This is a genomic window from Streptomyces sp. NPDC002754, from assembly GCF_053592315.1.
This window is the reverse complement of the sequence record NZ_JBSFVM010000009.1, coordinates 167277-224661: the sequence shown is the minus strand read 5'-3', so window position 1 is coordinate 224661 and position 57385 is coordinate 167277. Positions and strand designations below refer to the sequence as shown.

Genomic DNA, 57385 nt, shown 5'->3' with positions numbered 1-57385 from the left:
TGCTGTGGCGGAGCCGCTGGGGGCGTATCCGGCGATGGGCAAGCTCGCGCTCGCCCAGTACGCGGCGGCGCTGGGGATCACGCCCCAGCCGGTTGCCTCCGGCGGCTGAGCGGTTGGGGGTCGGGGCTCGGGGCGGTGTCCCGGGCCCCGTTTTTGTGTTGGTTGCGGCGGATGTTGATTGTCCTCAATCGCCGGACGGGCTTGATTGCCGGACGGACTTGATTTGGCGGACGGGGGTGGTGCGTGGCGGTTGGCGTCGGTTGATGAGTCTTGACGACGCCCTCGTGACGGAACAGCTGGCTTACTACCGGGCGCGGGCGCCCGAGTACGACCGGGCCTATGCGGAACGGGCGGACCTGCGCGAGTTGTTGGGGGCCAGTGCCGAGTGGCCGGTCGGCGGGGACGTGCTGGAGCTGGCCTGTGGGACGGGGCAGTGGACCGCGCTGTTCGCGCCGCGGGCCACGTCCGTGACGGCCGTCGACGCGTCGGAGGAAGTGCTCGCGATCGCACGGGAGCGGGTCCACGCGCCCAACGTCCGCTTCGAGCGCGCCGATCTGTTCGACTGGCGGCCCTCGCGGCGCTACGACACCGTGTTCTTCGGTTTCTGGCTGTCGCACGTGCCACCGGCCCGGATGCCGGGGTTCTGGAACACCGTCGCCGCCTCGCTCGCGCCGGGCGGCAAGGTCGTCTTCGTCGACGACGGGCTGCCCATGGCCACGGACGAGGAGCTGTTGACGGGCGAGGCCTCCCCGGCGGCGGTGCGCGAACTCGACGACGGCAGCCGGTACCGCATCGTGAAGATCTGCCACGAGACCGAGGCGCTGACCGCGGACCTGGCCGCCCTCGGTTGGGCGGCGGAGGTCCGTCCCGCGGCTCGGAACTACCTGGTCGGCATGGCCGAGCCGGTGGTCTAGCCGAACACCACGCAGGACGGGGCCGGGACGGGCGCGCTGCCGCCCCGTACCGGGACCCCGGACTCCCGGTCGACCGTGAACCATGTGACGTCGCCCGAGCGCTCGTTCGCGGCGTAGAGGAAGCGGCCCGACGGGTCGAGGGCCAGGTCGCGGGGCCAGTTTCCGCCGCAGGGCACGGTGCCGTGGAGGGTCGGCCGCTCGCCGCTCGGGTCGAGGGCGAAGAGGGAGATCAGGTCGGCGCCGCGCGTCGCCGTCCACAGGAAGCGGCCGTCGGGGGCGACGACGAGCGCCGAGGGGTACGCGTCGTCGGCCGGCGCACCCGTCAGGACCGGGATCTCCGTGAGCGGCTTGAGGGCGCCGTCCGCGGCGTTCCAGGCGCAGACGGTCAGCGTGGGGGCGAGTTCGTTGAGGACGTACACGTAGTCGCCCGACGGGTGGAAGGCCAGGTGGCGGGGGCCGGAGCCGGGGCGCATGGCCGTTTCCTGGTGCGGCAGGAGGCCGCTGCCGTCGGGGTTCTTCGTGTACGTGCGCACCGAGTCCGTGCCCAGGTCGACCGCAAGGGCGAAGGCGCCTGTCGGGTCCGGCAGGATCTGGTGGGCGTGCGGGAACTGCTGGCGCTGTGGGTGCGGGCCCGAGCCCGTGTGCCGGTGGACCTCGGCCGCGGCCTCGACCGGGATGCCGTCGCCGCGCAACGGGACCGAACTGACGCTGCCGGAACCGTAGTTGGCTGTCAGGACCAGCCCGCCCCACACCGACAGATGGGTGGGGCCCTCGCCGTTCACCGGCACCAGCGGCGCGGCGAGCGCGAGCGGCGCCGAGTCCGTGCGGAACGCGGCCACCGCCCCGTCGACCGTCTCGCTCACCGCGTACAACAGGCCGCCACGGACCGTCAGATACGAGGGGTCGGGCAGCTCGTCCGTGGCGTCGAGGAGCGTGAGCGAGCCGTCCTTCGGGTCGGCCGCCGCGGTCACGATGCCGCGCCCGCCGGCCGCCGTGAACGATCCGATGTACGCCCGCCCTGCCTGACTCCCGGTCACTGCGTCCCCTTTCGGCGTGCGGGCCCGGCGCCCGTGCCGCCGACGGTAGCAGCGCAGGAGGTCAGAGCAGGTCCCGCCAGGAACTCGCGGGTCGTTGTGTGCGCGGGTCCTCGCCGCGGGCGCGGGTGTGGGCGTCGGGGTGGTGGACGTAGGCGGGGGTGCTCGGTTCGTCGTCGTACGTGCGGTGGAAGACCGGGGTCGTCGAGCCGGAGAGCGGCGGGACGATCCAGGACCAGTCGGCGCCGACGGCGCGGCCTCGGGACTCCTCGCGGGCGACGTGGGTGAGGAAGCGCCGGGACTCGGTGTGGTGGTCGGCCATCGTGACGCCCGCGCTGTCGAAGGAGTGCAGGACGGAGCGGTTCAGCTCGACGAGTGCGCGGTCCTTCCAGAGCGAACGGTCGCTGGTGGTGTCGAGGCCGAGGCGGTCGGCGAGGTAGGGCAGCAGGTTGTAGCGGTCGGTGTCGGCGAGGTTGCGGGCGCCGATCTCCGTGCCCATGTACCAGCCGTTGAAGGGCGCGGCGCCGTAGCAGACGCCGCCGATCTCCAGGCACATGTTGGCGAGCGCGGGGACCGCGTACCAGCGCAGGCCCAGGCTCGACCACCAGTCGAATTCCGGGTGTTCCAGGGGCACTTCGAGGACCGCGTCGGCGGGGAGGTCGAAGCAGCGGGGCTGCTCGCGCGCGTCGGCCTGGACGAGCAGCGGCAGTACGTCGAAGGGGCTGCCGTCGCCGCCTCGCCAGCCCAGGCGGCGGGCGTACGCGGTGAGTCCGGTGCCGCGCGGGTCTCCGACCACGTGGCCGTCGCGCTGGATGTATCCGGCGTAGCGGATGAGTTGGTCGTTCCAGATGCGGGGTCCTGGGTGGTCAGGACGGTCGGGGGCGAAGACCGTGATGAGCGGGCGGATGCGGCCGCCGGGGGCCGCCTCGCGCAGATGGTCGGCGCAGGCTTCGGCGATCTCCTCGGCGGTGCTGAGGTGCCGCAGGTCGCGTACGCGCAGGGACTGCCAGTAGAGGCGGCCTATGCAGCGGTTGGCGTTGCGCCAGGCGACGCGGGCGCCGAAGACGAGTTCCTGCGGGGTGTGGGTGTACGTGCCCGTGGTCGCGAGTTCCGCGTCGACCTCGGCGAGGCGGGTGGCCGGGTCGCCGAGGCCCTCCTCCGCGTGGTGCTGGCGGACGAACGCGGTTGCGGCGTACGCGACTTCGCCGGTTTCGCGGGGGGTGGCGGGCTTGGGGCGGGCGCCGTCGGAGGTGACCGGGCAGCGGTCGTGGCGGGGCGGTTCGGCGGTGTGCCGGTTCGCGGCGAGGGCCAGCCAGCCGGCGGCGTCCGCCGGGTCTGGCGCGGTCATCGCACCCCTCGCGTAAGTCGCGTTCGTCGCGTCCTCTGCGGCTCGTGTTCCGTTTCGGCGCAGGTTGCTACGCATGGTGCACCCCCAGCGGCTGGTCGTCGGCGCGCGGCCCGCTCCCGCACGGGTGTGCGCCCTGGACGTTCGATGGCGCGGGGTCTACCCGTCGGGCGAACTGATCCACCCTGTATGTGCCCCGGACACCTGCCTCAAACGGTGAGCCGGTGTCCACGCCGCTGCGAGACAACCACAAGTCCGCGCCGCTGGGCGGCTGGTTACGCCCCCGCGGAGGGCGCAGGGAACTGCGCCGGGGGCGCGCGCATCCGCCTGCGCGCCGCTGTCCCGTGCCGGGGCCGCATGTCTGGCCCACCCCGCCCCTTCCCGAAAGTCCTGCCGGGCGGGCCTGCTCAAACGCCGCAGGGGCTTGATGCTCAAGCCCCTGCGGCAAAATCAAGCCCCGCCGGCGATTGAGGCGCGGGGTCCGGGGCGGAGCCCCGTGGCGTGGGCTACGTGCCGCGGGCCCCGCGGAGGGGGACCGCCAACTCCACCAGCGCGCGCTCGATCGCGTGCAGGTGGGACAGGACCGGATGCTCCGCGTCCGCGATCCGCGGCGCCTCGACCACCACGCGAGCACACGGCGCCCCCGCCACAAGCACCTCTACCGCCCCCTCCACCCGCTGACACGCCGCCGCGAGCCGCCCATCGTGCGACGCCTCCGGATCCGCGGCGACGGACGCGAGCCCGCGCACCTCACGCGCACAGTCGTCGAGCAGCGCGAGTATGTGCCGGGCCCGCCCCTTGCGGCCCTTCACGGGACTCAGCGGATGCACGAGCGGCGACAGCGACAGACGTACCCGCCCGAGAATGTGCTCGAGCTCCGCGACGCGCGACGCCGGATCGGCGCCCACGTCACCACCCAGCCGCGCCGCCGCCTCGGCAGTACACGCGTGCACGCACCGCAGGGCCCGCTCGACCCACGCCTCGGTGACGGAGTGCGTGGTCACGGGCAGCAGGAGCAGCACCGCGAGCACGGCGCCGAGCGAACCGACCGCCGTCTCCCCCACCCGGAGGGCCAGCAGCGCCGGGTCGAGTACGCCGAGGAGCCCGTACAGCATGCTCGCCATCACGGTGACCGCGAGCATCATCCACGTGTACGAGACGTGGGCGGTGTAGAAGATCCCGAAGACGCTGACCGCGACGATCACGGCGGCGGCCACCGCGTGGTCGTGCAGCGGGACGGCGACCAGGAAGCCGAGGACGATGCCGAGCGCCGTCCCCAGGAACCGCCGGAAGCCCCGCACCACCGTCTCCCCGCGCGACGTCGTCGCCACGAACACCCACCACGTGGCGCCCACGGCCCAGTACCACCGCTGGTCGGAGAGCAACTGCCCGATGCCGAGCGCGAATCCCGCCCCCACGGTCGCCTGCACGGCCTGCCTCGTCGTGATCCGCGCGAGCCCCGTGCCCCCGGTCGGCGCGGGCACGCCGACGGGAGCCGGGAGCCGCCGCTCGTAGCACCACACCCCGAACCGGACGACCGCCGCCGCGCCGAGCGACATCAGCACCGCGACGTACAGCTCGGGCAGTTGCCGCGGCACGGTGTGCAGGAACTGGGCGGCGAAGAAGGTCATGAACGCGAAGACGCCGAGCGAGTGCCCGCGCGGCCCCCACCGCCGCGCGTACACGCCCGCGCCGACCACGGCGAGGAAGGCGAGGTCGCGCGCGAGGGGTACGTCATGGAGCACGGCCGCGAGCGCGAGCACCGGCAGCCCGACCAGCGGCAGCAACGCCGTCGTCACCGCCTGCCCGCGCACCGTCGCGTCGGTCACCGTGAACAGCGCGAGCAGCGCGGCGAGGCCGCCCGTGATCGCGCCCGTCAGCGACTGCCCGACCGCGCCGCACAGTGCGACGGCGAGCCCGATCCCCAGCACGGCCCGCGCCGCGAACCGCAGCCGCATCCGCCCCGGATCCGCCACCACGAACGCCCTCTTCAGCAAAGTGCCCCGCCCCTTCGATCGGTCGACCTGCGCACGCATGAGAAAGGCGCCGCGGAGATCCCTCGGGATCCGCAGCGCCATCGACACGCACATCTCAGCACCTGAGGGGCCGATGGTTCAAGAGAGGTCGAATTCACTGATCCATCGGCCCACCAGAGGCGCCGGTCGGCCAGCCACTACCGAGCCATCGGCTCACCGCAGGGGCCGTGGGGCAGGGCGGTGGTGTCTCCGGTCCGGCGGACGACGACGTCGGGGCGCGATGCGACATCATCACGACGTGCGGGGCACCCTCGACCTCGTGGTGCACCCCGCGATTGAGCCCGCGATGCGCAACGTGTGTGAAGTGACGGTGAAGCGGGTTTCGGCCGCTCGGGACGGGCAACATGCCGCCCGTGACTCACCCCAGCGACGGCATTGGGAACAATGCCCCATACGGATCCAGCCCGAACAGGCCCCCATATAGGGGCCCTTATCCCGCACAAGGCGGAGACACCGACCCCATGCACGGCGGCCCCGGCGCCCCGTACGACGGTGGTCCCCGCGCCCCGATGCACGGCGACCAACGCGCCCCGTACGTCGGGCCCCCGCAGCCCGCCTACCGACAGGGCCCGGACGCGCCGTACGAACCCGTCCCGCACACCGGTTACGGCCAGAACTCCGGGTTCACCGCGTCCGGCCGCCCGGTGCGCAACCGCAGCGGACGTGGCGCGGACCGTCTCGCGCTGATCGTGCACACTCTCGCCGACATCGCCGCGGTCTTCCTCGGCCTCTGGATCCTGCTGTACCTGCTCGACGCGAACCAGTCGAACGTGTTCGTCGAGTTCGTGCACGGCATGGCCGACTGGCTGTCCGGCTGGTCGCAGGACATCTTCACCATGGACACCGAGGGGCTGCGCGTCCTCTTCAACAACGCACTGCCCGCGGTGATCTATCTCGTGGTGGGCCACGGCGTCGCCGCCTGGATCCGCCGCCTCTGAGTCGCTCGTCGGCCTGGCTTCGGGGCGGCCCCCAACGCCCTGGAGACTCCGCCGACGGGCCTCTTTCGATCACACCCTGCCGCACACCTTGACGCACGCGGGCACCCGGCGGGACGCTCGGCTCACCTTGAACCCGACGTCAACTCCGACGTCCACAGCGAGAGGCGCGCCGATGACGCAGGTCTGGACGGTCCGCGGCCCGATCGACGCCGACCGACTCGGGAACGTACTCGTCCACGAGCACGTCGTCATCGTCGGCGAGGAGTTCCGGCAGAACTACGCGCAGTGGGACGAGCAGGCCGTCGTCGACGACGCCGTCGCCCAGCTGAACGAGCTCAAGGGGCTCGGCATCGACACGATCCTCGACCCGACGGTGCTCGGCCTCGGCCGGTACATCCCCCGCGTCCAGAAGATCGCCGCGCGCACGGACCTCAACATCGTCCCCGCGACCGGTCTCTACACGTACGACGACCTGCCGTTCCAGTTCCATTACAACGGCCCCGGCACCTTGTTCGGCGGCCCCGAGCCGCTCGTCGACCTCTTCGTGAAGGATCTGACCCAGGGCATCGCGGACACCGGTGTGCGCGCCGCGTTCCTCAAGTGCGCCATCGAGGAACAGGGCCTCACCCCCGGCGTCGAGCGGGCCATGCGGGCGGTCGGCCGGGCGTCGGTGGACACCGGGGCGCCGATCACCGTGCACACCCACGCGGCTTCGGAGTCGGGGCTCGTCGCGCAGCGCGTGCTGGCGGAGGAGGGCGTCGATCTGGCGCGCGTCGTCATCGGCCACTCCGGCGACTCCGCCGACCTCGACTATCTGACGCGGCTCGCCGACGCCGGCTCGTACCTCGGCATGGACCGGTTCGGGCTCGACACACCACTGACCACCGAGCAGCGCGTCGACACCATCGTCCAGCTCGTACGCCGCGGTTACACGGACCGGATCACGATCTCGCACGACGCCGCGTGTGTCATCGACTGGTTCGGTGACATCGACCGCGCCGAGGTCGCCCCGCACTGGAACTACCGGCACATCAGCGAGGACGTGCTGCCCGCCCTCGCCGGCAAGGGTGTCTCCAAGGACGACATCGACACGATCCTGCGGGTCAATCCCCGGCGGTACCTGGAGGGCTGACCGCGCCTCCCCCGTGTTCTACGCGGCGCAGCACCTCGGCGTGCAGGGCGGCCAGGCCCTCGGTCGGCAGCGGTGCCGGGCTGCCGGTGAGGGTGTACCACTCGTCGGCGCCGGTGTACTGGACGGCGATCCGGGCCCGGTCCCCGGTCTCCCCGATCGTGGCGACGGTGAGGTCTCCGGTGACCACGCCGACCTCGTCGGTCATGGCGCCCCCGGGCCCCGCCTTCACGTCGTCCTGAAGCCGTTCCCCGCTCACGCCGAACACGTCCCCAGCATCGTCGTCAGCTCCTTCTTCTCGGCGTCGGTGACGGTCAGTTCGTACGTCGACTTCACCGACACCCAGGAACGGGCGTACGTGCACCAGTAGTCCTTGGCATCCGGCCGCCACTCGTCGGGGCCCTGGTCGCCCTTGGAGCGGTTCGAGTGGGCGGACACCGACAGGAGTTGGGGGTGCTTCAGGTCGTTGGCGAACGACTTGCGCTGCTCCTGCGTCCACTGGTCGGCGCCGGAACGCCAGGCGTTGGCGAGCGGCACGGTGTGGTCGATGTCGAGGTCCCCGGAGTCCGTGAACTTCTCGCCGTCGTACACGCTCACCCAATTCCCGGAGACCGCGCGGCACTCGTCGTCCGTCTTCACGTCCTTGCCGTCGCGCTCGAGGACCGCCTCGCGGGTCGAGCAGCTGTCGCCCTGCTCCATCCAGTGCGGGAACTTCTCGCGGCTGTAGCCGGACATGGAACCGTGGGGCGCCACCTTCAGTTCGGCCAGCTCACCGCGGGCCTCGTCCGCGCTCGGCACGCCGGGGAGGGTGCCCTCCTGCGCGGGGGCTCCGGTGGTCGCGCCCGCCGACGTCGAGGGCTCGGAGCCGTGCGCCGAGTCCTCGGACCCGCCGTCGCCCACCCCCTGGCATCCCGCGAGCAACAGCACCGCGAGCGCGGCCGGCGCCGCCGACCGCCCCAACCGCCCGAACCACGTACGTTCCCGAAACCCCATGCCCCGCAACTGCCTTCCGTCGACCGCTTCGAACACTCGAAGCGTACGGTGCGGTCGACGGGGCGTCAGGGACCGGGCGCGGCTCAGTGAGTCGGGGCCAGCAGCTTCAGCACCTCGTCCGTCGTGCCGGTCTCGCCGAGCCGCGGGAAGATCCGCTCGACGCTGCCGCGGTGTCCTTCCGGGTCGAGGTCGGTCATGGCGTCGGTGGCGAGGGTGACGTGGTAGCCGTGCTCGTGGGCGGCGCGGGCCGTGGACTCGACGCCGATGCTGGTGGCGACGCCGGTCAGGACGACCTGGGTGACACCACGGCGGCGCAGCTGAAGGTCGAGGTCGGTGCCGTAGAACGCCGACCAGTTCCGCTTCGTGACGGTGATGTCCTCGGGGTGCCCGGCGAGCGCGTCGGTGACCTCGTCCCACCCCTCGGGCATGGCACGGCCACCGCTGGGCGTCTCGGTGCGTCCGGGCGTCGCGTCGGAGCCGTCGGCGGCGAAGGTGACCCGGACGAGGACGACCGGGAGTCCTGCGGCGCGGAAGGCGTCGGCGAGGCGGGCGCTGCGGTCGACGACGTCGGACACGGTGTGCGGGGCGCCGGACACGCCCATGAGGCCCTTCTGGAGGTCGACGACGACGAGGGCGGACTTGGGGTCGAGCGTGGTGAGAGACACGTGGGATTCCTTACGGATGTGCGGAGTTGAATGGGTGGTGTGTGGTTCGGGGCGGGACTGAGCGGTCAGTCCCGGCCGATGCGGCGCAGTGCCCGGTCGGCCACGGTCACCAGGAGCAGCAGCACGGAGACGACGACCAGCATCCAGGCCAGCTCGTGCAGCCCTGCCGTGTTGGCGCCGCTCTTGAAGAACGCGGCGTTCGCGGCGGAGGCGAGCAGCGCGCCGAGGTAGCTGAACGTACGCAGCAGTCCGGCGGACGCGCCCGTGCGCTCCGGGTCGGCCTGGGCGTAGAGGGCGTTCTGGTTGGCGAGGCCGATGAGGCCCTGCGGGATGCCGAAGATCGCGCCGATGACGACGAGGAGCCAGATCGGGCTGCCGGAGTTGAGCCCCAACAGGGCTGCCACTCCGACGAGTTGGGCGAGGCCGCCGACGAACAGCTTGCCCCGTACCTGCGGGTGGCGTCCGGTGAGGACGGTGACACCGATGGCCATCAGGGACATCGGGAGCAGCAGCAGACCGGCCTGTTCGGGGCCGAGGCCGCGGCCGTCCTGGAGCCACTGGCTGTAGCCGTACAGGAACGCGTACGACGTGGTGTACGCGAGGAGTTGACGCGCGTACGTGGCGAGCAGCGGAGTGTTGCCGCTCAGTACGCGCAGGTCGATGAAGGGGTCGGCGGAGGCCAGTTCCCGGCGGACGAAGACCGCGCCCGCGACGGCGCCGATCACCGGCAGGTACCAGTGTGCGGTCCCCGGCGACGTGAGGAAGAGCATGAACGCGGTGAGCGACCCGGCGAACAGCAGCATCCCGGGCACGTCCGCCGAATTCGCGGCGTCCGCCTCGCGGCCGGCCCTCACCGACTTCGGCAGCCGCAGCGCGCCGAGCGCGAGACAGGCGAGCGACAGCGGCACGTTGATCGCGAAGATGAGGTGCCAGCCGCCGAGGCCGATGAGTACGCCGCCGAGGGTCGGGCCGATGACGGCGATGACCTGGTTGGACACCGACAGCGCGGCGAGGATGCCGCTGGGGCTCTTCATTCCGGTGCGCTCGGACTCCGTGCGCAGCAGATACATGGAGGCCGGGTACGCGGCGGAGGTGCCGAAGCCGAGGAGTACCCGGGAGACGATCAGCAGCCAGAAACTCGGGGCGAACACGCCGAGCAGGCCCGCGGCGCCGACGAGTGCGGTGCCGAGCAGATAGAGCCTGCGCGGCCCGAACGCGTCGACGAGCCGGCCGATCACCGGCTGGCCGACGGCTGTGGCGAGGTAGAGGGCGGAGACGAGCCAGGCCGTCTGGGAAGGTGGGACGCCGAAGGCGTGGCCGATCGGGACGAGCGCGACCGCGAGCATCGAGGAGTTGATCGGGTTCAGGATCGACCCGAGGATCATCGGCGGGACGAGGCGCCGGTCGAATCCGTCGGCCTCGCCGCGCTTGCGCAGGCCCCGCCCGCGCACGCCCCGCACGCGCTCGGCTATGCCACTCACGCCTGCGTCACCTCGTCGAGCAGCGCCATCGCCGTGATCACGGCGCGCAGCTGCTCCGCGCTGCCGCGCTCGGCGAGCTGCCCGGCGAGCCACTCCTGACGGGCCCGGCGCACACCCTGGCGGCGCTCGCGCCCCGCGTCGGTGAGCGCGACCACGCGACGGCGCCCGTCCTCGGGGTCCGGGCGGCGCTCGACGAGACCGCGCTCCTCCATGGCGATGACGTGCTTGGCCATGGACTGCGGCCGGACGGACTCGATGGCCGCGAGTTCACTGGCGGTCGAGGGCCCGTACTTGTCGAGCCGGGAGAGCACGGACGCCTGGGCGGGCGAGAGCTCGCCCTCCGGGTCCACGTCGAGCGCCATCAGCTTGCGGCGGAGCCGGCTGATGATCACCCACACCTCGTCGGTGGCGCGGGCCGCGAGCTCCTCGACCGCTGCGCTGTCGTCGTTCATGCCTCCACGATAGATCGACAGCCCAGGCTGTGCAACTTTGGCTGCACAGCCTGGGCTGTCGACTCGCGGCCCTCGGCCAGGGGACTCTCGACTCGCGGGCTCTCGACGCCGGTGGTTACCGGAAAGTAGGGTCGTGCGGATCGCACCACGCTCCCCCGCCCCAGGAGGCTCACTTGCGCCCCGCCCGCTCCTCCCACCTCCTCGCCGGACTACTGGCCGGCGCCGGGGCCGCCCACTTCCTGCTCCCGAAGCAGTTCGACGCCATCGTGCCGCGCCGGCTGCCCGGCTCCCCGCGCACCTGGACCTACGCCAGCGCGGTGGTGGAGCTGGCGCTCGCGGCGGGCGTCGCCGTGCCGCGAACCCGCTCCCGCTCCGCCACCGCGGCCGCCGCGTTCTTCGTCGCCGTCGTGCCGGCCAATGTGAAGATGGCCGCCGACTGGAAGGACCGCCCCGCGCCGATGCGCCGCGCCGTCCAAGCGCGGGTTCCGCTGCAGATCCCGCTGGTGCTGTGGGCACGCAAGGTGGCGCGCGACGCGTCCCGCTGAGGGGCGGGACGCGTCGGACAGTCATCCGCGGCTGAACACGGCGACCGTACGTCCGGGGACCGTGAAGGTTCCTGAACTCCGCGTGTACGACGCCGACTTCACCGCGTCGTCCGCGCCACCGGCCTGCACCGGATGCAGGCGGAATCCGGTCCCGGCGGCACCGTCGACCGTCTGCTTCTGCCGCTGCGGTGTCGCGTTGAACACGATCACCAGGTCGCCGAGCCGCATCGTGATGACGCCCGGTGTCTCGTCCTTGCCGGAGAGCGGGAAGGAGAGCGCCTTCTGGACCTCGGCCGCCGTCGAGAGCTGGAAGTCCGGATCGGTGGTGCGGATCTTCAGCAGGTCCTGGTACGCGGCGGAGGTCCCCTCCATCTCCGCGCAGCCCGGCACCTTCACCGACGCCAACAGGGGCTTCGCGTAAGGCCACTTGGGCTCGTTATCGGCGGCCATCGGCAGGCCGCGGCCGAAGCCGTTGCCCGCGCGGCAGTCCCAGTGGATCGCGTTGAACCAGTCGCCGCTGTCGAACGAGTTGCGGTCGAGGGACTTCGACCGCAGCAGGTCGGTGCCCGCCTGCGAGAGCGCCGGGCCCTGGGAGAGGGCCGCCGTCGCCATCGCGAGAACCTGCATCCGGGAGCGGTTCGCAGCGGTCGTCGTCGCGGGCAGCTTGTACGTCAACGTGTCGTACAGGGACTCGTTGTCGTGCGCGTCGGCGTAGGCGAGGGCGTCACCCGGGGCGTCCGCGTAGCCGGCGGGCGCGCCGTTGTAGTCGACGTCGGAGCCCTTGACCGTACGCCCTCCGGTGTCCGTGAACTTGTAGTCCGCCAGGCTCCCCGACAGACCCACCTTGATGAGGTCCTGGTAGTGCAGCAGCCGCACCTTCTGCTCGGCCGAAGTGCCGTTGTTCTTCGAGGAGTTGGGGTCGGTGTAGAGGCCGGACGCGAAGCCCTGCACACCCGGGTCCTCGTCGAACGGCGAGCCGCCGCGCACCGCGTCCCGCGCCCGGTCGGAGAACGTGGCGATGCCGGTGCCCGCCATGTTCTTCTGCGTGGCCTGCACGAAGCGGGCGTCGTCGGCGATCTCGCCGAAGTTCCAGCCCTCCCCGTAGAGGATGATCTTCTTGCCGTCGACGCCGTCCTTGGCGAGTGTCAGCGCGTCGAGGGCCTTGCGGACGGCCAGGATGTTGGCCTTCGGGTGGTGTCCCATCAGGTCGAAGCGGAAGCCGTCGACCTTGTACTCGCGCGCCCAGGTCACGATCGAGTCGACGACCAGCTTGCCCATCATCGTGTTCTCGGTCGCCGTGTTGGAGCAGCACGTGGAGTTCGCCACGGAGCCGTCGGCCATGAGCCGCTGGTAGTAGCCGGGCACGATCCTGTCCAGGACCGATGTCTTGTCCTGTCCCGCGGACGCCGTGTGGTTGTAGACGACGTCCATGACGACCCGCAGGCCGTCCTCGTTCAGGGACTTGACCATCTTGCGGAACTCGACGGTGCGCCCGGTGCCGTCCGGGTCGCTCGCGTAGGAGCCCTCGGGGACCGTGTAGTGGTACGGGTCGTAGCCCCAGTTGTAGGCGTCCTTGCCGGCTGCCTTGCCGACGCACTCCTGCTGCTGATCGCTGTCAGGTGCCGATGCCTTCAAGTCGCAGTCGGGCGTGGCCTGTTCGGATTTCTTCTCGGGGATCGTCGCGATGTCGAAGGCCGGCAGCAGGTGCACGTAGGAAGTGCCGGACTTCGCGAGGGCGCGCAGGTGCTTCGAGCCGTCGGTGCTCTTGTCGGTGAAGGCGTTGTACGTGCCTCGGTCCTTCGCCGGTGTCGTCTCGTCCTCGACCGAGAAGTCCCGGACGTGGAGTTCCTGGATCTGCGCGGCCTTCATGGGGACGGCCTTGGGCTTTGCCAGGCCCGACCAGCCCTTCGGGGCAAGGGACTTGTCGCCGAGGTCGACGACGAGGCTGCGCTCCGAGTTGGCCGTGAGGGCCACGGAGTACGGGTCGGTGACCTTGTTCGTGACGAGTTTCTGGACGCTGGGCGCCCACACCCGCACGGCGTACCGGTACTCCTTGCCGCGCCACGCGGCCGCGGACCCGGTCGCCGACCAGGTGCCGCTCGCGTCGTCGCGGCGCATGGGCACGGTCTTGCCGGCGAGTTCGAGGGACACCTCACGGGCGGTGGGCGCCCACACCGACAGGGTCACCTTGCCGTTCTTGAACACCGGGCCGAGGGACGCCTTCTGGGCGGCGTCCGCGTACGTGGCGTCGAGAACACCCGCCGTCTGCACGCCGGTCGCCGCGAGCAGTGCCCCGTTCGCCGCCCGTTGCGTGGCGATGAGCTGGCCGCGCAGCGCGTCACGCACCCGGTCGCGGTCGCGCGGGTCGACGGTGAACGCCGGGTAGTCCTTGAGGTGCGGGTACTTGGTTTTCTGTGCGTCGGTGAGGCCGCCGGGGTTCAGGCGCAGCCACTGCCCCTCGTCACTCAGGGCGCCGTCCTTCACCGTGACACCTCCCTCCGGCGCGTACACCAGTTGCTGGCTGGTGGCGGCGGTGGCCTTCACCTTCCAGACGACGGTGTCGGCGTCGATCCACTGCGCCTCGGCCTTCGACAGGTCGAGGTCCGCTCCCGAACCGGCGGACGGCAGGAGGTAGTTGGTGTCTCCTGAGTTGAGCCACGCCTCCTTGCCATATGTGGCGAAGTCGAGGGAGCGGTCGGTGGCGATGTCCTTCTCGTCGCCCTTGTGCAGGATGTAGCTCAGCGAGGTCGCACCGTCGGCGAGCGGCACCTCGAAGGTCACGCCGTACGCGTCCTTGCCGGTGGGTTGCAGCGGCTTCGACCAGTCGGTGGGGTTCGCGGCGCCGGTCCAGGTGTGCAGGCCCCAGCCCTCGTAGTCGCCGTCGGGGCGGTGCACGTGGATGACGGCCTTCTTGGCGTCCTGCGGCGGGTACACACCGTCGGGCCTGGTCGCGGACTGGCCGTCCTTGCCCTGCTCGACCCAGACCTCGCCGGTCTTCCCGAGGTCGACGGTGCGCTGCGGCCCGTCGACCTCGCCGGACTTCTCGATCGTGTACGGCACCGAACTCGCGCCGTCCGGCACCTTCACCCAGGCGAAGGCTCCGTAGGCGTCCCGGCCCACGAACTCCGCCGAGGTGTCACCGGACGTGAGGTGCCAGTCGTCGTAGTCGCCGTCGGCACGCTTGTAGTGGACGACGGCGTAGTCGCGGTCCACGGCCGTGGGCTTCTCGGGCGCGGGCGCCTGCCCCGCCGTCGTGTCGGCGAGGGCGCTCGCGGTGCGTCCGGCGCGGTCCACCACAACTGCCTTGTACCGCAGGGTCGTTCCGGCGGCCACATCCTCCGGGACACGCTGCGTGATCTTGTACGGGGCGTGGTCGACGGAGCCGAGCGTGCGCCACTTGCCGTCGCCCACCTGAGCCGCGAAGACGACGCCGGCCGAGGCCGTGGCGCCGGGGTCGGCGGAGAGGGTGACCGTGCCGGTGGCTCCGGCGGCGGGGGCCTTGAGGGACAGCGCGGGCTTCGCGGCCGGAGCCGGGAGCTTGCCATCGGCGCGCAGGACGAGCGAGGACAGGGCGGGCACGGTGACCTTCACCCGACCGTCGGACGCCTTGAGTGCGCCCGAACCCCCGTACAGGGCGCGGAACTTCGCGGACTCGACCGGCAGTTCGACCGTCTTCGCCTCGCTCGCGTTGTTCACGGCCACGACGTACTCGCGGTCGTCGTCGCCGGTGCGCGAGAAGGCGTACACGGAGTCCTTCGCGTACAGCTCCTTCTGGGCTCCGTCGGCGAGGGCCGGGTTGTCCTTGCGGAGCTTCGACAGTGCGGCGATGGACGTGAACAGCGGGTGCTTGGTGTCGTACGCGGCGTCGGCGTGCGTGCGATCGGTGCCGAGTTCGTCGTCGTCGAGGTAGTCGGCGGCCTTCGAGCCGAACATGGTCTGCCGGGCGTCCTTGTCGCCGCCCGCGCCGGTGAAGCCCTGCTCGTCGCCGTAGTAGACGACGGGGTTGCCGCGCGAGAGGAACATCAACTCGTTGGCGAGCTTGTCGCGTTGGAGGAGTTCCGTGTCGGAGGCCTTCGGGTTGTCGGCCTTCAGGAAGGTGCCGAAGCGGCCCATGTCGTGGTTGCCGAGGAACGTGACCTGCTCGTACGCGTTCGCCTTGTCGGTGGCGTACTTGTAGTCGTCGGCGAAGACCTTGGCGAGCTTGTCGGCGCTCGCGCCCTGCGAGGCGTAGGCGCGGGCCGCGTCCTGGAACGGGAAGTCGAGCGTCGCGTCGAGGCGGCCCTGGGTGACGTACGGGGAGGTCACGTCGGTGTCGGCCGAGTAGACCTCGCCGAACATGAAGAAGTCCTTGCGGCCGTGCGCGGCGGCGTACTTGTCGAGCGCCGTGGCCCACTGCGTCCAGAAGTCCATGTTCACGTGCTTGGTGGTGTCGATGCGGAAGCCGTCGACGGCGAAGTCACGCACCCACTTCTCGTAGATCTTCTCCATGCCGGAGACGACCTCGGGCCGTTCGGTCCACAGGTCGTCGAGGCCGGAGAAGTCGCCGTAGATCGTGGACTCGCCCTCCCAGGTGGAGTCGCCCCGGTTGTGGTACATCGTCGGGTCGTTCAGCCACGACGGCACCATCTCGCCCGTGTTCTTCGGCGTGTACGGGAAGGAGTCGGCGTCGACCTTCGCCCTCACACCCTTGCTGTCGTCGAAGGGGCGGCCCTTGGTGTCGAGGTACGGGTAGGCACCCTTGGACCGGTAGCCGTACTTCTTCTCGGCGTAGTCGACCGTGTCGGCGGTGTGGTTGGTGATGACGTCGAAGAAGACCTTCATGCCCTTGCCGTGGGCCTTGGAGATCAGCTTCTTGAGGTCGGCGTTGCTGCCGAAGTGCGGGTCGACCTGCGTGAAGTCGGTGATCCAGTAGCCGTGGTAGCCGGCCGAAGCGTCCTTGCCCTCGCCCTGCACGGGCTTGTTCTTGAAGATCGGGGCCAGCCATATCGAGGTCGTCCCGAGGTCCTTGATGTAGTCGAGCCGGTTCGTCAGGCCCTTGAGGTCGCCGCCCTGGTAGAAGCCCTTGTCCGTCGGGTCGTAGCCGGTCGCGAGGCGTGAACCGGTCAGGCCGCCCTTGTCGTTGCCGCTGTCACCGTTCGCGAAGCGGTCCGGAAGCACGAAGTAGTACTGCTCGCGGGTGAGGTCGTGGCGGTCCTGCTCGGCCGCGAGCTTCGCGTCGGAGGGCGGGGCCGCAGGCGCGGCGGCGCGGGCGGCCAGCGGCTGGGCGAGTGTGACGAGGAGGGCGGCGGCCGCGGTGTACGCGGCGGCGCGTCTGTGCGGTACGCGAAACGGACTGCGGCTCACGTCGGGAACTCCTCGCGGGATGCGGTGTGTTGGGGCGGACCGGCCGCGCGCGTGGGGAGGTCGGGCCGGTCCGCCGCGTGACGTTAACGCCTGCCGTAACGCGACTGCAAGAGTTGCGAAAGAAGTAGCAAGAATTTTCAACTGCCCATTGACGGGGCGTACTCGCCTGCCCCACGCTCACGACGCGCCACCAGAACCCCACATTCAGGAGCCGCACATGCAGCACGACACATCCCTCACCCCCAAAAGCCCTCGTCGGCGCCGTCGTACCGTCACCGCGATGGCGCTCGGCGCCCTCACCCTCGGCGGCATGGCGTCCCTGCCCGCCCCGACGGCACAGGCCGCCGACACCGGCACACCCAACGGTGATGTCATCGCCAACCTGTGGCAGTGGAACTGGGCGTCGGTCGCCAAGGAGTGCACCGACACCCTCGACCCGGCGGGCTACGGCGCCGTCCAGGTCGCCCCTCCCGAGGAGTCCCTCAAGCAGGCCGACCTCTACTGGTGGGACGTCTACCAGCCGTACTCGTACAAGCTCGACAGCCGCTTCGGCAACGAGAGCGCCTTCAAGGACATGGTCGACACCTGCCACGGCGCCGGCATCGAGGTCTACACCGACGCCGTCATCAACCACACGGCGGCGCAGACCGGGACCGGCTACGCGGGCACCACCATCTCCAACAAGTACGACACCCCGGACTACGACCCGGCCGACAGCGACAACTGCACCAAGACCATCGCCAACTGGTCGGACCAGCAAGAGGTCCAGAACTGCGAACTGCTCGGCATGCCCGACCTCGACACAGCCGAGTCGGGCGTCCGCGAGAAGATCACGGGCTTCCTCAACAAGCAGATCGACCTGGGCGTCGACGGGTTCCGTGTCGACGCCGCCAAGCACATCCCCACGGGGGACATGAACGCGATCGTGGGCGCCCTGCACACGACGACATCGGGCGACGCCCCCTACATCACACAGGAGGTCTACCCGGGCAACCCGCCCGCGCTCGGGGACTACTACGCCAACGGGGACGTCCTCGACTTTGGCTACGCCGCCACCATGAAGTCGTCGTTCGGCGGCGGTGACATCGCCAACCTCGAATCGCTGGGCGGCGGTTCGGGGCTCGCGGACGAGGCGAACTCCAACACCTTCGTCACCAACCACGACACCGAACGCAACGGCTACACGCTCAGCTACAAGGACGGCGCGACCGCCACCCTCGCCAACGTCTTCCAGCTGGCGCGCGGCTACGGGCGGCCCTCGGTCTACGCCGCCTGGAAGTTCGACCAGAGCGACGCGGCGCCGCCGAACGACGGCAGTGGCGCCGTCACCGACACCGACTGCTCGGGCGCCTGGTCCTGCCTCGACCGGGACGAGGCCATCACCGGGATGGTGGGCTGGCACAACGCGGCGGCCGGCAAGGACGTGACGGACTGGCAGTCACCCGCGTCGAACGTGATCGGCTTCGGGCGCGGCGACGTCGGCTTCGTCGCGATCAACAACACGTCGTCCGACAGCACACACACGTACACGACGAGCCTGGCCGACGGCACGTACGACAACGCCCTCGGCGAAGGCTCGGTGACGGTCTCCGGCGGCAAGGCGGAACTCACGGTGCCCGCGAAGGGCGCGGTGGCCTTCCACACCGCGTAGTCGCTCAGCGCGGGTCGCGGGCGCGCCGCATCGCCCACAGCACGTAGGCGGTCGCGCCCGCGACGGCGAGCGCGGCACCGTAGCCGAACACCATCGCGTTCTCGGGTGGTGCCTCGTCGACGTGTGCCGAGCCGGAGGCGGAGACCCAGACGCGCAGCGGACCCATTTGCTGCCCGTCTTCGAGCGCCTCGTCGAAGTACCCCTGCTCCCCGAGGCCGTGCACGAATCCGTGCACGGCCTCGCCGCGTGGTGTCTTCCAGGCGAACGTCTCGCTGGTGTTCGACTCGCCGATCTGATTCGCCGTCGCCCAGTACCCGTCCACGTACGCACGTGTCGCCAGTAGCCCGTGCCTCAGTGGCAGTGCGAACGCGACGAGTACCAGCGCCCACAGCACGATCCGCACGACCCTCCGCTGTGACCTCACAGCCGGGAGCCTATGCCGAAGGGGCGGGGCCCGACGGGCCCCGCCCCATACCGTTGCCGTGCCTGAGGTCAGGCGATCTCCCACCACACCGTCGTGTCCGCCGGCAGGTCGATGGCTCCGTCGGGCACCGTCACCGGCTCCGAGGCGAGCAGTACCGTGCCGGGTGCCGGGAGGCGCACCGCCGTGTCCGTCGTGTTGACCGTGCAGGCGAAGCCGGGGCGCTCGAAGTGGAGCACACCCTGCGGGGCGTCCCCGTGCCACTTCACACCGTCGCCGGCGCCGAGGCCCGGCGTGGTGCGGCGCAGTGCGAGCGCCGAGCGGTACATCTCCAGGGTCGACTCCGGGTCGCCGGTCTGCGCCTCGACGCTCAACTCGCCCCAGGTGTCCGGCTGCGGGAGCCAGCTGCCGCCGTCACCGAAGCCGTACGAGGGTCCCGTGCGGGTCCACGGGATCGGCACCCGGCAGCCGTCGCGGAAGCCGTCCTGGCCCTCGGCGCGGAAGTACGAGGGGTCCTGGCGGACCTCGTCGGGGAGGTCGGTGACATCAGGGAGGCCGAGTTCCTCGCCCTGGTAGATGTACGCCGAGCCGGGCAGGGCGAGCATCAGGAGGGTGGCGGCGCGGGCGCGGCGCAGGCCGAGTTCGCGGTCGCCGGGGGTGCGGATCTGGGTGCCGCCGGGCGGGTTGGCGTAGCGGGTGGCGTGCCGGGTGACGTCGTGATTGGACAGCACCCAGGTCGCCGGGGCGCCGACCGGACGCATCGCGTCGAGTGAGCTGTCGATGATCTCGCGCAGCCCCTCGGCATCCCAAGGGGCGCCCAGGTACTGGAAGTTGAAGGCCTGGTGGAGTTCGTCGGGGCGCACGTAGTTCGCGGTGCGCTCGACGGTCGGCGTCCAGGCCTCGGCCACGAAGATGCGATCGCTGTCGTACTCGTCGAGGATCGTGCGCCACGAGCGGTAGATGTCGTGGACGCCGTCCTGGTCGAAGAACGGCATGACGTCATTGCCGAGGAGCTTCAGCTGTTCGCCGCCGCCGAGGTCCGGCAGCCCCTCCGCCTTGACGAGGCCGTGGGCGACGTCGACGCGGAAGCCGTCGACGCCCATGTCGAGCCAGAAGCGCAGGATGGAGCGGAACTCGTCGGCGACCGCCGGGTGTTCCCAGTTGAGGTCGGGCTGCTCCGGGGCGAAGAGGTGCAGGTACCACTCGCCGTCGGGGAGCCGGGTCCAGGCGGGGCCGCCGAAGATGGACTCCCAGTCGTTGGGCGGGAGTTCGCCGCCCGCGCCCTTGCCGGGGCGGAAGTGGTAGCGGTCGCGGAGCGGGGAGCCCGGTCCTTCCGCGACCGCGCGCTTGAACCACTCGTGCTGGTCGGAGGAGTGGTTGGGGACCAGGTCGACGATGATGCGCAGGTCGAGGGCGTGCGCGTCACGGATCACCCCGTCGGCGTCGAGCAGTGTGCCGTACATCGGGTCGACGGCCCGGTAGTCGGCGACGTCGTAGCCGCCGTCGGCCTGCGGCGAGGCGTAGAACGGGGACAGCCACACCGCGTCGACGCCCAACTCGCGCAAGTGCGGCAGGCGTCGGCGGATGCCTTCGAGGTCACCCGTGCCGTCGCCGTCGCTGTCCGCGAAGCTGCGCGGATAGACCTGGTAGATGACCGCGTCCCGCCACCAGTCGGAGGTCTCTCGGGTCGTGGTGGCGGCCGCCACCGGCTGGTCCGTGGAGTGCTGGCTCATGATGTCCTTGCTGCGTAGCCGGGTTCAGCCCTTGGTTCCGCCGGCGGTCAGGCCGGTGACCAGGTGCTTCTGGACAAGGTAGAAGAAAGCGGTCACAGGGATGGCGATCAACACCGCGGTCGCGGCCATCAGGTTCCACTGCGCGTCGTGTTCGCTGACGAAGCTCGACAGGCCGATCGCGAAGGTGTACTTGGTGTCGCTGAGCATGAAGGTGTTGGCGAAGGCGACCTCGGCGAACGCCGTGATGAAGGCGTAGAACGCGGCGACCGCGATGCCCGGCTTCGCGAGCGGCAGGATGAGCCGCCAGAAGGTGCCGAACGGGCTGAGCCCGTCGATCCGGCCCGCCTCGTCGATCTCTGCGGGGATGGTGTCGAAGTAGCCCTTCAGCAGCCAGGTGCAGTACGGCACGATCGTCGTGCAGTTGATGAGGATGAGGCCCTGGTAGGTGTCGATCAGACCGAGCCGGGAGAAGATCTCGTAGATCGGCACGATCAGCACGGCGATCGGGAAGGCCTGCGTGAGCAGCAGCACCCACATCAGCGGGCGGTAGCCGGGAAAGCGCATCCGGGAGACGGCGTAGCCGGTCGTCGCCGCGAACAGCACGCCGACGAGCGTGGTGCCGAGCGCCACGATCAGCGTCGACGCCGCCCAGTGGAAGAACTGGGTGTGCTCCAGGACGTAACTGTAGTTGTCGAGGGTCGCCTTGCTCGCGATGTTGCCCGGGTGAAGGTAGTCGTCCTTGTCGGGGCCAAGGGACAGATACGTCAGCCAGACGACGGGGAACAGCGCGACGAGGCTCGCCACGGCGAGGACGCCGTGGGTGAGGGCCTTCGCGAGCGGGCCGCGCTCGCCGCGCCCGCGTACGCGCGGGGTCTTCGCGGGAGCGGCCTCGGTCGCGGGGCGCCCCGCGGGGGCACGTGACGCGGAGCTGGTGGTCGTAGTGCTCATGATGGGGGCTCCTGCGGCGTCAGACGGCGAGCTGCTCATTGCGCTTCAACCAGCGGTAGTAGAAGGACGTGAACACGGTGAGGATCGACAGGAGGAGCACGCCGTACGCGGCGGACTGCGCGAAGTCGCGCGGCTGTTGCCCGAAGCCGAGCCGGTAGGCCCAGGTGACGAGGATCTGTGCGTCCGGTGCCGTGTTGCCGAAGAGCAGGAAGATGATCGCGAACTGGTTGAACGTCCAGATGATGCCGAGAAGGACGACGGTCGAGCTGACCGGCCTGAGGCCCGGCAGCGTGATGTGCCGGAAGCGCTGCCAGGCGTTGGCGCCGTCCATCTCCGCGGCCTCGTACAGCGACGCGTCGATGGACTGGAGGCCGCCGAGCAGCGAGATCATCATGAACGGCACGCCGCACCACGTGTTGACGAGGACCGCGGAGATCCGCTGGAACGTCGGATCCTCCAGCCACTGCGGTTGCGGCATGTGCAGGGTGCCGAGACTCGCGTTGATGATCCCGGAGTCGGCGAGCATGATGCGCCACGCGAAGACGGTGACGAAGGTCGGCACGGCCCACGGCAGGATCAGCATCAGCCGGTAGAAGGTGCGTCCGCGCAACTTCTCGTTGAGGAGCAGCGCGAGACCGAGCCCGATGCAGTAGTGCAGGGCCACACAGATCGCCGTCCACGCGACGGTCCACACGAAGTGCGACCAGAAGCGGTCGTACGAGGAGGGGCCCCACAGGATGTCGGCGTAGTTGTCGAGGCCGACGAACTCGTAGGTGGCCTCGATCTGGTTGACGCCGATGGTGCGGGCCGAGTTGAGGCTGTTGGCGTTCGTGAGCGTCAGGTAGAAGCCGCGTACCAGGGGGTAGACGACGAGGACGCCGAGGACGACGACGACCGGGGCGATCATCGCGTACGCGTACCAGTACCTGCGGTACGAGTCCTTGAAGCGCCGGATCGGGCCTGGGCGCGGCGCGGGCTTCTTCGCGGCCGGGCGGTCGACGGCAAGGGTCATGCGGGCACCTTCTGAATCGGGCTGCCTGATGTCGGTCTGCGGCAAGGCTGTGCCGGTTCGCGCCCTCCCCTCCGGGGCGCGAACCGGCAGTGTCACCAGGTCACTTGGAGAAGCTGGGCAGCAGCTTGGCGAACGAGGTCTCCAGGCCCTTGATGCCCTGGTCGAGCGACTCCTTGCCGGTGGCGACCTTCGGCAGCTCCTGGTCCATCGGCGTCCACAGCGAGCTGTACTCCGGCAGCTCGGGGCGGGGCCGGGCCGCGTCGAGCACCTTCTGGTAGCCGGCGATGCCGGGGTCGGCGGTGACCTTCGCGGTGAACGCGTCCTCGCGGGTGGGCAGCGTCGAGTTCTTCAGGGCGGTCTGCTCCTGCGTCTTCGCCGACGTCATCCACTTCACGAACTTGAGCGAGGCCTCCTGGTGGGCCTTGTCCGAGCCCGCGTACACGGACAGGTTGTGGCCGCCCGTCGGGGCGCCCGGCTTGCCGCCGGAGCCGGCCGGGACGGTGGCGATGCCGAGGTTCTTCTTGTCCTTGAACGCCGAACCCTTGTAGAAGTTCGTGATCTCCCACGGGCCCTGGATGGTCGAGGCGACCTTGCCGTTCACGAACGCGTCCTGGATGTGCGCGTACGCGTCCGCGGTGGCGTCGGCCTTGTGCAGGCCCTTGCCGCTGAACAGGCCCTGCCAGGCGGTGAGGCCCTTCTTGGCCTCGGCGGAGCCGATGGTGATCTTCTTGCCCTCGGCGTCGACGGTGTCGGTGTTCTCGCCGAACAGGAACGGCTGGGCGTAGTAGCCGGCCGTGGAGCCCCAGAAGCCGTCGGCCCCGGTCTCCGCCTTGACCTTGGCCGCGTCCTTCTTCAACTGATCCCAGGTGGTGGGCGCCTCGGTGATGCCCGCCTTCTTGAAGAGGGCCTTGTTGTAGACGAAGGCGAGGGTGTCGGTGACCAGCGGGACACCGTACGTCTTGCCGTCGAACTGGGCCTGCTTGATGAGGGACGCCTGGAACTTGTCCTTGTCGGCGAGCGCCTCGGTGCCGTCGAGCGGCAGCAGGTAGCTCTTCTTGGCGAACGCCGGCGTCCAGCCGACCTCGGCGCGCAGCACGTCGGGGGCGCCGCTGGCACCGGCCGCCGTGTCGAACTTGTTCTGGGCGTCATCGAAGGGCACGTTGACGTACTTCACCTTGATGTCCGGGTTGGCCTTGGTGAAGTCCGCGGCCAACGCCTTGTACGTGGGTGCCTCGTTGGTGGCGTTCGATGTGTCCCACCAGGTAATGGTGACCGGGCCCGATGCCTTGTCGCCGCTGTCGTCACTTCCACCGCAGGCCGTCGCCGCGAGTGCGAGGGACGCCACCACCGCGGTGGCCGCTATGCCACGCCGCATGAGATCTCCTAGAGGGTTGGGCCCGACTGAGCGACGTGAACGTAACAGCGCCGCAAGCCCGAGGAAAGACTTTGCTGAAAAATTTTGCAGAGACGGATGGAGGTTACGGGTTCGTGACCTCCAAGTTCCGCTGGATAGCGGGTTGTTATCGCCTGTTACATGGCACTATGTAGGCCTTGCAAGGGTCTGCAAGCTCTTGCCACAGGGCGGCGTCACAGGGATCATCGGGACTCCCGCCCCAGCTCCCCCAGCTCTTGGCCCCCACAAGGAGTGCGATGACCCAGCTGCCCGCCCAGGCCGCCCGCAAGGCGGCGCAGGGCCCGCCCGCCACCGCGCGCCTCGCCGACATCGCGGCGCAGGCGGGGGTGAGCGAGGCGACGGTGAGCCGGGTCCTCAACAGCAAGCCGGGCGTCGCCGCGGCCACCCGCCAGTCGGTTCTCGCCGCGCTCGACGTGCTCGGCTACGAACGTCCGGTACGCCTTCGCCGGCGCAGCGAGGGACTCGTCGGCCTGATCACGCCGGAGCTGGAGAACCCGATCTTCCCGGCGCTCGCCCAGGTCATCGGGCAGGCGCTGACCCGCCAGGGCTACACACCGGTCCTCGCGACGCAGACCCCCGGCGGCTCGACGGAGGACGAGCTTACGGAGATGCTCGTCGACCGTGGTGTCACCGGCATCATCTACGTCTCCGGCCTGCACGCCGACACCACGGCCGACATGCGGCGCTACGAGCAACTGCGGGCGCAGGGTGTGCCGTTCGTGCTCGTCGACGGGTTCTCGCCGCAGGTGCGGGCGCCGTTCATCTCGCCGGACGACCGTGCGGCCATGCAACTGGCGGTCACTCACCTCGGCTCGCTCGGCCACTCGCGGATCGGGCTTGCGCTCGGTCCGAAGCGGTTCGTACCGGTGCAGCGGAAGATCGAGGGCTTCGTGCGGGCGATGCGGGACCGGTTCGAGCTCGCGCCCGACGACGTCGAGCGCGAGCTCGTCCAGCACTCCCTTTACACGCTGGAGGGTGGGCAGGCCGCGGCCTTCGACCTGATGGACCGCGGCTGCACGGCGATCGTGTGCGCCAGCGACATGATGGCGCTCGGTGCGATCCGGGCGGCACGGCAGCGGGGGCTCGAGGTGCCGGACGACATCTCGGTGGTCGGGTTCGACGACTCCCCGCTCATCGCGTTCACGGATCCGCCGCTCACGACGATTCGTAAGCCGGTCCAGGCGATGGGGCAGGCGGCGGTTCGTACGGTGCTGGAGGAGATCGGGGGGACGCCGGCGCCGCATACGGAGTTCGTGTTCATGCCGGAGCTGGTGGTTCGGGGGTCGACCAGTTCAAGCCCGGTGGGCCCCTCAAGCCCCGCCGGCGATTGAGGCGCGGGGCCCGGGGCAGAGCCCCGCGACCGCAACGCCGATGCCGCCCAACTGGACCATTGGTACAGTCAGCGACGTGCCAGTCGATCACTTGGACACCCGCATCCTCCGCCTGCTCCTCGAGCGGCCGCGAACCAGCATGCGCGAGTACGCCCGCATCCTCGGAGTCGCACGCGGGACGCTCCAGGCCCGGGTCGACCGGATGGAGCGGGACGGTGTGATCACCGGCGTGCAGCCGTCCCTCTCGCCCGCGGCCCTCGGCCACCCGGTGCTCGCCTTCGTGCACATCGAGACGACGCAGGGCCACCTGGGGGACGTCGGGGACGAGCTCGCGGGCGTGCCGGAGATCATCGAGGCGTACTCCACGACCGGCGGCGGCGATCTCCTCGCGCGCGTCGCGGCGCGCGACGCCGAGCATCTGGAGGATGTGATCCAGCAGCTCAACCGGCTGCCGGGCGTGGTCCGCACCCGCACGGAGGTGGCGCTGCGCGAGCGCGTCCCGCACCGGCTGCTGCCGCTGGTCGAGTCGATCGGGAAGGCGGCGAGGCAGCCGCGCGGATGATCGGTGGACTCCGGTCCTGCATCCTGGGTCACATGAGCGACGCGAACCACCCCTCGTACCACTTCGGCGACACCGCGGTCGTCTTCGATCTCGACGGCACCCTCGTCGACAGCGAGCCGAACTACTTCCGGGCCTCCCTCGCCACCCTGGCCCGCCAGGGCGTCAAGGACTTCACGTGGGCCGACCACGAGACGTACGTCGGGATCTCCACGCTGGAGACCATCGGCATCTGGAAGCGGACGTACGGCATCGACGTGCCGGACGGCGAGCTGCTGGAGGAGATGAACGCCCGCTATCTGGAGCTCGCGCGCGCCGACACCCATGTCTTCCCGCAGATGCGTCTCTTCGTCGAGCGGCTGGGCGCGGCGGGCGTGCCGATGATCGTCGCGTCGGGCTCCTCGCCGGAGGCCATCGACGCGATCCTCACCGGTACGGGGCTCGGCACGCACTTGCAGCTGTACGTGTCGGCGGACGAGGTGGAGCACGGCAAGCCGGCGCCCGACGTGTTCCTGGAGGCGGCACACCGGCTCGGCACCCGGGCCTCGCACTGTGTGGTCCTGGAGGACGCGGCGCCGGGCGCCGCCGCCGCGCACGCGGCCGGCATGCGCTGCATCGCGCTGCCGTATGTCGCGGCGCAGGCGGACGACCCGGCGTTCACCACGGCCGACCTGCTGTTCAAGGGCGGTCAGGAGGAGTTCACGGCGCGGGCCGCGTGCGAGTGGCTCGAGCGCTCAGCTCCGTCTTCCTGATCTTCCCGGTGGGGGTGAGCGGCAGCTCGTCGAGTATCTCGACGACGCCCGGCACCTTGTACGTCGCCATGTTCCCGGCCGCCCACTCCTTCAGCGCCTCCCCGGTGAGCGCGGATCCCGGGACGGTGCGCGCGAACGCGTACGGGCGCTGACCGCTCTCCGGATCGTCGACGGCGACGACCGCGGCGGCCAGCACGTCGGGGTGCTGGGCGAGCAGTGTCTCCACCTCCGTCGGGAAGACGCTCATGCCCTTCACCTTGATCATGTCCTTGTCGCGGCCCAGGTAGTGCAGGCAGCCCTCTTCGTCGAGGGCGCCGATGTCCCCGGTGTGCAGCCAGCCGTCCCGCAGCGCGCTCGCGGTCGCCTCGGGAGCGCGCCAGTACCTGGTCAGCACGGACGGGCCGCGGACCACGATCTCGCCCCGCTCCCCCAGCGGCAGCGGCTCACCGGTGGTGAAGTCGACGACCATGAAGTCCGTGCCGGGGACGGGCAGTCCGCAGAACACCGGGTCGCTCAGCAGATCGTGGTCGCCGTCCTGGAAGCCGAGTGTGTTGGTGTCACTGGTGTGTGTCTCGGTCATGCCGTACGAGGCCTCGCGCAGCACACTGTGCTCGCCGACGGCCGCCTTCCACCGGGCGCGCACACCCGGGGTGAGCTTGCGGATGAAGGAGACGGTGAGCGGGCTCGACAGGCTGGTCAGGTCGTGGCGCGCGAAATCGGGGTGGTCGAGGAGTTCGAGGTAGTTCTCGACGGTGCCGGCCATGGTGGTCGCGCCGTGGGTCTCGATGGCGTCGAGGACCTCGGCCGCGTTCCATCGGGTGAGCAGGATGCTGGTGCCGCCGGAGACGAGCGGGGCGAGGATGCCGAGGTTCTCGCCCGCGATCCAGAAGATGGGCAGGTAGCAGACCGAGACGATGCCGCGCGCCTGCTCCTCGTCGGTGGTTGAGCGGCCGTTGTCGATGGCGGTGGCCGTGTACACCATGTGCCGCTGGGTGTGCTCGCAGCCCTTGGGCAGTCCGGTGGTGCCTCCGGTGTAGTTGAGGGCGGCGAGCGCGTCGAGGTCGTCGGCCATGGTCTCGTGGCGGGCGTGGGCGACGGCCCGCGGCCAGTCGGCGTCCGCGAGCACGGTGCGTACGGGTGTGTCGGCGCGCACCTCGTCGATGGCGGGCAGCAGCGCGTCCCGCGTGACGAGCAACTCCGGTCCGGCGTCGTTGAGTTCGTGTCGCAGCTCCGCCGCGCGGAACATCGGGTTCACCGGCACGTGCACCGCTCCGATGCGGAGCACGGCGAGCAGGGCGACGACGAAACGGGCGCCGTTCGGCAGGAAGACGCCGACGCGGTCGCCGGGCCGTACGCCCTGTTCGGCCATCCAGCCCGCCAACCGGGCGCTCTCGTCGTCGAGTTGCCGGTAGCTGAGGGTCTCCGCCGCCGTGACGATCGCGGGCCGGTCCGGATGGAGCACGGCCCAGCGGGCCACATGCCCGGGGAGCGTCAACTCCCCTCCCTCATGGCGGGTTTCGGACGGTTGACGGCCGGACCTGGACTTGGCCTGGCGGGCGCGCAGGTCGTGCAGATGGGCCTGGATGGCTGTGCCGGTGGACAACGTGCGGCTCCCTACTGCTGCGGTGCTGCTCCGATACCGAGAAGGTGCAGGTACATGACGGTCGCGTCGGCGACCGCCTGGTCGTACGTGGCCGGCCGCTCGGCGACGAGCCGGGCGAATTCGATGCTCATGCCGCCGACGGCACGGGACAGGGTGAGCGGGTCGACGACCGGATGCACCCGGCCCTCGGCCGCGACCCGGCGTACGTAGCGGGCGGCGCGGCGGACCGGACGCTCGCGGATCTCCTCCCACAGGGCACGCACCTCGGCGTCGCCCCGCGCCTGCTGTTCGAGCAGGACGAGCAGCGGCAGATGCCGGGCGTAGGCGGCGATGAACGCGGCCGTGGAGGCGCGTGCCACCGCCGCCACGTCGTCGGTGTCCACCCCGGGCACGTCCTGAGCGGTGAGGAACGCGTCCCGTACGCGCCCCGCGAGCACCCGGAAGACCTCTTCCTTGGACGCGAAGTAGACGTAGAAACCGGCCCGTGACACCTCGGCCTGAGCCGTGATGTCGGCGATGGTCGCCGGGCCGTAGCCGAGCCGTGCGAAGACCTGCTCGGCCGCGTCGAGCAGCCGTCCGCGCGCCGGTGCGTCGGTCCGGTCGCGGGCGGTGCGGGTCGCCCATTCCTGCCGCCGGGGCGGTCTGTCCTGCTGACTGCGTGCCACAGCGCCAGAGTATTGACGTTGACGTCAGTGTCAATGAGCATGACGGAATCCGCGTTCGGAACCTCGGGTCCTCGGAATCCCGGAAACCCTGGTACCGAACCCGACTTCGAATTCCCGGAGGGGCACATGGGGTCTGCCGCCGTACTCGTCGCCAACCGAGGGGAGATCGCCGTCCGGGTGCTGCGCGCCGCCGCCGAACTCGGGCTGCGCACGGTGGCCGTGCACGAGCCGGGGGACGAGGCGCACCTGCACTTGGCGGACGAGGCCGTGCCGCTCGCGGCGGGCGGCTACCTGGACGCCGAGGCGCTGGTCGCGGCCGCGCGCCGGGCCGGTTGCACGTACCTCCACCCCGGCTACGGCTTCCTGAGCGAGTCCGCGGGGCTCGCCCGGCGGTGCGCGGACGCCGGTGTCACCTTCGTGGGTCCTTCGCCGGAGGTGCTCGACCTGTTCGGGGACAAGGCGCGCGCCCGTGCGCTCGCCGTCGAGACCGGGGTGCCGGTCCTGCCCGGCACCGAGGGTGACACCACGCTGGAGGAGGCGCGGGCGTTCCTCGCCGAAGCGGCGGGCGGCCCGGTGATGGTCAAGGCCGTGGGCGGGGGCGGCGGGCGCGGGATGCGGGTCGTACGGGACGCGGCGGAGCTCGACGAGGCGTGGGAGCGGTGTTCCTCCGAGGCCCAACAGGCGTTCGGCCGCAGCGAGTTGTATGTGGAGCGCCTGTGGGAGGGCGCCCGGCACATTGAGGTGCAGATCGTCGGCGACGGTGCCACCGCGAGTCATCTGTGGGAGCGGGACTGCAGCGCGCAGCGCCGCCACCAGAAGCTCGTCGAGATCGCCCCGGCGCCGGGCCTCGACGCGAGCCTGCGCGCCCGGCTCCTCGACGCCGCCCTGCGCCTGGCCGGGGCAGCCCACTACGCAGGTGTCGGCACGGTCGAATTCCTGGTGCGGGGCGAGGAGTTCGTGTTCATGGAGGCCAACCCGCGCCTCCAGGTGGAGCACACGGTGACGGAGGAGGTGACAGGAGTCGACCTGGTCGCGACGCAGCTGCGGATCGCGGCGGGCGAGAGCCTGGCCGACCTCGGTCTCACCGAGGAGCCGCCCGCGCCACGCGGCTTCGCCGTACAGCTGCGGGTGAACGCGGAGGTCACGGGCCCGGACGGAGCGGTGCGCCCGTCGGCGGGGCGGCTTTCGCGCCTCGACCTGCCGACGGGTCCCGGTGTCCGCGTCGACACCGCGGTCCGCACCGGAACCGACGTCGGCACGCGCTACGACTCCCTCCTCGCCAAGGTCGTCGCGCACGCGCCGGCCGGTGACTTCGCGGCGGCGGGCGCGCGGGCGCGGCGGGCGCTCGCCGAGTTCACGGTGGAGGGTGTGCGGACCGGCATCCCCTTCCTGGCCCGGCTGCTCGACCACCCCGGTTTCACGGCGGGCGGCTTCGACACGGGCTTCGTCCAGCGGCATCTGGCCGAACTGGCGCCACCGGTCGAGCCCGAACGCGCGACGGAAGCGGGCACGGTGGTCGCCCCCATGAGCGGCACGGTCGTCTCCGTCGACGTCGTCGCCGGTCAACACGTCACCGCGGGCGCCACGTTGCTCGTCCTCGAGGCCATGAAGATGGAGCACGTCGTGCGCGCCGAACAGGCGGGCATCGTACGGGCGGTGGGGGTGGTGGTCGGCGAGACGGTTACAGAATTCGCCGAAGTGCTACATCTCGACCTAGTGGAGGGGGAAGGACCGCGGCAGGACGCGGCCGTCGAGATCGACCTGGACGCGGTCCGCCCCGACCTCGCTCAGGTCGTGGAGCGGCACGCCTTCGGTCTCGACGAGAACCGCCCCGAAGCGGTTGCCAAGCGGCATGCGAAGGGGCTGCGCACGGCGCGCGAGAACATCGAGGACCTGTGCGACCCGGGGACGTTCACCGAGTACGGCGCGCTCGCGGTGGCCGCGCAGCGGCGCCGCCGCCCGCTGGACGACCTGATCCGCTCGACGCCCGCCGACGGCATGGTCACCGGCACGGGCCGGATCGGCGGCGCGCCCGCGGTCGCGATGTCGTACGACTACACGGTGCTCGCCGGGACGCAGGGCCACAACAACCACCGCAAGACCGACCGGATGCTGCACCTGGCCGAGGAACGCGGGCTGCCCGTCGTGCTGTTCGCGGAGGGCGGCGGTGGCCGGCCCGGCGACACCGACACCGCGTCGATCGCGGGCCTTGACGTCATGACGTTCCATCAAATGGCCCGGCTCAACGGCAAGGTCCCGCTCGTCGGCATCGCGTCGGGCCGCTGCTTCGCGGGCAACGCGGCGCTGCTCGGCAGCTGCGACGTCATCATCGCGACACCCGAGGCGAACATCGGCATGGGCGGCCCCGCGATGATCGAGGGCGGCGGCCTCGGCGTGCACCGCCCGGAGGACATCGGCCCACTGTCGGTGCAGGTGCCGAACGGGGTGGTGGACCTGCCGGTGGCCGACGAGGCGGAGGCGGTCCGCGTGGCCCGCGCCTACCTGTCCTACTTCCAGGGCCCGCAGGCGAGTTGGGAGTCACCGGACCCGCGGCGCCTGCGCCACGCGATCCCCGAGAACCGGCGCCGCGCCTACGACATCCGTACCGCCATCGACGGGCTCGCCGACACGGACTCGGTGCTCGAACTGCGCCGCGGCTTCGGTACGGGTGTCATCACGGCGCTCGTACGGATCGAGGGCCGGCCGATGGGCCTGGTCGCCAACAACCCGGCGCACCTCGGCGGCGCCGTAGACCGGGACGCCGCGGACAAGGCGGCGCGCTTCCTCCGGCTGTGCGAGTCCTTCGGCCTCCCGGTCGTCTCGCTGTGCGACACGCCCGGTTTCATGGTCGGTCCGGAGTCCGAACGCACCGCGACGGTACGGCAGTTCGCGGACCTGTTCGTGGCAGGAGCCCGCCTCACCGTCCCCCTGGTCTGCCTCGTGCTGCGCAAGGCGTACGGGCTCGGGGCGATGGCCATGATGGGCGGTTCCACGCGGGCCCCGCTCGGCACGGCCGCCTGGCCGAGCGGCGAGTTCGGCGGGATGGGCCTGGAGGGTGCGGTGCGGCTCGGGTACCGCCGCGAACTGGAGGCGATCACCGATCGCGCCGAGCGGGAGCGGGCGTTCGAGGCGCGGGTCGCCGAGATGTACGAACACGGGAAGGCGGTGAACGCGGCGGCGGCGCTGGAGATCGACGCGGTGATCGACCCGGCGGATTCCCGGAGTTGGGTCGTGTCGGCACTGGACGCGCCGATCATGACCTCGGACACGTCCGCGCATTGACGCCCGCCAACAGGGGTACTCGGTCGATCATGCGTATCAGTGTGGTTGATGTCGGCTCGAACACCGTGCGCCTCGCAATCGCGGACGCCCGCGACGGCGCACCGCTGCCGGTGCACACGGCCAAGCGACGGCTGCGCCTGTCGGAGCTGGTGGACGGCGACCGGCGACTGGGTCCCGCGGCCGTCGAGCGACTGGTCGACGCGGTGCGGACGGCGGTCACGGAGGCCGAACGCTGGGGCAGCGACGAGCCGTTCGTCTTCGCCACGGCCATCGTCCGGGACGCGCCGAACCGGGACGAGGTGCTCGACGCCGTCGAGGAGGGCACCGGGGTGCGGCCCCGGGTGCTGCCCGGCGAGGTGGAGGCGGAGCTGACGTTCCTCGCCGCAAGGCGGTGGATGGGCTGGCGGGCCGGCCCGCTCGGCGTCCTCGACATCGGCGGCGGTTCGCTGGAGGTCGCCTTCGGGCGTGGCCGGCTGCCCGAGTTCGCGATCTCGCTGCCGCTCGGGGCGGGGCGGCTGACGCGCGAGCATCTGCCGGGCGGCGGAGCGGCGCCGACGGAGCAGGAGGTGAAGGCGCTGCGGCGGCATGTGCGGCATCAGCTCAGGGACGTCGCGGCGCGGATCCGCTGGGAGGGGCCGCTCACGGCGGCGGCCACGTCGCGTACGTTCACGCAGTTGGCGCGCCTGTGCGGGGCCCCTCCGGGGCGTCATGGGCCGTTTGTGCCGCGGCAGTTGAGCCGTAAGTCGTTGGGGCTTGCGGTCACCGAGTTGGCGGCGCTGCCTGCCGAGCGGCGGGCGGAGCTGCCCGGTATTTCCGCGCCTCGGGCGTCGCAGTCCCTTGCGGGGGCGCTTGTCGGTCATACGGCGATGAAGCTCATGGGCATCCGTGAGCTCACGGTGTGTCCGTGGGCGATCCGGGAGGGCATTCTGCTGCGCCGCATAGAGGGTGACGCGGGTTGGTCCGCGAATGGCCATCCGGCCCTCCACCTGGCAGCGGCCGACCGCACCTACGCCACGGGGCTCCGCCACGGACCCCGCTCCTCAATCGCCGGAGGGGCTTGAAAGATCGGGGCTCCGCCCCGGGCCCCGCGCCTCAATCGCCGGAGGGGCTTGATGGTGCCGACCCGGGCTTGATTTTGCAGCCCGGGCTTGATGGTGCCGTCCCGCCTTGGGCAATCTGCCGCCTTGGGCGGCAGGGTGGGCAAGGCGGCGCCACGGTGCGGCGCGCCCGATACCTCAGGCGCCGACCCCGGCACCGCACAAAGACCTCGGTGCCGCGGAGGGGTCAACCCACCCCGTGCACCAGGTCAATCGCTCGGCCCAGCGTCGCCAAACGCGCGTCCACCGTGTCCCCCGCCGGGTAGAGGCGAACCGTGTCGACGCCCGCCGCCCGCCACACGGCCAACCGCTCCCGCACCATCCGCTCCGTACCGATGAGCGTCGTGGCGAGGACCATGTCGTCGGTGACCAGGGCGGCCGCCCCCTCGCGGTCGCCGGCCTGCCAGCGTTCGCGGACCGCCGCGGCGACATCCGCCCAACCCTGCCTGCTGTACGCCTGGTTGTAGAAGTTGGTGGAGGCGGAGCCCATGCCGCCGAGACTGAAGGCGAGTTCCTTCTTCCGGCCGCCCACCACCGCGGCCAGCTCCTCCTCGTCCTCGACGAAGTTCACCTCCGCCCCCTGGCAGATGTCGAGATCGGCCCTGGTCCGGCCGGAGGCCTTGAGCCCCGCGTCCAGGTGGTCGAAGTACGCCTCCTTCGCCCCTTCGGGCACGAAGCTCGTCCCGAGCCATCCGTCGGCGACCTCCCCGGTGAGCCGCAGCATCTTCGGCGACAACGTGGCCAGATGGATGGGCAGTTCGTGCTCGGCCCGCATCGACAGCCGCATGGGACGGGCATCACCTCCCGGGAGCGGCAGCGCGAACTCCCGCCCCTCGTAGGCGAGTTTCTCGCCGGTCGCCGCCATCCGCACGATCTCGACGGTCTCCCGCATCCGGGCCAGCGGCCGCGCGAACGGCACCCCGTGCAACCCCTCGATCACCTGCGGCCCGGACGGGCCGAGCCCGAGGAGGAAGCGGCCCTCGGAGATGTTCGACAACGTGATCGCGGCGCGCGCGATGGCGGCCGGGGTGCGGGTGGCGAGCTGGATGATGCCGGACCCGAGCAGCATCCGCTCGGTGCGCGCCGCCAAGTACCCGAGCGGGGACGGCGCTTCGGAGCCCCAGGCCTCGGCGACCCAGCAGATGTCCAGGCCCAGCTTCTCGGCCTCGGTGACGAAGTCGACGGTCTCCCGCCAGTCCCCGCCGGACGCCTCGATGGTGGTCGACGTACGCATCAGGCATCGGTCCCTTCGGCGAGGGTCTTGACGCCGTCGAGCGCCGCGTTCATGCCCCGCTCCCACTCCCGCAGCCGCCCGTAGACGATCTTCTGCTCCTTCTCCGGCATCCGGTCGATGGCGTACGAGAGACCGGAGCGGCCGGGCCCCATCCGCGCCCACTGCGTCAGTTCCGTGCCCCCGTCCTCGTTCTCCGTGATGCTGAACCGCCATACGGCGCTGGGCTGTTCGGGGTCGCCCACGGCCCACGCGAAGACCCGGCCCCGCGCGCACTCGACGACACACGAGGTGGTCTCCCACGCCCCGAACGCCTCGTGCCGGCTGCGTCCCAGGAAGCGGGCGCCGACACCTCGCTTCTCGTCCAGCCACTCGGCCGACTGGAGTTCCGCGCTGAACCGGGGCATCAGGGCGACATCACTGATCAGCTCCCACACTCGGTCCGGAGGCGCCGCGATCGTGCGCCGCACCTCGACGGTCGGCGTGTCCGCGTAGCGTGCGCCGGTCCACTCCATCGTGCTCCACCTCTCCGGAGAACAGCCTGTGACCATGAGAGTTTCGTAGATGGACTCACTACGTCAAGAGCAACCCGGCCATCAGAAGGAAGCATCGGTTCAGCGGGTGAAGCGCGCCGCGATCGCCGGGCGCCGCGCGAGCTTCTCCGGGTAGCCGGGGCCCATCCGCGCGTGGGTGTCGTCGGCGGTCATCGGCTCGCCGCAGTGTGCGCAGACGACCGCGGCCTCGCTCTCGTGCCCGCACCGGTCGTGTGCGAAGACGACGGGTGCGCCCTCCTCGCCGGACAGCCAGCGGTTGCCCCAGGCGTTCATGGCGGCGAGGACGCCGAAGAAGTCACGGCCCTTCTCGGTGAGCACGTAGTCGTGCCGCACGGGCGCCGTGTCGTAGGCCCGCTTCTCCATCAGCCCCGCCTCGACAAGGCGCCGCAGCCGCTCCGCCAGGGTCGTCCGGGCGATGCCGAGCTCCTGCTGGAACACGTCGAAGCGGGTGATGCCGTAGAACGCCTCGCGCAGCACGAGCGGCGTCCACCAGTCCCCCAGGAGGTCCATGGTGCGGGCGATGGAGCAGGGCCAGTCGGCAAAGGAAGTGCGCCTCATGCCGTCAGGATACGGACGGACCAACCGGGTCGGTCTCGGTACAGGACTCAGGACGTGACGTTCACCATGAACGGTGCGGGCCCATTGTGGACGGGGCTCCCGGCTGATCACCTGGAGTCCTACAACGCACCGAGCTGGAGGCCCCGTTGTTCGCTTCCGTGGACGAAGTCACCACGCGCCTTGCCGAGACCGGCTATCTGGCCTCGCCCGCCGTGGCGACCACCGTCTTCCTGGCCGCCAGGCTCGGCAAGCCGCTGCTCGTCGAGGGCCCGGCGGGCGTCGGCAAGACGGAGCTCGCGAAGGCGGTCGCGGCGATCAGCGACGCCCGCCTGATCCGCCTCCAGTGCTACGAGGGCGTGGACGAGAGCCGCGCGCTCTACGAGTGGAACCACGCGAAGCAACTGCTGCGCATCACGGCGGGCCGTGACGAGACCTGGGACCAGACGCGCACGGACATCTTCAGCGAGGAGTACCTGCTGACGCGCCCCCTGCTGGAGTCGATCCGCGGGGACGACGCGAAGGTCCTGCTCATCGACGAGATGGACAAGGCGGACGTGGAGGTGGAGGGCCTGCTCCTCGAAGTCCTCTCCGACTTCCAGGTGACCGTCCCCGAGCTGGGTACGATCGCCGCCACCCGGCGCCCCTTCGTGGTCCTCACCTCGAACGCGAGCCGTGAGCTGTCGGAGGCGCTGCGCCGCCGCTGCCTCTTCCTCCACATCGGCTTCCCCGAGGAGGAGTTGGAGCGCCGCATCCTCGCCCTGCAGGTGCCCGAGCTCGACACGGTGCTCGCCGAGTCCCTCGTACGGGTCGTGGGCGCGCTGCGCGCGATGGATCTGCACAAGGTGCCCTCGGTCGCGGAGACGGTGGACTGGGCGCGCACCCTGCTGGCGCTCGGCGCGGACCGGCTCGACGAGGAGGTCGTACGGGCTTCCCTCGGCGTCGTCCTCAAGCATCAGGAGGACGTGAACACGGCTGCGGCGAAGCTCGATCTGGACGCGGTGTGAGCACCACCGACCGCATCACTTCGCTCGTCCGGGCGCTGCGCGCGCACGGCATCCGGATCGGCACGGGCGAGAGCGTGGACGCCGCGCAGGCGGTGGCGGCGCTCGGCCTGGACAGCCGGGACCACCTGCGCGAGGGGCTCGCCTCCGCGCTCCTGCACGACCAGGGTCAGCGTGCGGTCTTCGACCCGGTCTTCGACGTGTACTTCCCGCACGCGGTGGGCGCGCCCGGCCAGGGCGGCGCCACCGACCGGGAGAGCCTGCGCGAACGCCTCGCCGAGGCCCTGACCACGAACGACAGCGCCGCCCTCGCCCGGCTTGCGGCCGAGGCGGTGGACTCGCTCGGCGGCTACGACGCGAACGGATGGTCCTCGCAGCAGACGCTGGACCGGCTGCGCCCGCAGACGCTCCTCGCGCCCGTCATGTCCGCGATCCGCGCGGGCGGCAGCGGCCAGTCCGGGGCGTTCACCGACCGCATCGAGGCGGACGAGATCCGCCGCCGCATCGAGGAGTTCCGCGAAGGGGTTCGCGGTGAGGCCCGCCGCCGGGTCGCGGAGGCCCGCAACCGCGACGAGCTGGCCCGCCGGATGCCGGTGCAGACGCCCGACCGCACCCTGTTCCTCTACGCGGACAAGGCCCAGCTCGCCGAGCTGCGCCGCACGGTCCACCCCCTGGCCCGGAAGCTGGCCACCCGCCTCGCGGCCCGCCGACGCCGCGCGGCCCGCGGCCACATCGACCTGCGCCGCACGCTGCGCGGCTCGCTGTCGACGGGCGGCGTCCCCATGAAGCCGGTCCTGCGGGGGCGCCGCCCGACCCGCCCGGAACTGGTCCTGCTCTGCGACGTGTCGGGCTCGGTCGCCGGCTTCGCGAACTTCACGATGCTGCTGGTCCAGGCCCTGCACGACCAGTTCAGCAAGATCCGCGTCTTCGCCTTCGTCAACCGGATCGACGAGGTCACCGACCTCATCGCGCACGGCGCCGCGGACGCGGAGGGCCTCGGCGCCCGCATCGCGTCCGAGGCCACGCTGACCGGCTGGCACGGCAGCAGCGACTACGGCACGGCGCTCGGCGAGTTCGTGGAGCGCTACGAGTCCGCGGTGGGCCCCCGCACGACGGTCCTCATCCTCGGCGACGCCCGCAACAACCAGCAGAACCCGAACCTCCCGGCCCTGCGCCGCATCACCCGCGCCTCCCGCCGCACCCACTGGCTCAACCCGGAACCCCGCTCCCAGTGGGACACGGGCGACTCCGCGGCCTCCACGTATGCCGAGGTGGTCCCCCTGCACGAATGCCGCAACGCCCGCCAACTGAGCACCCTGGTCGGCCGCCTGCTGCCCATCTAGCCGTATCGTCCGTAGCCCTTTCACTTGCGCAATCGTGAAGGGACGGGAAGCGTGATCCGGACGGATACCGGCGGGGACGGAGGGCGTATGAAGGCGGACGGCCGTGACGCGTACTTCGACAACGCCAAGTACCTGGCCATCGTCCTCGTCGCGCTCGGGCACGCCTGGGAGCCCCTGCGCGGGGACAGCCGCGCGGCCTCGGCGCTGTACTTCACCGTCTACACGTTCCACATGCCTGCGTTCATCGTGATCTCCGGCTACTTCTCACGGTCGTTCGACGCGAGCCCCCGGCGAATGAAGCGCCTGGTCACGGGCGTACTGGTGCCGTACGTGATCTTCGAGCTCGCGTACACGTTCTTCAAGCGCACGGTGGGCGACGACCCGGACTACCCGATCAGTCTGCTCGACCCCTGGTATCTGACGTGGTTCCTGATCGCGCTCCTCATCTGGCGGCTCACCACCCCGCTCTGGAAGATCATTCGCTGGCCGCTGCCGCTGGCCCTCGCGGTCGCCGTGCTCGCCGCCGTCTCCCCCGACATCGGTGACGACCTGGACCTCCAGCGGGTGCTGCAGTTCCTGCCCTTCTTCGTGCTCGGCCTCTGCCTGAAACCGGAGCACCTCCAGCTGGTGCGGAACCGCAGGGCCCGCATCCTCGCCGCGCCGGTGTTCGTGGGCGCGCTGGTCGTCGCGTACTGGGCCTCGCCGCGGATGACCGCCGCCTGGTTCTACCGCCGCGACAGCGCGCAGGAGCTGGGCGCGCCGGGCTGGACGGGCGTGGTGATGACGCTCGCCCTGTTCGCCTGCTCGGTGATCCTCATGGCCTGCTTCTTCGCGTGGGTGCCGGGGCGCAGGCTGTGGTGCACCGCGCTCGGCGCGGGCACCCTGTACGGCTATCTGCTGCACGGCTTCCTCGCGAAGGGCTCCCGCTTCTGGGGCTGGTACGACCACGCCTGGGTGCACACGCCGCTCGGCGAGATCACCGTCACCGTGATCGCGGCGGCGGTCATCACCGCGCTGTGCACCCCACCCGTGCGGTGGCTGTTCCGCTGGGCCATGGAGCCCGAGATGCGCTGGGCCTTCAAACCCGAGCCGTCCCCCTCCGACGAGGGCCGGTCACCGACGCGTACGTAACGCCCGTCCGTTCGGCTACGTCGCGGTTTCCTGAGCGCAACGCCGTCGAAACACCGTCTCCCTACCGTCACCTCCACACCGGTCATGGCTGCAACGGCCGGTGGGTGTCCGGGTGCGGTCCGCCGGGGTGCTAACCAGCCGTCTTCCGCCGAGCTGTGAGGAGGAACGATGGCTGTAGTCGAGCATGCCGTCGCGCCCGCACACCAAGGACCCCACCCCGTCGACATACGGCCTCCGTGGCGGCGGCTGGTGCCGCTGAGCCTGCAGCATCTGCTCGTCGCGTACGCGGGCATGGCCACGATGCCGCTGCTCGTGGGGACGGCGCTACATCTGCCCGAGGACCGGATTCGGCTGCTCATCAGCGCGAATCTGCTGGTCAGCGGCGTCGCGACCGTGTTGCAGTCGCTGGGCCTGAAATGGTTCGGGGCGCGGTTGCCGATCGTGATGGGGTCCACGTTCACCGCGATCACGCCCGCCGTTCTCATCGGGCAGGAGCACGGGCTCGCCGCCGTGTTCGGGGCGACCGTCGTGTCCGGCCTGGTGACGCTGGCCGTCGCTCCGTGGTTCGGGCGCTGTCTGCACCTGTTCCCGCCGCTGGTCACGGGGACGGTCATCGCCGTCATCGGGTTCTCGCTTGTGCCTTCGGCGGCCGGTCTCATCGCCGGGGAGGGGGCCGGCGGCAGCGGTGTCCGCGGGCTCGCGCTCGCCGCAGGGACGGTGCTGCTCGTGGTGGTCGTGGAGCGCGTCGCACCGCCCGCGCTCGCCCGGTTCTCGGTGCTCGTCGCCATGGGCGTGGGGACGGTGGCCGCGCTGCCGCTGGGGCTGTTCGACGGGTCGGGGGTCGCGGACGCGCGCGTCGTCACGGCGCCCGATCCGACCGCTTTCGGGGCGCCCACGTTCGTGGTGCCCGCCATCGCGGCGATGCTGGTCGTGCAGCTCGTGAACATGGTGGAGTCCGTCGGCGACACCCTCGCGGTCGGCCAGATCGTCGGCCGCGGCGACGACGCGCCCACCGTCGTACGGGCGCTGCGCGCGGACGGCGCGGCCACCGTGCTGTCGGGGGCGCTCGCCTCCTTCCCCGTCGTGACGTTCGGGCAGTCGGTGGGCCTGGTGAGCGTGACGCGTGTGAAGAGCCGTCATGTCGTCGCCCTGTCCGGGGTGTTGATGGTGGCGCTGGCGTTCGTGCCCGTGCTCGGGGCCGCCGTCGCCGCCGTGCCGGGTCCTGTCCTCGGCGGGGTGTCGCTCGTCATGTTCGGGACCGTGGGCGCGGTCGGGCTGCGGATCCTCGCGCGCGCCGATCTGACCGAGCCGCGGAATCTGCTGACCGTCGCCCTCGCCTTCGCGCTCGGCATGATCCCGCTCGGCGCGCCGGACTTCTACGCGCCACTCCCCTCGTACGTGCGCACCGTCCTGGACAGCGGCATCGCCGTCACCGGGATCGTGGCGTTCCTGCTCAATCTGCTGTTCCACCACACGGGCGCCGCCCGTCTCCGGAAGGAGCCCGCCCTGTGAGACTCGGGACGATCACAGATGTCACCGTGTACAGCGGGGGCCGCTGGCTGCCCGGAATGGACGTGCACATCACCAACGGGCGGATCACGGCACTCGTACCGCACGGTGAACTCCCTCGCAGCGGTGAGGTGTTGGACGGCAGCGGCGGGCATCTGACTCCCGGCCTCGTCAACACGCACACGCACCTCTTCCAGGCCGGTCTGCGCGGCATCGGTGAGGGGCTCGGGCTGCTCGCGTGGCTGAGCGCCGTCGGCGAGGAGGCGGCGCTGCTCACGCCCGAGCGCGCCTACGCGACCGCTGCCGCCGCCGCGGCCGAGGCGCTGCGCAGCGGAACCACCACGCTCGTCGAGCACATGTGGCCGCACCCGTCGCCCGAGGTGCACGACGCGGTGCTGCGGGCCCTCAAGGACAGCGGCGTACGGGCCGTGTTGTGCCGGGGCGTCGCCGACCGGGCGGACCAGAGCCGCAAGTGGGGCTTCGACCCGCGGCTGATGCAGCCACTGAAGGAGTCCCTCGCGCACACGGACGAGCTGATCGCGCAGGCGCGCGGCAGCCGGGTGGACGTCGGCGTGGCCGTGCCGAACCCGCGGTGCCTGACACCGGATGGGATGGCCGCCGTACGCGCGTACGCGGACGAGCGCGACCTGCCCGTCTCGCTGCACCTCCTGGAGACGCTGACGGACGACTCAATGTGCCGTGAACGTACGGGAGTTGGCGCCGTCGAGTATCTGGAGCGGGCCGGGTTCCTGTGGGAGCGACTGCTCGCCGTGCACTGCGTGGAGCTCGACGCCGAGGGGCGGGACACCCTCGCCCGGCACGGCGTAGGTGTCTCGTACAACCCTCTGAGCAATATGCGGCTCGGCAGCGGGATCGCGCCGGTGCCCGAGATGCTGGAGGCGGGACTGAGCGTCGGGCTCGGGGTCGACGGGGCCGCCAGCAACGACACGCAGGACATCCTGGAGGCACTGCGCATCGGCGCGTATCTGCAACGGGCCGCGCACCGCAAGGCGGATCTGTTCGGGTTCCCCGAGATGTTCGCGATGGCGGCGGGCGGCGCGAACCGGATCCTCGGGATCGAGGAGAACCCGGACGGCGGGCTGCGGGCCGGGATGCGGGCGGACCTCGTCCTGCACCGCTTCGACCGGGACTACGCCTGCCTTCCGGTACGCGACCCGGGGGCGACGCTGCTGACGTGTGCGGGCAGCAGGACGGTTGCGGCCGTACTCGTGGATGGTGAGGTCCTGGTACGCGACGGTGAGCATGTCCGCCTGCCGTCGCGGGAGTTGGCGGCGGGGCTTGCCCACTCAAGCCCCTGCGGCGATTGAGCAGCGGGGTCCGGGGCAGCGCCCCGCGACCGTGCCCCGGGTCACCGTCACCTTTACGGCCGCGTAACAGCACGATCCCCACCGGTAACACACACCGTGCAGGCTGATCCCATCGCGTGCGGGCCCCGCGCAGGGGCCCGCACCAGCACACGGCGCCCGGCCCCACGAAGGGGGTCCGCCGCGACCGTGCACGCGGGCCTCTGAGTGCCCGTGCTGGGGGTCGCAGGGGCGGTGACTGCATCCCGTACGCAACTCCACGTCCGAGGAGCGACAGCCGCGATGACGAACACCACGTACACACTCGACGAGTTGGCCAAGGAGACCCGGATGGGCGGGGCCGGAACGCAGACGTCCGCCCGGGAGATCCGCCGTGTCGACCTCACCGACTTCGAGCACCGCAAGGCGGAGATCACCGAGGAGCTGTGGGCCGCCGCCACCGACATCGGCTTCTTCCAGCTGGTGAACCACGGCATCGAACCCGCCGCCGTGGACGGCGCGTTCGCCGACGCCGAGGCCTTCTTCGCGCTGCCCGAGGAGACCAAGGCGCGGCACGGCCTGAAGAAGGGGCTCAACTCCGGCTGGGAGTCGATGACCCAGGTGCGTCCGTCGATCGGGACGCCCGACCAGAAGGAGTCGTACCAGCTGACCCGCCCGCACATGGAAGGGCTGTGGCCGGACGACGCGTTGCCCGGATTCCGGGAGCGGACACTCGAATTCGAGGCGCGCTGCCGGGAGTTGGCGATGCGGGTGCTGTCCTGCTTCGCGGACCGCCTTGGGCTGCCCGACGGATTCTTCGCACGCGCCCATGACCCGGCGAGCCCGCAGTACCAGTCGACGCTGCGAATGCTGCACTACTTCGCCGTGCCCGACGACGCCGTCATCCCCGCGAACACGTGGCGGGCCGGGGCGCACACCGACTTCGACTGCCTGACGCTGCTGTTCCAGCGGGACGGGCAGGGCGGACTTCAGGTGTGCCCGGGGAAGGAGGCCGACGCACAGGAGTGGACGCCGGTCGAGCCGGCGGACTCCGTGATCACCTGCAACATCGGGGACATGCTGATGCGGTGGAGCGACGACCGGCTCCCGTCGAACTTCCACCGGGTGATGTCACCGGGCCCGGGAGACGACCGGTCGGCCCGCCACAGCATCGCGTTCTTCGCGCAGGCCGACCGTGACGTGGTGATCGAGGGCCCGGAGGGCCGCTACCCGCCGATCACCGCTGCCGACTACATCCAGCAGCGGATCGCTGCCAACTTCTCGCGATAGAAAGGTGGTTGACGTGACGATGCCCGCGAGGGGCGGACAGCGGGCCGGCTTCGGGCGGCTCGCGGTGCTGGGGGTCCAGCACGTGCTCGTGATGTACACGGGGTGTGTGACCGTGCCGTTGGTGTTCGGCGCCGCGGCCGGGCTCGACGCCGCGACGATCGCCGTCCTGATCAACGCCGATCTGCTCGTCGCGGGCGTCGTCACGATGATCCAGGGCGCCGGTGTCGGCCGGTTCCTCGGCGTGCGGATGCCGGTGATGGCGGGGGCGGCGTTCACCGCGGTGACGCCGATGATCCTGATCGCCGGGGAGTACGGCCTCCAGGCGGTGTACGGGTCGATGCTCGCGGCCGGCGTGTTCGGGCTGCTGATCGCCTACCCGTTCGCGAAGGCGGTCCGCTTCTTCCCGCCGCTGGTGAGCGGCGTGGTGATCACGGTGGTGGGCCTCGCGCTGATCGGTGTGGGCGTGAACCTGGTCGTCGGGAACGACCCGAAGGCCGCCGACCACGCGGCGCCCTCGCGGCTCGCGCTCGCCGCGTTCGTCGTCGTCGTGATCCTGCTGGTGGCGCGGTTCGGGCGCGGATTCCTCGCGCAAACCGGCGTGCTGGTGGGCCTGTTGGCGGGGACGGCGGTCGCCGTGCCGTTCGGCCTGGTCGACTTCTCGGCGGCGCGGACCGCGGACTGGATCGGGGTCAGCACTCCGTTCCACTTCGGGGCGCCGGAGTTCCCCGCGGTCGCCGTGCTGTCGATGTGCGTGGTAATGCTGGTCCTGTTCGCCGAGTCGACGGCCGATCTGATCGCGGTCGCGGAGCTGACCGGCAAGCGGCTGACGACCGCCGACATGGCGCGCGGGCTGGCCGCGGACGGGCTCTCCGGGGTGCTGGGAGGCGTCATGAACGCGTTCCTGGACACGGTGTTCGCGCAGAACGTGGGCCTGGTGACGATGACGAAGGTGCGCAGCCGGCACGTCGCGACGATCGCCGGCGGCATCCTCGTGATCCTCGGCCTGGTTCCCAAACTCGGCGCGCTGGTCGCCGGGTTGCCGCAGCCGGTGGTCGGCGCGGCGGGGCTCGTGATGTTCGCGACGGTCGCCGTTGTCGGCATCAACACGCTCCGCAAGGTCGACTTCGACGGCACGCACAACCTGCTGATCGTCGCGGTGTCGATCGGCGTCGGCATGGCACCCGAGGTGGCACCCGACCTGTACTCGCGCTTCCCCGACGGCGTCGGCATCGTCCTCGGCTCGCCCGTGACGAGCGCGACCCTGCTGGCGTTCGGCCTCAACCTGGCGTTCAACGGCGGGAGTTCACGGCGCGACGACGATCCCGGACAGGCGCCGGTGGTGCCGGAGGTGCGGCGCGAGGCGCCGGCCGGGAGTCCGTAGCGGCCGCTTCAGGCGCGGTCAGGCGCGCTCCACCGCCACCCGGATCGTGCGCAGTTCCGGGTCCGCCGGGTCGGGTACGTTCATGCCCGCCGTGAGGCCCGTGCGCAGGTAGCCGATCACCTCATCGTTGAGCCGCTCCCCCGGCAGTACCGTCGGGATGCCGGGCGGGTACGGGGTGGCCATTTCGGCGGCGATGCGCCCGTCGGCGCGTTCCAGCGGCACGTCCTCGACCGGCCCGAAGTACGCGTCGCGCGGCAACATGGCCTGTTCCAGGCGGAGTTCGGACGGCTTGGGTACGGCGACCGCGGGCGCGCCGCGCAGTTCGGCGCGGTGCTCGGCGACGTCCCGCAGGCCGTCGAGGAGGGCGGCGAGTGTCGCCGGGGAGTCCGCGAAGGTGAGCTGGGCGCCGATCCTGCGGTGGTCGGCGATGTGCACGTCGAGGGCGCGGTGGGAGCGCAGCCAGTCGGCGACGCGGTAGCCGCTCGTGTCCAGGTCGGCCACGTCGACGAGGATCGGCAGCGGGTCGAGGTCGTACGCGAGGCCGGGGCCCGTGAGGGCGTCGCGGCCGTACACGTGCATGCCGTCGATCGCGTCAACGGCTTGCCGCGCCTCCGCGGCGAGGTCGAGGGCGTTGCCCAGGAGTTCGCGGCCGTGCAGCCGCATCTGGCGCCGCCAGCCGTCGAGGCCCGCGTAGATGAGGACGGAGGGGCTGGTGGTGCCGAGCAGGTCGGCGCGGGAGGTGAGGGTGGCCGGGTCGATGAGGTCGCCACGGAGATGGAACACCGAGCCCTGTTCCAGGCCGCTGCCCATCTTGTGAATGCTGGTGACACACACGTCGGCGCCCGCGTCCATGGCCCACTTGGGCAGGTCGGGGTGGAACGGCAGGTGCGCGCCCCACGCCTCGTCGACGATCAGCGGCCTGCCGCGCGCGTGGCAGATCTCGGCGAGCCGCTCCAGGTCGGCGCAGGTCCCGTACGAGGTCGGGCTGGTGATCAGCGCTCCGCGCGCGTCCGGGTGGCGCTCGAAGGCCTCCTCGTACGACTGCGGGGAGGGCGGATGCGCGAGGCCCCGCTCGGCGTCCCACTGCGGTTCGACCCACACGGGGTCGATGCCGCACAGGATCAGCCCGCTCACCACGGACTTGTGGGCGTCACGCCCGATGAGCAGCTGCTCGTGGGGCCCGGCGACGGCCAGCATCGCGGCCTTGACCGAGAGGGAGCTGCCGCACGTGGTGAAGAAGGTGTGGTCGGCGTGGACCGCGTCGGCCATCAGCTGCTCGGCGCGCCGCAGCACCCGGCCGCGCATCCGACGGTCGTCGAGGCCGCCGCTGGCGAGGACGTCCGCGTGGAAGGCGTCGCCGAGGACTCTCCTGGCCTGCTCGTCGGCGCCGCGCGCCTGCTTGTGGCCGGGTGGCGTGAAGGCGAGCCTGCCATGCGCGTGATACGAGTCGAGGGCTTCCAGGACGGGGGCGGCGGTGTGATCCATGGGGCCCGGGTACCGGGTATCGGGCCTGTTCATGCCACCTGCCTCCAATCGGGCTACACGTCCGTCACGCCGGTTCGGCCAATCAAGCCCCGCCGGCGATTGAGGCGCGGGGTCCAGGGCAGAGCCCCAGATCAAGCCCCGCCGGCGACTAAGGCGCGGGGTCCAGGGCAGAGCCCCAGATCAAGCCCCGCCGGCGACTAAGGCGCGGGGTCCGGGGCGGAGCCCCGTGTCCGTCACGCCGGTTCGGCGGAGTCGGACGCCTGCCGGGGCCCACGCCGGTGGCTCGTGTCGCACCACGGGTACCGGCGGCTGCGACGGCACGTGCACAGCGCGACCTTGAACCGGTCGGACCGCACCGTCGTACCGTCGTCGAGGGTGACTTCGACGGGCCCCTCGACGAGAAGCGGACCGGTGCGCTCGGCACTGATACGGGTGACGTCGCGGCGCGGCGTCACCTCAGTCGGTTCGTGCGGCACGGATGACCACCAGCCCTTCCCTCGACGCGTCATCGGCGACCAACTTGCGCCGCCGCAACCACTGTTGGCGCTCCTCCAGGACCGGCCCGAAGGGGATCGACCGGCGGCCCACCACTTCGGCGCGAAGCCCGCGCGAACGCAGCAGGTCGAGCGTGCGATCGGCGTCACTGAGTGCCGACTGGACGATGAGCAGCGTGCCGCCGGGGCTCAGCAGCGGTGGCACGCCGCGGCAGATCCGGTCCAGCACGAGACGCCCGTCCCGGCCCGCGTCCCAGGCCCGTGCCGCACCGCGCCGCGGCACGGCGGCCGAGGGGGCGGGAACGTAGGGCGGGTTGGCGACGACGAGGTCGAAGCGGCGGCCCGCGACGGGTGCGAGCAGGTCGCCGCGGAGCACCCGCAGCTGCAACCCGTTGAGCCGGGCGTTCAGCCGCGCGGTGAGCACGGCACGCCACGAGACGTCGACGGCCGTCACCTGTGCGCCACGACCGGCGGCGAAGAGCGCGACGGCCCCCGTCCCGGTGCCGACGTCGAGCACCTCGGCGCCGCGCGCCAGCGGCTCCCGCAGCAGCGCGTCGGCGAGCATCCAGGTGTCGTCCTGCGGCGCGTAGACGCCGGGGAAGCTGAGCAGTGGGCTGGTCATGCCGGGCTCCCGAGGTGCGAGGGCGACACGGCGCGCAGGGACGACACGGTGCGCAGGGACGACTCCCCCGCCTCCCATGCGGCCCACAGTGTCCCTCCGAAGCGGTCCTCCAGGTACCCGGTGGCGTCGACGCCGAAGGCGATGTCCGCGTCGAGACCGGGGTCCTGGGCCAGGAGGCCGTCCACGACCTCGTGCCGTACGACCTGTTCGTGCACCGCGTCGGCCTCGACGTGCTCGTCGTAGAAGAACACCGCGCGCTCGCCCGCGCCGACGCGGCGCAGCGCGTGCGCGAGGCGCCGGGAGCCGGGCGACGAGGTCGTCTCGACGGTGGCGAAGTGGCCGACCAGTGCGCCGCGCAGCGAGCGGTGCAGGCCGAACAGGGACATCTGGTTGACGAGGGCCAGCGCCTCGGCCGATGCCGCGTCGAGGTAGTGCCCGTAGTCGGTGACGAGGCCCAGGTCCGCCATCAGGTCGGCGAAGAGGCGCGCGTGGATGCGGTCGGCGCGGCCACCGCCGAACTCGTCGAACTCGATCGCGGCCATCCCCGCCTTGGGCCGCCCGTGCAGCCGGGGCAGCACCCAGGCGTGCGGGTCCGCCTCCTTGAGGTGGTAGATCGAGCGGTGGGCCGCGTACTCGCGCAGCTGCCACAGCTCACCCTTCTCGCTGAGGAGATGGCTGAGTCCTTCGCCGTCCGCCGGTTCCATCAGCAGCTCGTCGAGGGCGTCGTGCGCGTGGGCGTGCCGGGTCGCGTGGGCGCGCAGGTCGGCCAGCATGTGCTGTTCCAGGCCGCCTCGTACGCGCAGGAGGTCCGGGTCCCATTCCAGGGTGTCGGGGACTTCGGCGAAACCCCGGTAGTGGAGTTCGTAGCAGAGGTACAGGGCGAGCTGGACGTCGTCGCCGAGCGGGGGCGCCGCGGCGATCGCCTCCGGTCCTGGCAGCGGGTGGCGCGCGCCGCGCAGATACGCGAGCACGGCGGCCGACAGCGGTCCGCGCGGGGGCGGCAGCTCCGGGGCCCGTTCCGCCGTGGGGCCGGGCGCCGGCACTGCCGCCCCGCGGTCGTTCGTGAGGGTCATGGCACCCGAGTACCCCTGCTCACCCACACCACTCCCGGCCTGCGGTGTTTCGCCCGACCCACGCCGGGGAACCCGGCCGACCACTCCCCCACCCCTTGGAGGACGCACCCATGCCGCGACACATGCCAGGGCGCATGATCGTGGACGAGTTCCGGGCCATCGGGGGTTCCGCACGCCGCGCCGTGTCGGTTCCCGGCCCCGAGCGGACCACAGCCGTGCAGGCGCTGAAGGCGGCCGCCGCGGCGATCGTGGCGTGGGCGCTCGCCGGCACATGGTGGAACGCGCCGATGGCGCTGCTCGCGCCGTGGACCGCGGTGGTCCTGGTGCACAGCACCGTGTACCGCTCGGTGCGCTCGGCCGCGCAGCAGTTCCTGGTCGTCGCGGCGGGCACGCTCATCGCGTCCGGGGCCATGGCACTCACCGAGAACGTGATGATCGGGATGGCGATCGCGCTTCCGCTCACCGTGCTCATCGGCTCGTACGGGCGCTTCGGCGACCAGGGCTGGTACGCGCCGAGCGCGGCCCTCTTCGTCCTGACGTACGGCTCGTACGGCCCCGCGGAGATCGGCCACCGGCTCATGGAGACCGTGCTGGGCGCGGTCGTCGGCGTCCTCGTCAACGCGCTCGTGCTGCCGCCCGTGCACACCAGCGACGTGCGGCGGCTGCGGGCCCAGGTGCCGGCGGACTGCGCCCGGCTGCTGCGGGAGATCGCGGACGGCATCGAGGACGGGTACGGCGCGGCCGACGCCGAGGAGTGGCACGGGCGGGCGCTGCGGCTCGGTGCCACGGTCGCCGAACTGCGTACCGCGCGGCACCGTGCGGACGAGAGCCGCCGGCTGAACCCCGGCCGCAGGCTGCGCCGCGGGCCGCCCGCCCCGCCGTCCCACGACATCCACTGGGAGCGGATCGCGGACCATCTCGCGGAGGCCCTGCGTTCACTGACGGAGGCGGCGCACGACACACCACCGTTCGCAGCACCTCCGCCGCAGGCGCTGCACGAGCTGGCCACGCTGCTGCGCTCGGCCGGTGAGGCGTGTGCCACGGACGCCGACCGGATCGGCCGTCCGGGCGGCGAGCAGGCCGCGGACGCGCTCGCCGAGGCGCGGGCGGCGGGCGACCGCATCGCCTCGCACCTGGCCGACCCGGCCGGCCGCGGCTTCGCCTCACTCGGCGAACTGACCACGGCGACGACCCGCCTCCTGAACGACCTGTCGGCGGCGACGGATCACTCCGCCCAGGCCCCGGACGCCCTCTCCGGCACCGCGAAGTCGGTCAACACCCCGTAGTGATCACTGGCCTGAACCCCGTCGACCGGCTCGACGAGAAACCGCTCGCACGCTTGAGCAGCCCGTTCAGGGGGACTCGTGGGCCATGACCGAGAGTGCATCCGTCCAAGGTTCGTACTGGATCGAGTCCGCGCCGGGGCCGCGCTTCCCGCCGCTGGAGCGGGACGTGAACGTGGACGTCGCGGTGATCGGCGCGGGGATCGCCGGGCTGAGCACCGCGTGGGAGTTGACGCGGGCCGGGCTGAGTGTGGCGGTCCTGGAGGCGGGCCGGATCGCCGAGGGGGTCACCGGGCACACGTCGGCCAAGCTGTCCGCGCTGCACACGCTGACCTACGAACGGTTGCGGCGCACGCGGGGCGTCGAGGCCACCCGGTTGTACGCGCGCTCCCAGTCCGAGGCCGTGGAGCACGCCTTCGAGGTGGCCGAACTCCTCGGCATCGACTGCGAGTTGGAGCGCCGCGACGCCTACACCTATGCGACCGAGGGACAGCATCTGTCCGCGGTGCGGGCCGAGGCCGGGGCGGCGCAGGCCGCGGGGCTTCCCGCGTCGTTCGTGACGGAGACCGGCCTTCCGTTCCGCGTCGCGGGGGCGGTACGCGTCACGGGGCAGGCCCAGTTCCATCCGCGCAAATACCTGCTCGGGCTCGCCGAGGACCTGCGGGCGCGCGGCGCGCTGCTGCACGAGCACACGTCGGTGTTCGGCCTGGAGGAGGACGGTGCCTGCCACCTGACGGCCGAGACCGGGGCCCGGGTCACCGCGCGCGACGTGGTCGTCGCGACCCACTACCCCATCTTCGACCGGGCCCTGCTGTTCGCCCGGCTCGCGCCCCGCCGGGAGCTGGTGGTGGCGGCGCCGATCGACGCGGAGCGCGACCCGGACGGCATGTACATCACGCCGGAGGAGAACACCCGCTCAGTGCGCACCGCGCCCTACAAGGACGGGCAGCGGCTGCTCATCGTCACCGGCGAGAAGTTCACCCCCGGCACCGGGAACACCCCGCAGCGCCTGGAGCGCCTCGTGACCTGGGCCGAGAACCACTTCCCCGGCATCGAACCCGCCTACGGGTGGGCCACGCAGGACACGTTCCCCTGTGACACGACAGCGCTCGTGGGCCGCCTCCACCCGGCGGCCAAGCACACGTACGTCGCCACTGGCTTCGGCGGCTGGGGGCTGAGCGGCGGCATCATGGCCGGCCGGCTGCTCACCGCGCTCATCACGGGCCGTGAGGAACCCGAGTGGACGGGCCTCTACGATCCGCGCCGGGTGCGCTCGGTGCTGCGCGAGGCGCCCCGTTTCCTGAAGCACCAGGCGGACGTCGCCTACCACTTCGTGGGCGACCGGGTGCGGCCCCCGAGCGCGGGATCCGTCGACGAGCTGCAACCGGACTCCGGGGCGGTGCTGCGCACCAAGGGCGGGCGCGCGGCCGTCTACCGGGACGCCGACGGCAAGCTGCACGCCGTGTCCGCGCGCTGCACCCACCTGGGCTGCCTGGTCGCGTTCAACGCGACGGAGCGCGCCTGGGAGTGCCCCTGCCACGGCTCCCGCTTCGCCACGGACGGACAGGTCGTACAGGGCCCGGCCACCCGCGGCCTCGAGCAGCGCGACATCTGAACCCCCAGGCAACAAGGACGGGTCACCCCGTATGGATCGCCCCGTCACCGCCCCGTAGCGGCAATCCACTGCCACCCCGCCGCGCCGAAACGATTTCCGCTCCGATCGAGACCGCCGTCTCCTCCGGCGTACGGCCACCGATGTCGAGCCCTATCGGGGAGTGCAGGCGACCCAACTCGACCTCGCCCAGCCCGACTTCACGCAGCTTCGCCAACCGGTCCTCGTGCGTGCGCCGCGACCCCATCGCCCCGACATACGCGACCGGCAACCGCAACGCCACCTCCAGCAACGGCACATCGAACTTCGCGTCGTGCGTCAGCACACACAGCACGGTGCGCTCATCCGTGTCGGTCGAGCGGAGGTAGCGGTCCGGCCACTCCACGACCACCTCGTCCGCCTCCGGGAACCGCGCGGACGTGGCGAAGACACCGCGCGCGTCGCACAGCGTGACGTGGAAGCCGAGCAGCTTGCCGACCTTGACCAGCGCGCCCGCGAAGTCCACCGCACCGAACACGATCATCCGCGCGGGCGGCACACTCGACTCCACGAACAACGTGACGTCGCCCTCGCAGCGCGCCTTGCTCTCCGGCACCTCGCACAGCCCGGTACGGCCGAGGTCGAGGTAGGCGCGGGCCTGCGCCGCGAGCCCCGAGTCGTCGCCCTGCGTGAGACGCCCCTCGTGCGAGCCGTCGGGGCGGATCATCAACAGGCCGCCGGTGGACGGAAGTTCGCCCGGACCGTCGAGAATTCGCGCCAGCGCCACCGCCTCGCCGCGCGCCGCGACGGTGAGCGCCGTGACCACCGCCTCCCGCGACGGCGAGTCGAGCCGTACCGGTTCGACGTGCACCTCGACCTCGCCGCCGCAGGTCAGCCCCACCGCGAACGCGTCGTCGTCGCTGTAGCCGAACCGCTCACGCGCGGGCGCCCCGTCCGCCAGGGCCTGCACGCACAGTTCGTACACCGCACCCTCGACGCAGCCGCCGGACACCGAGCCGATGACCTCGCCCGCCGCGTCGACGGCGAGGGCCGCGCCGGGCGGCCGGGGCGCGCTGCCGCTCACCGAGACGACGGTGGCGACAGCGAACTCCCGGCCCTGCGCGGCCCATTCGCTCAGTTCGGCGGCCAGGTCAAGCATTGCGCTCCGTCTCGGCGAGCAGCACCCGATCCGGCCGCAGCGGCAGATCGCGGTGGCGTACCCCGGTCGCGTGCCACACGGCGTTGCCGATCGCGGCGGCCGTGCCGACGATGCCGATCTCACCGACGCCCTTGATGCCGACGGGGTCGTCCGGGTCGTTGTCGTCGACCCAGTGCGCCTCGATGGCCGGCACGTCCGCGTTGGCGGCGACGTGGTAGCCCGCGAAGTCGGCGCCGACGTGCCCGCCGTCCGCCGCGTCCCGCACGGCCTCCTCGTGCAGCGCCATGGAGATGCCCCACGTCATGCCGCCCACCAACTGGCTGCGCGCGGTGAGCGGGTTGATGATGCGGCCCGCGGAGAAGACACCGAGGAGGCGCCGCACGCGGACCTCGCCGCTCGCCACGTCCACGGCGACCTCGGCGAACTGCGCGCCGTAGGAGTAGCGCTCCTTCTGTGCGAGGGCGCCGACCAGTTCGGTGGTGTCGGTGCGGACCGTGAGGCCCTCGGTCGGAACCGCGGCGGTCGGCGACAGCCGGTCGCGCAGTTCGCGACTGGCCGCCATCACGGCCCAGCCCCACGAGCGCGTGCCCATCGAGCCGCCCGACAGCCACGCCTGCCCGAAGTCGCTGTCGGCGATCCGTACCCGCACCAGGCCCTGGTCGACGCCGAGTTCGTCGGCGGCGATCTGGGTCAGCGCGGTGCGGGCTCCCGTACCGACGTCCGCTGCCGTGATCCGGACCGTGAACGTACCGTCGTGCTCGGCGGTGACGGATGCCGTGGACGGGGCAACACCGGACGGGAACGAGCAGGCGGCGACGCCCGTGCCGAGCAGCCAGCGGCCCTCGCGGCGCACGCGCGGTCGCGGGTCGCGGCCCTCCCAGCCGAAGCGGCGCGCGCCGTCCTCGTAGCAGCCGAGGAGGTTGCGGCTGCTGAAGGGCAGCCCCGAGACGGGACCGACATCCGGCTCGTTGCGCACGCGCAGCGCGACCGGGTCCATGCCGAGCTTCTCGGCGAGTTCGTCGAGCGCCGACTCCACGGCGTACGAGCCGGGGGCCTCGCCGGGCGCCCGGACGAACGTCGGGGTCGGCAGGTCCACGGGCACCACGCGGTTCACGGAGAGGTGTGCTTCGGACGCGTACATCACGCGCCCGTATCCGGCGCTCGCCTCGACGAACTCGCGGATGTTCGACGTCAGCGACTGCGCGTCGTGTCCGAACGCGCGAAGGCGTCCGTCGGCGTCGGCGCCGAGCCGCATCCGCTGCGTGGTGGGGCTGCGGTAGCCGGTGAGCGCGAAGACCTGACGGCGCGTCATGGTGAGCCGGACGGGGCGCTGGAGTTCGGTCGCGGCCATCACGGCGGCGATGTGGTGCGCCGCCACGAGCTTGCCGCCGAAGGCGCCGCCGACGTGTTCCGAGCGGACGTGCACGGCGGACGGGTCGAGCGAGAAGGTCTGCGCGAGCTGGTCGGCGACCGCCCTGCTGCCCTGGTTGGCATCGTGCACCTCCAGGCGCCCGTCCTCCCAGCGCACGGTCACCGCGTGCGGCTCCATGGCCGTGTGGTGCGCTTCGGGGGTGGTGTACCGCTCGTCCACGACGGCGGCGGACGCGGCGAGTTCGGCCTCCAGGTCGCCCTTGGCGGCCTCCGAACCCTCGGGGGTGTAGGTGCCGGGCCGGTCGGCCTCGAAGGCTATGTCGTGCGGCTCGACGTCGTACTCGACGACGAGCGCCTCCGCGGCCTCCCGGGCCTGCTCGGGCGTCTCGGCGACGACGAGAGCGACGGGCCATCCGGCGTGCAGCACCTGGTCGTGCTGGAAGACGTGCAGGATGCCGTCGGGCGGCCCCATCAGGGTGAGGTAGTCGGTGTTGATGCGCGGCGCGTTGCCGTGGTGCATGACGGCGAGGACGCCGGGCATGGCACGCACGGCCTCTTCACCGACCGAACGGACCCGGCCGCGCGCCACGGTGGACAGCACGAGCCAGCCGTGCGCGAGGTCGGTGAACGGGAACTCGCCCGCGTACCGGGCGGCTCCCGTGACCTTCTCGCGCCCCTCGACGCGGCTGCGTCCGACACCCACCGACTCCGATTTCGTCGTGCCGGCCGCTGTGGTGGTGGTCGTCATCGGGTGGCCTCCGAGGCGAGTTCGGTGAGCAGCGCAACGATCAGATTGCGCATCAGGGGCACCTTGTACGTGCTGTCGGGCAGCGGCTTCGCCGCGGCGAGTTCCGCGTCGGCGGCGGCCGCGAACGTCGCGCCCTCGGCGGGCTGTCCGATCAGCGCCGCCTCGGCGGCACGGGCCCGCCAGGGCCGCGAGGCGACCGCGCCGAGCGCGATCCGCGCGTCCCGTACGACACCGTCCTGTACGTCGACGGCCGCGGCGACCGAGCCGATGGCGAAGGCGTACGAGGCGCGCTCGCGGACCTTGCGGTACGTCGAGTTGGCGGCGACGGGCGCGGGCGGCAGGGCGACCGCGGTGATGAGCGCGCCGGCCGGGAGTCCGGTCTCCAGGTGCGGAGTGTCACCGACGGGCCGATAGAAGTCGGCGAGCGCCAACTCCCCCTTCCCCTCGGCGGTTTCGTACTCGACGACGGCGTCGAACGCGGCGAGCGCGACACCCATGTCGGACGGGTGCACGGCGACGCAGTGCTCGCTCGCGCCGAGGATGGCGTGATTGCGGTGCTCACCCTCGATGGCCGGGCAACCGCTGCCGGGCTCCCGCTTGTTGCACGGCTTGCTGACGTCGGTGAAGTAGCCGCAACGGGTGCGCTGCAGCAGATTCCCGCCGACGGTGGCCATGTTGCGCAGCTGCCCGGAGGCACCGGCGAGCACGGCCTGCGCCAACGCCGGGTAGCGGAGCCGCACTTCGGGGTGGGCGGCGAGGTCACTGTTGGTGACGGTGGCACCGATCCGAAGCCCACCGCCAGCGGTCAACTCAACGCGATCCAGCGGAAGTTCCCGTACGTCGACGAGGCGCGCGGGGCGCTCCACGCCGATCTTCATCAGGTCGACGAGGTTGGTGCCGCCGCCGAGGAAGCGTGCCTCGGGGTCGGCGCCGAGCACCGCGACCGCGCCCGACACATCGGACGCCCGCTCATATCCGAACTCCCTCACGCCACGGTCTCCTTCGCGTCGTCGGCGGCGTGCGCGGCCGCGTGGGCGACCGCTTGCACGATCGACACGTAGGCGCCGCAGCGGCACAGGTTTCCGCTCATCCGTTCCCTGATCTCTTCGGGGGTCAGCGGCTTCGGGACGACCCCGGGCCGCACGTCGCCGGTGGCCGCGGACGGCCAGCCCGCGGCGTGCTCTTCGATGACGGCGATGGCCGAACAGATCTGACCGGGTGTGCAGTAGCCGCACTGGTAGCCGTCGAGCTCGACGAACGCCTCCTGCACCGGGTGCAGTTCACCGTCCGGGCCCGCGACGCCCTCGATGGTGGTGATCTCGCGGTCCTCCGAGGCGACCGCGAGCTGCAGACAGGCCACGGTCCTGCGCCCGTCGACGAGCACCGTGCAGGCGCCGCACTGCCCCTGGTCGCAGCCCTTCTTCGTGCCGGTCAGATCGAGCCGCTCGCGCAGGGCGTCGAGCAGTGTGGTGCGGTGATCGACGGGAAGCGTGTGCTTCTCCCCGTTGATGTTCAAGGTGACGACGCTGGACGTAGCGGACACGGTCGTGCCGCCGATGTCAGCTGGGGGCATGTGTGCAGCCTTCTTTCGCGTGTCTGATGCGTGGAGAATCGGCGCTGTACGCAAGGTGGGACGCGGACCGGGCATGGGTGCGGTGGGAGCCCGCACCCACTATGGTGTGGACTCTAACCGGACAACTGTCCGCTCTACGGGACACGAACGTAGTGGACAACTGTCCGCCCAGCAAGCACTATTCCCCGCCACGGCCGAAGAGAGGAGAATTCGCGTGGGGCACGCCAAGAAGCCTGCCGCGCTGCGCTCGGACGCGCAGCGCAATCGCGACCGCATCCTCGAGGTGGCCCTGGCCGAGCTGACGCGCTCCGCGGACACGCCGCTCAGCGCGATCGCGAAGAAGGCGGGCGTCGGGCAGGGCACGTTCTACCGCAACTTCCCGAGCCGCGAGGCGCTGGTCCTCGAGGTGTACCGCTACGAGGTGGAGCAGGTCGCCGACGCGGCCTGCGAGTTGCTGTGCTGCCGGCCGCCGGAGCGGGCCCTGCGCGAGTGGATGGACCGGCTCGCCCAGTACGCGATGGCCAAGGCGGGCCTCGCGGACGCGCTCCGCGAGGCGACGAGCGCGCGCGGCACGATGAAGCAACTGGCCCACGGCCCCCTGACCCAGGCGGTGACCCACCTCCTGGAAGCAAACGAGCAGGCAGGCACCATCCGCCCCGGCATCACCCCGGACGATTTCATGCTGGCCATCGCAGGCCTCTGGCTGATCGACCCACACGGGGCGTGGCAGGAACGGGCGGGCCGCCTACTGGACCTGGTGATGGACGGCCTTCGGGCAGGAGCACCATCACACCCATGCCCCCATTCAAGCCCCCGCGGCGATTGAGCCATTCAAGCCCCGCCGCCGCCTGAGCCTTTCAACCCTGCCGCCGTCTGAGCCTTTCAGCCCCGCCGGCGCTTGAGCCCATTCAAGCCCCGCCGGCGATTGAGGCGCGGGGTCCGGGGCGGAGCCCCGCGACCGGAGGACGGTCCACCGCACACGGCCCGGTGACTCAGGACCGCTTCCGCGGCTTGTTCTTCGCCGGCTTATTCGCACTCCGCTTCGACTGCGGCCTACCGTCCTGCCGGATGCGCCCCGGCTTCACGTAGGGCTTCTTCCCCGGCTGCTGCTTCTTCTTCTCGGACCTCTCCGGCTCCGCCTGCGCACGCCCCCGCGTACTGTTCACGGTCCGCCCCCGCACGATGCCGATGAAGTCCTCGACCCGCCCCGTGGTCCGCTCCTCGGGCCAGGCCAGCACCACGCTCGACTCCGGCGCATCCGTGACCGTGCGATACGTGAGGTCACGGCGGTGGTGCAGACGGGCAAGCGACATCGGGACGACGAGCACGCCCACACCCGCC

General features: G+C 71.3%; 49 protein-coding genes (2 of these 49 only partly in view). 21 read left to right on the top strand and 28 right to left on the bottom strand.

From position 1 onward, the window contains the following. On the top strand, positions 1-109 hold the final stretch of the coding sequence (locus ACWD2L_RS20950) for a sirohydrochlorin chelatase (protein WP_351330974.1). The gene continues 827 nt to the left of window position 1, outside the view; only the last 109 of its 936 coding nucleotides appear in the window; its start codon lies off the left edge, out of view; the stop codon is at positions 107-109. Between the two features lie 154 nt (positions 110-263). Next, positions 264-914 (top strand): class I SAM-dependent methyltransferase, encoded by a 651-nt coding sequence (locus ACWD2L_RS20945; protein WP_351330975.1) that lies wholly within the window; start codon positions 264-266, stop codon positions 912-914. Here the strand turns inward: ACWD2L_RS20945 and ACWD2L_RS20940 are convergent. From ACWD2L_RS20940 to ACWD2L_RS20930, 3 genes are all read right to left on the bottom strand, one after another. Then, a complete protein-coding gene (locus ACWD2L_RS20940; protein ID WP_351330976.1) occupies positions 911-1951 on the bottom strand; it encodes a lactonase family protein in 1041 nt (346 codons plus the stop codon). The genes ACWD2L_RS20945 and ACWD2L_RS20940 overlap by 4 nt on opposite strands. A gap of 61 nt (positions 1952-2012) precedes the next feature. After that, a complete protein-coding gene (locus tag ACWD2L_RS20935; RefSeq protein ID WP_351330977.1) occupies positions 2013-3296 on the bottom strand; it encodes a nitric oxide synthase oxygenase in 1284 nt (427 codons plus the stop codon). 503 nt (positions 3297-3799) lie between these two features. Further along, entirely contained in the window at positions 3800-5290 is a 1491-nt protein-coding gene (locus tag ACWD2L_RS20930) for an FUSC family protein (RefSeq protein ID WP_351330978.1), read from the bottom strand. A 548-nt stretch (positions 5291-5838) separates the two neighbouring features. Between ACWD2L_RS20930 and ACWD2L_RS20925 the strand changes: the two genes are divergently transcribed. Continuing rightward, positions 5839-6267, top strand: a complete 429-nt coding sequence (locus tag ACWD2L_RS20925) for a hypothetical protein (RefSeq protein ID WP_451190516.1) — start codon at positions 5839-5841, stop codon at positions 6265-6267. Positions 6268-6439: 172 nt separating this feature from the next. Continuing rightward, entirely contained in the window at positions 6440-7399 is a 960-nt protein-coding gene (locus tag ACWD2L_RS20920) for a phosphotriesterase family protein (RefSeq protein WP_351330979.1), read from the top strand. Here the strand turns inward: ACWD2L_RS20920 and ACWD2L_RS20915 are convergent. The 5 genes from ACWD2L_RS20915 to ACWD2L_RS20895 all read right to left on the bottom strand — a co-directional run bounded on the left by ACWD2L_RS20915 (position 7371) and on the right by ACWD2L_RS20895 (position 10987). After that, positions 7371-7604 (bottom strand): hypothetical protein, encoded by a 234-nt coding sequence (locus ACWD2L_RS20915; RefSeq protein WP_351331169.1) that lies wholly within the window; start codon positions 7602-7604, stop codon positions 7371-7373. The genes ACWD2L_RS20920 and ACWD2L_RS20915 overlap by 29 nt on opposite strands. A 47-nt stretch (positions 7605-7651) precedes the next feature. Then, on the bottom strand, positions 7652-8389 hold the full coding sequence (locus tag ACWD2L_RS20910) for an HNH endonuclease family protein (protein ID WP_351330980.1): 738 nt from the start codon (positions 8387-8389) through the stop codon (positions 7652-7654). Between the two features lie 83 nt (positions 8390-8472). After that, positions 8473-9054, bottom strand: a complete 582-nt coding sequence (locus ACWD2L_RS20905; RefSeq protein WP_351330981.1) for a hydrolase — start codon at positions 9052-9054, stop codon at positions 8473-8475. 65 nt (positions 9055-9119) lie between these two features. Then, positions 9120-10439, bottom strand: coding sequence for an MFS transporter (locus ACWD2L_RS20900; RefSeq protein ID WP_451190512.1), 1320 nt, complete (start codon positions 10437-10439; stop codon positions 9120-9122). A 92-nt stretch (positions 10440-10531) separates the two neighbouring features. Continuing rightward, positions 10532-10987 carry a MarR family winged helix-turn-helix transcriptional regulator gene (locus ACWD2L_RS20895; protein WP_351330982.1) on the bottom strand — a complete coding sequence of 152 codons (456 nt, stop codon included), beginning with the start codon at positions 10985-10987 and terminating at the stop codon, positions 10532-10534. Positions 10988-11160: 173 nt separating this feature from the next. Between ACWD2L_RS20895 and ACWD2L_RS20890 the strand changes: the two genes are divergently transcribed. Continuing rightward, positions 11161-11532: a DoxX family protein gene (locus tag ACWD2L_RS20890; RefSeq protein WP_351330983.1), complete on the top strand. Its 372-nt coding sequence runs from the start codon at positions 11161-11163 to the stop codon at positions 11530-11532. A 21-nt stretch (positions 11533-11553) separates the two neighbouring features. On the opposite strand, the gene pulA is transcribed toward ACWD2L_RS20890, so the two are convergent. Beyond that, positions 11554-16875 carry a pullulanase-type alpha-1,6-glucosidase gene (gene pulA, locus ACWD2L_RS20885; RefSeq protein ID WP_451190465.1) on the bottom strand — a complete coding sequence of 1774 codons (5322 nt, stop codon included), beginning with the start codon at positions 16873-16875 and terminating at the stop codon, positions 11554-11556. A 217-nt stretch (positions 16876-17092) separates the two neighbouring features. On the opposite strand from pulA, the gene ACWD2L_RS20880 reads away from it, so the two are divergent. Next, positions 17093-18526, top strand: a complete 1434-nt coding sequence (locus ACWD2L_RS20880; RefSeq protein WP_351330984.1) for an alpha-amylase — start codon at positions 17093-17095, stop codon at positions 18524-18526. Between the two features lie 4 nt (positions 18527-18530). Here the strand turns inward: ACWD2L_RS20880 and ACWD2L_RS20875 are convergent, their stop codons facing one another. The 5 genes from ACWD2L_RS20875 to ACWD2L_RS20855 all read right to left on the bottom strand — a co-directional run bounded on the left by ACWD2L_RS20875 (position 18531) and on the right by ACWD2L_RS20855 (position 24015). Beyond that, the gene (locus tag ACWD2L_RS20875; RefSeq protein ID WP_351330985.1) at positions 18531-18950 is read right to left on the bottom strand and encodes a hypothetical protein; all 420 of its coding nucleotides are present in this window, start codon (positions 18948-18950) and stop codon (positions 18531-18533) included. 68 nt (positions 18951-19018) lie between these two features. Then, positions 19019-20680, bottom strand: a complete 1662-nt coding sequence (locus ACWD2L_RS20870) for a glycoside hydrolase family 13 protein (RefSeq protein ID WP_351330986.1) — start codon at positions 20678-20680, stop codon at positions 19019-19021. 24 nt (positions 20681-20704) lie between these two features. Next, positions 20705-21628, bottom strand: a complete 924-nt coding sequence (locus tag ACWD2L_RS20865) for a sugar ABC transporter permease (RefSeq protein ID WP_351330987.1) — start codon at positions 21626-21628, stop codon at positions 20705-20707. Between the two features lie 19 nt (positions 21629-21647). Then, complete coding sequence (locus ACWD2L_RS20860) at positions 21648-22640, bottom strand: carbohydrate ABC transporter permease (protein ID WP_351330988.1); 993 nt, start codon at positions 22638-22640, stop codon at positions 21648-21650. Positions 22641-22740: 100 nt separating this feature from the next. Then, the gene (locus ACWD2L_RS20855) at positions 22741-24015 is read right to left on the bottom strand and encodes an extracellular solute-binding protein (protein ID WP_351330989.1); all 1275 of its coding nucleotides are present in this window, start codon (positions 24013-24015) and stop codon (positions 22741-22743) included. A 275-nt stretch (positions 24016-24290) separates the two neighbouring features. Between ACWD2L_RS20855 and ACWD2L_RS20850 the strand changes: the two genes are divergently transcribed. From ACWD2L_RS20850 to ACWD2L_RS20840, 3 genes are all read left to right on the top strand, one after another. Beyond that, complete coding sequence (locus ACWD2L_RS20850) at positions 24291-25385, top strand: LacI family DNA-binding transcriptional regulator (protein ID WP_351330990.1); 1095 nt, start codon at positions 24291-24293, stop codon at positions 25383-25385. Positions 25386-25461: 76 nt separating this feature from the next. Next, positions 25462-25947, top strand: coding sequence for an Lrp/AsnC family transcriptional regulator (locus tag ACWD2L_RS20845; RefSeq protein WP_351330991.1), 486 nt, complete (start codon positions 25462-25464; stop codon positions 25945-25947). A gap of 32 nt (positions 25948-25979) precedes the next feature. Further along, entirely contained in the window at positions 25980-26696 is a 717-nt protein-coding gene (locus tag ACWD2L_RS20840; protein ID WP_351330992.1) for an HAD family hydrolase, read from the top strand. On the opposite strand, the gene ACWD2L_RS20835 is transcribed toward ACWD2L_RS20840, so the two are convergent. After that, a complete protein-coding gene (locus ACWD2L_RS20835; protein WP_351330993.1) occupies positions 26644-28299 on the bottom strand; it encodes an AMP-binding protein in 1656 nt (551 codons plus the stop codon). The two genes, ACWD2L_RS20840 and ACWD2L_RS20835, sit on opposite strands and share 53 nt — an antisense overlap. 11 nt (positions 28300-28310) lie before the next feature. Beyond that, complete coding sequence (locus ACWD2L_RS20830) at positions 28311-28964, bottom strand: TetR/AcrR family transcriptional regulator (RefSeq protein ID WP_351330994.1); 654 nt, start codon at positions 28962-28964, stop codon at positions 28311-28313. 126 nt (positions 28965-29090) lie between these two features. On the opposite strand from ACWD2L_RS20830, the gene ACWD2L_RS20825 reads away from it, so the two are divergent. Continuing rightward, complete coding sequence (locus ACWD2L_RS20825; protein ID WP_351330995.1) at positions 29091-32246, top strand: carboxyl transferase domain-containing protein; 3156 nt, start codon at positions 29091-29093, stop codon at positions 32244-32246. Between the two features lie 29 nt (positions 32247-32275). After that, entirely contained in the window at positions 32276-33307 is a 1032-nt protein-coding gene (locus ACWD2L_RS20820; RefSeq protein WP_351330996.1) for a Ppx/GppA phosphatase family protein, read from the top strand. A 223-nt stretch (positions 33308-33530) separates the two neighbouring features. On the opposite strand, the gene ACWD2L_RS20815 is transcribed toward ACWD2L_RS20820, so the two are convergent. The 3 genes from ACWD2L_RS20815 to ACWD2L_RS20805 form a co-directional block, all read right to left on the bottom strand. Continuing rightward, complete coding sequence (locus ACWD2L_RS20815; RefSeq protein WP_351330997.1) at positions 33531-34577, bottom strand: LLM class flavin-dependent oxidoreductase; 1047 nt, start codon at positions 34575-34577, stop codon at positions 33531-33533. Continuing rightward, the gene (locus tag ACWD2L_RS20810; RefSeq protein WP_351330998.1) at positions 34577-35089 is read right to left on the bottom strand and encodes an SRPBCC family protein; all 513 of its coding nucleotides are present in this window, start codon (positions 35087-35089) and stop codon (positions 34577-34579) included. The genes ACWD2L_RS20815 and ACWD2L_RS20810 overlap by 1 nt, the downstream gene beginning before the upstream one ends. Before the next feature lie 99 nt (positions 35090-35188). Then, a complete protein-coding gene (locus tag ACWD2L_RS20805) occupies positions 35189-35686 on the bottom strand; it encodes a winged helix-turn-helix transcriptional regulator (protein WP_351330999.1) in 498 nt (165 codons plus the stop codon). A gap of 146 nt (positions 35687-35832) precedes the next feature. Between ACWD2L_RS20805 and ACWD2L_RS20800 the strand changes: the two genes are divergently transcribed. From ACWD2L_RS20800 to ACWD2L_RS20770, 7 genes are all read left to right on the top strand, one after another. After that, entirely contained in the window at positions 35833-36690 is an 858-nt protein-coding gene (locus ACWD2L_RS20800) for an AAA family ATPase (RefSeq protein WP_351331000.1), read from the top strand. Then, entirely contained in the window at positions 36687-38030 is a 1344-nt protein-coding gene (locus tag ACWD2L_RS20795) for a vWA domain-containing protein (protein WP_351331001.1), read from the top strand. Before ACWD2L_RS20800 ends, ACWD2L_RS20795 begins: the two co-directional genes overlap by 4 nt. A gap of 51 nt (positions 38031-38081) precedes the next feature. Beyond that, on the top strand, positions 38082-39161 hold the full coding sequence (locus ACWD2L_RS20790; protein ID WP_451190454.1) for an acyltransferase family protein: 1080 nt from the start codon (positions 38082-38084) through the stop codon (positions 39159-39161). A 168-nt stretch (positions 39162-39329) separates the two neighbouring features. Beyond that, positions 39330-40673 carry a uracil-xanthine permease family protein gene (locus ACWD2L_RS20785; protein ID WP_351331003.1) on the top strand — a complete coding sequence of 448 codons (1344 nt, stop codon included), beginning with the start codon at positions 39330-39332 and terminating at the stop codon, positions 40671-40673. Further along, positions 40670-41998 carry an amidohydrolase family protein gene (locus ACWD2L_RS20780; RefSeq protein ID WP_351331004.1) on the top strand — a complete coding sequence of 443 codons (1329 nt, stop codon included), beginning with the start codon at positions 40670-40672 and terminating at the stop codon, positions 41996-41998. The genes ACWD2L_RS20785 and ACWD2L_RS20780 overlap by 4 nt, the downstream gene beginning before the upstream one ends. Positions 41999-42277: 279 nt before the next feature. Next, positions 42278-43264 carry an isopenicillin N synthase family dioxygenase gene (locus ACWD2L_RS20775; protein WP_351331005.1) on the top strand — a complete coding sequence of 329 codons (987 nt, stop codon included), beginning with the start codon at positions 42278-42280 and terminating at the stop codon, positions 43262-43264. 19 nt (positions 43265-43283) lie between these two features. After that, a complete protein-coding gene (locus ACWD2L_RS20770; RefSeq protein WP_351331172.1) occupies positions 43284-44645 on the top strand; it encodes a nucleobase:cation symporter-2 family protein in 1362 nt (453 codons plus the stop codon). Between the two features lie 18 nt (positions 44646-44663). Here the strand turns inward: ACWD2L_RS20770 and ACWD2L_RS20765 are convergent, their stop codons facing one another. The 4 genes from ACWD2L_RS20765 to ACWD2L_RS20750 all read right to left on the bottom strand — a co-directional run bounded on the left by ACWD2L_RS20765 (position 44664) and on the right by ACWD2L_RS20750 (position 48319). Beyond that, a complete protein-coding gene (locus ACWD2L_RS20765; protein ID WP_351331006.1) occupies positions 44664-46130 on the bottom strand; it encodes an aminotransferase class I/II-fold pyridoxal phosphate-dependent enzyme in 1467 nt (488 codons plus the stop codon). Between the two features lie 233 nt (positions 46131-46363). After that, positions 46364-46606 (bottom strand): CDGSH iron-sulfur domain-containing protein, encoded by a 243-nt coding sequence (locus tag ACWD2L_RS20760; RefSeq protein ID WP_351331007.1) that lies wholly within the window; start codon positions 46604-46606, stop codon positions 46364-46366. Beyond that, positions 46587-47246, bottom strand: coding sequence for a HemK2/MTQ2 family protein methyltransferase (locus tag ACWD2L_RS20755; RefSeq protein WP_351331008.1), 660 nt, complete (start codon positions 47244-47246; stop codon positions 46587-46589). Before ACWD2L_RS20755 ends, ACWD2L_RS20760 begins: the two co-directional genes overlap by 20 nt. Further along, positions 47243-48319: an iron-containing redox enzyme family protein gene (locus tag ACWD2L_RS20750; protein ID WP_351331009.1), complete on the bottom strand. Its 1077-nt coding sequence runs from the start codon at positions 48317-48319 to the stop codon at positions 47243-47245. The genes ACWD2L_RS20755 and ACWD2L_RS20750 overlap by 4 nt, the downstream gene beginning before the upstream one ends. 110 nt (positions 48320-48429) lie before the next feature. Between ACWD2L_RS20750 and ACWD2L_RS20745 the strand changes: the two genes are divergently transcribed. Beyond that, entirely contained in the window at positions 48430-49605 is a 1176-nt protein-coding gene (locus tag ACWD2L_RS20745) for an aromatic acid exporter family protein (RefSeq protein WP_351331010.1), read from the top strand. An 85-nt stretch (positions 49606-49690) separates the two neighbouring features. Then, positions 49691-51217, top strand: coding sequence for an FAD-dependent oxidoreductase (locus ACWD2L_RS20740; RefSeq protein ID WP_351331011.1), 1527 nt, complete (start codon positions 49691-49693; stop codon positions 51215-51217). A 22-nt stretch (positions 51218-51239) separates the two neighbouring features. Here the strand turns inward: ACWD2L_RS20740 and ACWD2L_RS20735 are convergent, their stop codons facing one another. The 4 genes from ACWD2L_RS20735 to ACWD2L_RS20720 are packed head-to-tail and all read right to left on the bottom strand — an operon-like array spanning position 51240 to position 56044. Beyond that, the gene (locus ACWD2L_RS20735) at positions 51240-52352 is read right to left on the bottom strand and encodes an XdhC family protein (RefSeq protein WP_351331012.1); all 1113 of its coding nucleotides are present in this window, start codon (positions 52350-52352) and stop codon (positions 51240-51242) included. Then, on the bottom strand, positions 52345-54471 hold the full coding sequence (locus tag ACWD2L_RS20730; RefSeq protein WP_351331013.1) for a xanthine dehydrogenase family protein molybdopterin-binding subunit: 2127 nt from the start codon (positions 54469-54471) through the stop codon (positions 52345-52347). Before ACWD2L_RS20730 ends, ACWD2L_RS20735 begins: the two co-directional genes overlap by 8 nt. After that, positions 54468-55460, bottom strand: a complete 993-nt coding sequence (locus ACWD2L_RS20725) for an FAD binding domain-containing protein (protein ID WP_351331014.1) — start codon at positions 55458-55460, stop codon at positions 54468-54470. The genes ACWD2L_RS20730 and ACWD2L_RS20725 overlap by 4 nt, the downstream gene beginning before the upstream one ends. Next, the gene (locus ACWD2L_RS20720; RefSeq protein ID WP_351331015.1) at positions 55457-56044 is read right to left on the bottom strand and encodes a 2Fe-2S iron-sulfur cluster-binding protein; all 588 of its coding nucleotides are present in this window, start codon (positions 56042-56044) and stop codon (positions 55457-55459) included. The genes ACWD2L_RS20725 and ACWD2L_RS20720 overlap by 4 nt, the downstream gene beginning before the upstream one ends. A gap of 214 nt (positions 56045-56258) precedes the next feature. Between ACWD2L_RS20720 and ACWD2L_RS20715 the strand changes: the two genes are divergently transcribed. After that, positions 56259-56870, top strand: coding sequence for a TetR/AcrR family transcriptional regulator (locus tag ACWD2L_RS20715; protein WP_351331016.1), 612 nt, complete (start codon positions 56259-56261; stop codon positions 56868-56870). A 166-nt stretch (positions 56871-57036) separates the two neighbouring features. Here ACWD2L_RS20715 and ACWD2L_RS20710 read toward each other — a convergent pair whose 3' ends face one another. Further along, on the bottom strand, positions 57037-57385 hold the 3' end of the coding sequence (locus tag ACWD2L_RS20710; RefSeq protein ID WP_351331017.1) for a LysR substrate-binding domain-containing protein. 431 nt of this gene lie beyond the right edge of the window; the window shows 349 of its 780 coding nt (coding positions 432-780); its start codon lies beyond the right edge, outside the window — the gene reads right to left on this strand; it ends in the stop codon at positions 57037-57039.

Coding starts and splice junctions, on each gene's coding strand:
- ACWD2L_RS20945 (WP_351330975.1), top strand. CDS start 264: ATGAGTCTTGACGACGCCCTCGTGACGGAACAGCTGGCTTACTACCGG.
- ACWD2L_RS20935 (WP_351330977.1), bottom strand. CDS start 3,296: ATGACCGCGCCAGACCCGGCGGACGCCGCCGGCTGGCTGGCCCTCGCC.
- ACWD2L_RS20925 (WP_451190516.1), top strand. CDS start 5,839: ATGCACGGCGACCAACGCGCCCCGTACGTCGGGCCCCCGCAGCCCGCC.
- ACWD2L_RS20920 (WP_351330979.1), top strand. CDS start 6,440: ATGACGCAGGTCTGGACGGTCCGCGGCCCGATCGACGCCGACCGACTC.
- ACWD2L_RS20915 (WP_351331169.1), bottom strand. CDS start 7,604: ATGACCGACGAGGTCGGCGTGGTCACCGGAGACCTCACCGTCGCCACG.
- ACWD2L_RS20910 (WP_351330980.1), bottom strand. CDS start 8,389: ATGGGGTTTCGGGAACGTACGTGGTTCGGGCGGTTGGGGCGGTCGGCG.
- ACWD2L_RS20900 (WP_451190512.1), bottom strand. CDS start 10,439: ATGATCCTCGGGTCGATCCTGAACCCGATCAACTCCTCGATGCTCGCG.
- ACWD2L_RS20895 (WP_351330982.1), bottom strand. CDS start 10,987: ATGAACGACGACAGCGCAGCGGTCGAGGAGCTCGCGGCCCGCGCCACC.
- ACWD2L_RS20880 (WP_351330984.1), top strand. CDS start 17,093: ATGCAGCACGACACATCCCTCACCCCCAAAAGCCCTCGTCGGCGCCGT.
- ACWD2L_RS20870 (WP_351330986.1), bottom strand. CDS start 20,680: ATGAGCCAGCACTCCACGGACCAGCCGGTGGCGGCCGCCACCACGACC.
- ACWD2L_RS20865 (WP_351330987.1), bottom strand. CDS start 21,628: ATGAGCACTACGACCACCAGCTCCGCGTCACGTGCCCCCGCGGGGCGC.
- ACWD2L_RS20860 (WP_351330988.1), bottom strand. CDS start 22,640: ATGACCCTTGCCGTCGACCGCCCGGCCGCGAAGAAGCCCGCGCCGCGC.
- ACWD2L_RS20855 (WP_351330989.1), bottom strand. CDS start 24,015: ATGCGGCGTGGCATAGCGGCCACCGCGGTGGTGGCGTCCCTCGCACTC.
- ACWD2L_RS20850 (WP_351330990.1), top strand. CDS start 24,291: ATGACCCAGCTGCCCGCCCAGGCCGCCCGCAAGGCGGCGCAGGGCCCG.
- ACWD2L_RS20840 (WP_351330992.1), top strand. CDS start 25,980: ATGAGCGACGCGAACCACCCCTCGTACCACTTCGGCGACACCGCGGTC.
- ACWD2L_RS20825 (WP_351330995.1), top strand. CDS start 29,091: ATGGGGTCTGCCGCCGTACTCGTCGCCAACCGAGGGGAGATCGCCGTC.
- ACWD2L_RS20820 (WP_351330996.1), top strand. CDS start 32,276: ATGCGTATCAGTGTGGTTGATGTCGGCTCGAACACCGTGCGCCTCGCA.
- ACWD2L_RS20815 (WP_351330997.1), bottom strand. CDS start 34,577: ATGCGTACGTCGACCACCATCGAGGCGTCCGGCGGGGACTGGCGGGAG.
- ACWD2L_RS20810 (WP_351330998.1), bottom strand. CDS start 35,089: ATGGAGTGGACCGGCGCACGCTACGCGGACACGCCGACCGTCGAGGTG.
- ACWD2L_RS20805 (WP_351330999.1), bottom strand. CDS start 35,686: ATGAGGCGCACTTCCTTTGCCGACTGGCCCTGCTCCATCGCCCGCACC.
- ACWD2L_RS20785 (WP_351331003.1), top strand. CDS start 39,330: ATGGCTGTAGTCGAGCATGCCGTCGCGCCCGCACACCAAGGACCCCAC.
- ACWD2L_RS20775 (WP_351331005.1), top strand. CDS start 42,278: ATGACGAACACCACGTACACACTCGACGAGTTGGCCAAGGAGACCCGG.
- ACWD2L_RS20770 (WP_351331172.1), top strand. CDS start 43,284: ATGCCCGCGAGGGGCGGACAGCGGGCCGGCTTCGGGCGGCTCGCGGTG.
- ACWD2L_RS20765 (WP_351331006.1), bottom strand. CDS start 46,130: ATGGATCACACCGCCGCCCCCGTCCTGGAAGCCCTCGACTCGTATCAC.
- ACWD2L_RS20755 (WP_351331008.1), bottom strand. CDS start 47,246: ATGACCAGCCCACTGCTCAGCTTCCCCGGCGTCTACGCGCCGCAGGAC.
- ACWD2L_RS20750 (WP_351331009.1), bottom strand. CDS start 48,319: ATGACCCTCACGAACGACCGCGGGGCGGCAGTGCCGGCGCCCGGCCCC.
- ACWD2L_RS20745 (WP_351331010.1), top strand. CDS start 48,430: ATGCCGCGACACATGCCAGGGCGCATGATCGTGGACGAGTTCCGGGCC.
- ACWD2L_RS20740 (WP_351331011.1), top strand. CDS start 49,691: ATGACCGAGAGTGCATCCGTCCAAGGTTCGTACTGGATCGAGTCCGCG.
- ACWD2L_RS20735 (WP_351331012.1), bottom strand. CDS start 52,352: ATGCTTGACCTGGCCGCCGAACTGAGCGAATGGGCCGCGCAGGGCCGG.
- ACWD2L_RS20730 (WP_351331013.1), bottom strand. CDS start 54,471: ATGACGACCACCACCACAGCGGCCGGCACGACGAAATCGGAGTCGGTG.
- ACWD2L_RS20720 (WP_351331015.1), bottom strand. CDS start 56,044: ATGCCCCCAGCTGACATCGGCGGCACGACCGTGTCCGCTACGTCCAGC.